Source organism: Halanaerobium saccharolyticum (genome assembly GCF_004362045.1).
Taxonomy (GTDB): domain Bacteria; phylum Bacillota; class Halanaerobiia; order Halanaerobiales; family Halanaerobiaceae; genus Halanaerobium; species Halanaerobium saccharolyticum_C.
Window position 1 is genome coordinate 1 of record NZ_SNWX01000003.1, and the last position, 57,671, is coordinate 57,671.

48 protein-coding genes, 2 pseudogenes and 1 other annotated feature (1 of these 51 running past the window's edge) are annotated in these 57,671 nt (G+C 35.1%); of the genes and pseudogenes, 47 read left to right on the plus strand and 3 right to left on the minus strand.

Annotation, left to right across the window (positions count from 1 at the left end):
* Window positions 1-93: 93 nt before the first annotated feature.
* The 44 genes and pseudogenes from DFR79_RS02690 to DFR79_RS02905 form a co-directional block, all read left to right on the plus strand.
* Window positions 94-1,572: pseudogene (locus DFR79_RS02690) on the plus strand (aldehyde ferredoxin oxidoreductase family protein); the annotation flags it as partial.
* 104 nt (window positions 1,573-1,676) lie between these two features.
* Window positions 1,677-1,961 (plus strand): ubiquitin-like small modifier protein 1, encoded by a 285-nt coding sequence (locus DFR79_RS02695; protein ID WP_133513967.1) that lies wholly within the window; start codon window positions 1,677-1,679, stop codon window positions 1,959-1,961.
* Window positions 1,962-1,963: 2 nt separating this feature from the next.
* Window positions 1,964-2,635 (plus strand): HesA/MoeB/ThiF family protein, encoded by a 672-nt coding sequence (locus DFR79_RS02700; RefSeq protein WP_133513968.1) that lies wholly within the window; start codon window positions 1,964-1,966, stop codon window positions 2,633-2,635.
* Between the two features lie 106 nt (window positions 2,636-2,741).
* Complete coding sequence (locus DFR79_RS02705; RefSeq protein WP_133513969.1) at window positions 2,742-3,494, plus strand: MBL fold metallo-hydrolase; 753 nt, start codon at window positions 2,742-2,744, stop codon at window positions 3,492-3,494.
* 301 nt (window positions 3,495-3,795) lie between these two features.
* Window positions 3,796-4,803 (plus strand): LacI family DNA-binding transcriptional regulator, encoded by a 1,008-nt coding sequence (locus tag DFR79_RS02710; RefSeq protein WP_133513970.1) that lies wholly within the window; start codon window positions 3,796-3,798, stop codon window positions 4,801-4,803.
* A gap of 114 nt (window positions 4,804-4,917) precedes the next feature.
* Window positions 4,918-6,801 (plus strand): ABC transporter substrate-binding protein, encoded by a 1,884-nt coding sequence (locus DFR79_RS02715; RefSeq protein WP_133513971.1) that lies wholly within the window; start codon window positions 4,918-4,920, stop codon window positions 6,799-6,801.
* A 75-nt stretch (window positions 6,802-6,876) separates the two neighbouring features.
* Window positions 6,877-7,863, plus strand: a complete 987-nt coding sequence (locus DFR79_RS02720) for an ABC transporter permease (protein ID WP_133513972.1) — start codon at window positions 6,877-6,879, stop codon at window positions 7,861-7,863.
* A gap of 19 nt (window positions 7,864-7,882) precedes the next feature.
* Entirely contained in the window at window positions 7,883-9,055 is a 1,173-nt protein-coding gene (locus DFR79_RS02725; protein ID WP_133513973.1) for an ABC transporter permease, read from the plus strand.
* A gap of 16 nt (window positions 9,056-9,071) precedes the next feature.
* Window positions 9,072-10,079 (plus strand): ABC transporter ATP-binding protein, encoded by a 1,008-nt coding sequence (locus DFR79_RS02730; RefSeq protein ID WP_166637951.1) that lies wholly within the window; start codon window positions 9,072-9,074, stop codon window positions 10,077-10,079.
* A gap of 18 nt (window positions 10,080-10,097) precedes the next feature.
* Entirely contained in the window at window positions 10,098-11,114 is a 1,017-nt protein-coding gene (locus DFR79_RS02735; RefSeq protein ID WP_133513974.1) for an ABC transporter ATP-binding protein, read from the plus strand.
* A gap of 47 nt (window positions 11,115-11,161) precedes the next feature.
* Window positions 11,162-12,634: a glycoside hydrolase family 32 protein gene (locus tag DFR79_RS02740; RefSeq protein WP_166637952.1), complete on the plus strand. Its 1,473-nt coding sequence runs from the start codon at window positions 11,162-11,164 to the stop codon at window positions 12,632-12,634.
* 158 nt (window positions 12,635-12,792) lie between these two features.
* Window positions 12,793-13,734 (plus strand): carbohydrate kinase family protein, encoded by a 942-nt coding sequence (locus DFR79_RS02745; protein ID WP_133513976.1) that lies wholly within the window; start codon window positions 12,793-12,795, stop codon window positions 13,732-13,734.
* A gap of 19 nt (window positions 13,735-13,753) precedes the next feature.
* Window positions 13,754-15,103: an HD domain-containing phosphohydrolase gene (locus DFR79_RS02750; protein ID WP_133513977.1), complete on the plus strand. Its 1,350-nt coding sequence runs from the start codon at window positions 13,754-13,756 to the stop codon at window positions 15,101-15,103.
* A 63-nt stretch (window positions 15,104-15,166) separates the two neighbouring features.
* Window positions 15,167-15,377, plus strand: a binding site (T-box leader).
* 126 nt (window positions 15,378-15,503) lie between these two features.
* Entirely contained in the window at window positions 15,504-16,718 is a 1,215-nt protein-coding gene (locus tag DFR79_RS02755; protein WP_133513978.1) for an argininosuccinate synthase, read from the plus strand.
* On the plus strand, window positions 16,719-18,128 hold the full coding sequence (gene argH, locus DFR79_RS02760) for an argininosuccinate lyase (RefSeq protein ID WP_133513979.1): 1,410 nt from the start codon (window positions 16,719-16,721) through the stop codon (window positions 18,126-18,128).
* A 120-nt stretch (window positions 18,129-18,248) separates the two neighbouring features.
* Entirely contained in the window at window positions 18,249-19,472 is a 1,224-nt protein-coding gene (locus tag DFR79_RS02765) for a M48 family metallopeptidase (RefSeq protein ID WP_133513980.1), read from the plus strand.
* A gap of 33 nt (window positions 19,473-19,505) precedes the next feature.
* Window positions 19,506-20,051, plus strand: a complete 546-nt coding sequence (locus DFR79_RS02770; protein ID WP_166637953.1) for an ECF transporter S component — start codon at window positions 19,506-19,508, stop codon at window positions 20,049-20,051.
* A gap of 96 nt (window positions 20,052-20,147) precedes the next feature.
* Window positions 20,148-20,990 (plus strand): PfkB family carbohydrate kinase, encoded by an 843-nt coding sequence (locus tag DFR79_RS02775; protein ID WP_133513982.1) that lies wholly within the window; start codon window positions 20,148-20,150, stop codon window positions 20,988-20,990.
* A gap of 35 nt (window positions 20,991-21,025) precedes the next feature.
* Window positions 21,026-22,081, plus strand: a complete 1,056-nt coding sequence (locus DFR79_RS02780; protein WP_133513983.1) for an HD-GYP domain-containing protein — start codon at window positions 21,026-21,028, stop codon at window positions 22,079-22,081.
* 244 nt (window positions 22,082-22,325) lie between these two features.
* A complete protein-coding gene (locus DFR79_RS02785) occupies window positions 22,326-24,515 on the plus strand; it encodes a cell division FtsA domain-containing protein (RefSeq protein WP_133513984.1) in 2,190 nt (729 codons plus the stop codon).
* 118 nt (window positions 24,516-24,633) lie between these two features.
* On the plus strand, window positions 24,634-25,611 hold the full coding sequence (locus DFR79_RS02790; RefSeq protein WP_133513985.1) for a type I phosphomannose isomerase catalytic subunit: 978 nt from the start codon (window positions 24,634-24,636) through the stop codon (window positions 25,609-25,611).
* Window positions 25,612-25,659: 48 nt separating this feature from the next.
* The gene (locus DFR79_RS02795) at window positions 25,660-26,298 is read left to right on the plus strand and encodes a hypothetical protein (protein ID WP_133513986.1); all 639 of its coding nucleotides are present in this window, start codon (window positions 25,660-25,662) and stop codon (window positions 26,296-26,298) included.
* 33 nt (window positions 26,299-26,331) lie between these two features.
* Window positions 26,332-27,108 (plus strand): IclR family transcriptional regulator, encoded by a 777-nt coding sequence (locus DFR79_RS02800; RefSeq protein WP_133513987.1) that lies wholly within the window; start codon window positions 26,332-26,334, stop codon window positions 27,106-27,108.
* An 83-nt stretch (window positions 27,109-27,191) separates the two neighbouring features.
* Window positions 27,192-28,238, plus strand: coding sequence for an acyl-CoA dehydratase activase-related protein (locus DFR79_RS02805; protein ID WP_133513988.1), 1,047 nt, complete (start codon window positions 27,192-27,194; stop codon window positions 28,236-28,238).
* A gap of 1 nt (window position 28,239) precedes the next feature.
* Complete coding sequence (locus DFR79_RS02810; protein ID WP_133513989.1) at window positions 28,240-29,322, plus strand: acyl-CoA dehydratase activase-related protein; 1,083 nt, start codon at window positions 28,240-28,242, stop codon at window positions 29,320-29,322.
* A pseudogene (locus tag DFR79_RS02815) lies at window positions 29,323-30,288 on the plus strand (acyl-CoA dehydratase activase); the annotation flags it as partial. It lies immediately after the preceding gene.
* A gap of 311 nt (window positions 30,289-30,599) precedes the next feature.
* Window positions 30,600-31,994 carry a class II fumarate hydratase gene (fumC, locus tag DFR79_RS02820; protein ID WP_133513991.1) on the plus strand — a complete coding sequence of 465 codons (1,395 nt, stop codon included), beginning with the start codon at window positions 30,600-30,602 and terminating at the stop codon, window positions 31,992-31,994.
* Between the two features lie 428 nt (window positions 31,995-32,422).
* A complete protein-coding gene (locus DFR79_RS02825; protein WP_133513992.1) occupies window positions 32,423-33,712 on the plus strand; it encodes an HD-GYP domain-containing protein in 1,290 nt (429 codons plus the stop codon).
* A gap of 34 nt (window positions 33,713-33,746) precedes the next feature.
* A complete protein-coding gene (locus tag DFR79_RS02830; protein WP_133513993.1) occupies window positions 33,747-34,361 on the plus strand; it encodes a hypothetical protein in 615 nt (204 codons plus the stop codon).
* A 213-nt stretch (window positions 34,362-34,574) separates the two neighbouring features.
* Window positions 34,575-35,747, plus strand: coding sequence for an FprA family A-type flavoprotein (locus tag DFR79_RS02835; protein WP_133513994.1), 1,173 nt, complete (start codon window positions 34,575-34,577; stop codon window positions 35,745-35,747).
* 244 nt (window positions 35,748-35,991) lie between these two features.
* A complete protein-coding gene (locus tag DFR79_RS02840) occupies window positions 35,992-37,131 on the plus strand; it encodes an aminotransferase class V-fold PLP-dependent enzyme (RefSeq protein WP_133513995.1) in 1,140 nt (379 codons plus the stop codon).
* 18 nt (window positions 37,132-37,149) lie between these two features.
* A complete protein-coding gene (yedF, locus tag DFR79_RS02845; protein WP_133513996.1) occupies window positions 37,150-37,743 on the plus strand; it encodes a sulfurtransferase-like selenium metabolism protein YedF in 594 nt (197 codons plus the stop codon).
* 113 nt (window positions 37,744-37,856) lie between these two features.
* Window positions 37,857-38,897 (plus strand): selenide, water dikinase SelD, encoded by a 1,041-nt coding sequence (gene selD / locus DFR79_RS02850; RefSeq protein ID WP_133513997.1) that lies wholly within the window; start codon window positions 37,857-37,859, stop codon window positions 38,895-38,897.
* A complete protein-coding gene (locus DFR79_RS02855; RefSeq protein ID WP_133513998.1) occupies window positions 38,888-39,169 on the plus strand; it encodes a DUF3343 domain-containing protein in 282 nt (93 codons plus the stop codon). The genes selD and DFR79_RS02855 overlap by 10 nt, the downstream gene beginning before the upstream one ends.
* A gap of 211 nt (window positions 39,170-39,380) precedes the next feature.
* Complete coding sequence (locus DFR79_RS02860) at window positions 39,381-41,207, plus strand: diguanylate cyclase domain-containing protein (protein WP_166637954.1); 1,827 nt, start codon at window positions 39,381-39,383, stop codon at window positions 41,205-41,207.
* Between the two features lie 80 nt (window positions 41,208-41,287).
* Entirely contained in the window at window positions 41,288-42,739 is a 1,452-nt protein-coding gene (locus tag DFR79_RS02865; protein ID WP_133514000.1) for an NAD(P)/FAD-dependent oxidoreductase, read from the plus strand.
* Window positions 42,740-42,834: 95 nt separating this feature from the next.
* Window positions 42,835-43,407 carry a TetR/AcrR family transcriptional regulator gene (locus DFR79_RS02870; RefSeq protein WP_133514001.1) on the plus strand — a complete coding sequence of 191 codons (573 nt, stop codon included), beginning with the start codon at window positions 42,835-42,837 and terminating at the stop codon, window positions 43,405-43,407.
* Window positions 43,408-43,436: 29 nt separating this feature from the next.
* Window positions 43,437-43,682: a hypothetical protein gene (locus DFR79_RS02875; RefSeq protein WP_133514002.1), complete on the plus strand. Its 246-nt coding sequence runs from the start codon at window positions 43,437-43,439 to the stop codon at window positions 43,680-43,682.
* A gap of 170 nt (window positions 43,683-43,852) precedes the next feature.
* Window positions 43,853-44,170 carry a cupin domain-containing protein gene (locus DFR79_RS02880; protein ID WP_133514003.1) on the plus strand — a complete coding sequence of 106 codons (318 nt, stop codon included), beginning with the start codon at window positions 43,853-43,855 and terminating at the stop codon, window positions 44,168-44,170.
* Between the two features lie 119 nt (window positions 44,171-44,289).
* Window positions 44,290-45,363, plus strand: a complete 1,074-nt coding sequence (locus DFR79_RS02885) for a TolC family protein (protein WP_133514004.1) — start codon at window positions 44,290-44,292, stop codon at window positions 45,361-45,363.
* Complete coding sequence (locus tag DFR79_RS02890; protein WP_133514005.1) at window positions 45,350-46,747, plus strand: TolC family protein; 1,398 nt, start codon at window positions 45,350-45,352, stop codon at window positions 46,745-46,747. Before DFR79_RS02885 ends, DFR79_RS02890 begins: the two co-directional genes overlap by 14 nt.
* Window positions 46,740-48,026: an efflux RND transporter periplasmic adaptor subunit gene (locus tag DFR79_RS02895; protein WP_133514006.1), complete on the plus strand. Its 1,287-nt coding sequence runs from the start codon at window positions 46,740-46,742 to the stop codon at window positions 48,024-48,026. Before DFR79_RS02890 ends, DFR79_RS02895 begins: the two co-directional genes overlap by 8 nt.
* Window positions 48,027-48,028: 2 nt before the next feature.
* Complete coding sequence (locus tag DFR79_RS02900; protein WP_133514007.1) at window positions 48,029-51,136, plus strand: efflux RND transporter permease subunit; 3,108 nt, start codon at window positions 48,029-48,031, stop codon at window positions 51,134-51,136.
* A 94-nt stretch (window positions 51,137-51,230) separates the two neighbouring features.
* Window positions 51,231-52,076 (plus strand): hypothetical protein, encoded by an 846-nt coding sequence (locus DFR79_RS02905; protein ID WP_133514008.1) that lies wholly within the window; start codon window positions 51,231-51,233, stop codon window positions 52,074-52,076.
* 115 nt (window positions 52,077-52,191) lie between these two features.
* Here the strand turns inward: DFR79_RS02905 and DFR79_RS02910 are convergent, their stop codons facing one another.
* The 3 genes from DFR79_RS02910 to DFR79_RS02920 all read right to left on the minus strand — a co-directional run bounded on the left by DFR79_RS02910 (window position 52,192) and on the right by DFR79_RS02920 (window position 54,608).
* The gene (locus tag DFR79_RS02910; RefSeq protein ID WP_133514009.1) at window positions 52,192-53,007 is read right to left on the minus strand and encodes an aldo/keto reductase; all 816 of its coding nucleotides are present in this window, start codon (window positions 53,005-53,007) and stop codon (window positions 52,192-52,194) included.
* A gap of 92 nt (window positions 53,008-53,099) precedes the next feature.
* The gene (locus DFR79_RS02915; RefSeq protein WP_133514010.1) at window positions 53,100-53,381 is read right to left on the minus strand and encodes a hypothetical protein; all 282 of its coding nucleotides are present in this window, start codon (window positions 53,379-53,381) and stop codon (window positions 53,100-53,102) included.
* A gap of 27 nt (window positions 53,382-53,408) precedes the next feature.
* On the minus strand, window positions 53,409-54,608 hold the full coding sequence (locus tag DFR79_RS02920; RefSeq protein WP_133514011.1) for a tetratricopeptide repeat protein: 1,200 nt from the start codon (window positions 54,606-54,608) through the stop codon (window positions 53,409-53,411).
* A gap of 260 nt (window positions 54,609-54,868) precedes the next feature.
* Between DFR79_RS02920 and argC the strand changes: the two genes are divergently transcribed.
* The 3 genes from argC to DFR79_RS02935 form a co-directional block, all read left to right on the plus strand.
* Window positions 54,869-55,963 (plus strand): N-acetyl-gamma-glutamyl-phosphate reductase, encoded by a 1,095-nt coding sequence (argC, locus tag DFR79_RS02925; RefSeq protein ID WP_133514012.1) that lies wholly within the window; start codon window positions 54,869-54,871, stop codon window positions 55,961-55,963.
* 31 nt (window positions 55,964-55,994) lie between these two features.
* Window positions 55,995-56,864 (plus strand): acetylglutamate kinase, encoded by an 870-nt coding sequence (gene argB, locus DFR79_RS02930; protein ID WP_133514150.1) that lies wholly within the window; start codon window positions 55,995-55,997, stop codon window positions 56,862-56,864.
* Window positions 56,865-56,969: 105 nt separating this feature from the next.
* On the plus strand, window positions 56,970-57,671 hold the 5' portion of the coding sequence (locus DFR79_RS02935; RefSeq protein WP_133514013.1) for an aspartate aminotransferase family protein. It continues 495 nt past the right edge of the window; only the first 702 of its 1,197 coding nucleotides appear in the window; it begins with the start codon at window positions 56,970-56,972; its stop codon lies beyond the right edge, outside the window.

Sequence of the window (57,671 nt, forward strand, 5' to 3'; positions counted from 1 at the left end):
TCAAATATCACCGGACAGATGTCCTAATACCATTATTTAATTTTTTAGATTTTTATTTTTTGAATTATTTTAGACTTTTCGCAGTGCAATCATATTATAATTTTTGAAGGTAAAGCTGAACGACCACTTTATCTTTCAATTAAAGGAGAAGAGGTTGAACTAAAAGATGCCTCTGATCTCTGGGGTAAGACTGTTTATGAGACCACTGATCTTTTGATTGAAGAAGCCGGAGATAAAAATGCAAGAGTCAGCTGTATTGGTCCGGCCGGTGAAAACTTAGTTAAATTTGCTTCAATTATGAATGAAAAAGACAGAGCTGCCGGTAGAACTGGAGTCGGTGCAGTAATGGGCTCCAAGAATTTAAAAGCAGTTGTGGTTAAAGCAGATGAAAAACAGGTTGAGTATTTTAAAGATGAAATGATGAAGGTTGTCAAAAAGCAGACTAAGATGCTGAAAGAAGATGGAGTTACTGGAGAGGGATTACCTGCTTTAGGTACCAAAGTACTGGATAATATTATTAATTCTACTGGTCTTTATCCGGCCCACAATTTTCAGCAGGGTACCTTTGCTGGTGTAGACGAAGTTTCGGGAGAAGCACTTGTCGAAAAAGGTTATCTGCAGTCTAATAGCGGCTGTTATGGCTGTCCAATTCGCTGTGCCAGAAATACTAAACTCCCTAATGGCCAGCAGGGAGAAGGTCCAGAATACGAGTCAGGCTGGGCATTTGGAGCTGATTGTGGAGTCAATGATCTAAATGCAATTACTCAAGCTAATTTCCTCTGTAATGATCTGGGCATGGATACTATTACCGCAGGTACAACTATAGCCTGTGCCATGGAGTTATATGAAAAAGGGTATATAGATAAAGATGAACTGGAAAATGGTCCAGAATTAAATTTTGGTTCTTCAGAATCAATAATTTATTACACTGAAAAGATGGCTTACCGCAAAGGATTAGGTGATAAATTAGCAGAAGGTTCATATCGCCTGGCAGAGTCTAAGGGACAGCCTGAACTTTCAATGAGTGTTAAAAAACAGGAACTTCCTGCCTATGATCCCCGAGGAGTTCAGGGCCAGGGACTTAATTATGCAACTTCTAACCGCGGCGGCTGTCATGTTCGAGGTTATATGATCTCACCTGAGGTTTTAGGTTCTCCCGAAAAACTGGATCCACAGGAACTGGAAGGTAAAGCTGGCTGGGTTAAAACATTCCAGGATTTAACAGCTGTTATTGATTCGGTTGGAATGTGTCTTTTTACTTCCTTTGCGCTGGGACTTGATGATTACAGAGAGATAGTTAATGCCGGGACCCAATTTGACTATACTTCTGATTCCTTACTTGAAGCCGGGGAGAGAATCTATAACTTAGAGCGTCAGTTTAACCTGGAAGCTGGAATTTTGCCAGAGGAAGATAAATTACCTGCCCGTTTTGATGAACCACTACCTGAAGGCCCTCAAAAAGGTAAAAAGTCAGAGTATAGACAAATTTTACCGGAGTATTATGAGGTCAGAGGCTGGCAGGAAGATGGCTGGATTAGTGATCAGAAATTAACTGAGATGAAGATTAAATAGTCGAAAAATAAATTGCAGTCTAGATTAAATTAACTTAGCCTCGTAAATCCATCCAGTTCTCCGCCGGGAACTGGGTGGAATTTTAATATTAAAGGGTGATAAATATGGCATTAAAAGTTAAACTTTATTCCTTATTTAGGATTAATTTGAATACAAAGAGTGTTGAATATGAACTTGAAAGTGATATTACTATTACTGAGTTAATCAAAAAATTGGATCAGGATTTTGAAGGCTATTTTACCCAGAAATTACTGAAGAAAGATGGCAGTATTGCTCGAGGAACAATAATTTTAGTAAATGGTCAAAATATCTTTCATCTTAATAAACTTGAGACAAAAGTTTCTGATGGAGATGTTGTTACTCTTTTTCCTCCATCGGCAGGAGGTTAATTATGAAAGATTATCTAAAAAGACAGCAGAAATTATTTACTGCAGCACAGCAGCAGAGGCTGGAAGAATTAAATATTATGATTGCCGGTACCGGGGGCCTGGGTACCAATCAGGCATTACAGCTGCAGCGGATTGGGATCAATAAAATTTATCTCTATGATTATGATCAGGTGGAAGTCAGTAACCTCAATCGACAGCTCTGTTATGGGAAAAAGGATATTGGCCGCTTAAAAGTAGAGGCAGCAGCTGAATTTTTAAATGAATTTGATTTAGAGACTGAGATTATTGCCAGAAATGAAAAGATAACTCTGGAGACTGAAGTTCCAGAAGATATAGATATCATTTTTGACGGCATGGACAATTTTGAGTCGCGCTTTATTTTAGATCAGCTGGCCGTAGAAAATGAGCTTCCCTTTATCCATGCCGGGATAGAAGAATTTTTTGCCCAGATCATGCTGGTACTGCCCGAAAGTGAGCTGCGCTTAAAAGATGTTTTTACCGGTTCAGATAAGCAAGAAGCCCCCGCAGTTTTTTCCCCGGCTGTAACAGTTACAGCTTCGATTCAGGTGCTGGAAGCTTTAAAGTATCTGCTTGCTTTTGATGATTATCTAGAAAATCAGCTTTTGCACATTGATCTATTGAGCAGTCAAATGGAAAAAATAGATTTAAAATAATTTGAAAGCTGCCAGAATAAAATATATTACTTTTAAAACGAATTGTAATTTCTACACTTGATAAAACAAAATTTCTTTGTTAGCCTTAAACTCAGGAGATGATAATATGCAGACAGAAATATATCATTTGTTTCACAGTGGAACCGCAGTTAGAGTTGAAAATAAATTATTTATATTTGATTATTATAAAGATCAGCCCCAGCAGGAAAAGACTCTGCAGAGTTCTCTGGAAAAAGGAATAGTGAGAGAAGACAGCTTTAAAAATATAACAGAAGCCTATGTTTTTGTTTCTCACAGTCACCACGATCACTACAATCAGGTTATATTTGATTGGGAAAAATATTGTAATCAGATAAATTACATTTTAGCAGCTGAGGTAGAACCAGCTACAGAGCTAAAAAATAAGGATAACCTTTATTTAATGGAAAAAGACGAAAAACTGCAGCTGGAAAATATTAATATTTCAAGTTATGGCAGCACAGATAAAGGTGTTTCTTTTCTGGTTGAGCTTGAGGATTTATCAATTTTTCATGCCGGAGATTTAAACTGGTGGAAATGGAAGAAATTTACCGAAAAAGTTCAAAAAAGAGAAGCAAGAGAATATAAAAGAGAAGTAGAAAAATTTAAAGATAAGCAGATAGATATTGCTTTTGTTCCGGTTGATCCAAGATTAGAGGAGCATTATTATCTGGCAGGAGAGTATTTTATTGATCAGGTTAAGCCGGCGCTTTTTGTGCCAATTCATTTTGCTGATAATTATGATGTGACAAAATTTTTTCGAGATCGATTTAATTCAAATCAGACCCGAGTTGCTGAGATCACTGAGCCGGGAGAGAAGATACTGTATACCAGAAAATAAATTTAAGGGAATTTATTATTTTTATTATGAGCCATAGTTAAAACCTTCAAATGATTTGCTTTGGTCCTTATATCAGAACAGGTTTTAGCTGCGGCTCTAAATTTTTGTCTGTTGTATTTAATTTTACAGGGAAGTATTTCATTAAAGAACTAATTAATTTTGGAAATTGCTTGACAATTATAATTAATTAATTTATACTTAAAATACGTTGAATCAATATTTTTTTAAAAGTTTTTGCACACGTGTTCAAAAAGTTGATATATAAGTTTATAATTTACATAAGACTAATGAGGTGTTTTAGATGACAACTATGAAAGACATTGCAGAAAAAGCAGGGGTATCACGTTCTACAGTATCTAGAGTTATTAATGGTCATGATTCAGTGAAGGAAGAAAAAAGACAAAGAATACTAAAAATAGTTAAAGAGCTGAACTTTAAGCCAAATAAAGTTGCTCAAAGTTTAGTTAGCAATCAATCTTATTTAATAGGTGTCATTGCACCTAATATTTCTAACCCATTTTACAGTGAAATTATTGAAGCACTTGAGATTGAGGCAAATAATAAAGGATATAATATTATTGTTTGTAATTCTGCTGGTGATATAAAAAAAGAAGAAAATTATATTGATATTTTATTTGGTCGTCAGGTAGATGGAATAGTTATTATTCCTTCAAAATTTAAGCTAAGTCATTATGAGGAATTAAAAGATAATGATATTCCTGTTGTAACCTTAACTAAAGATATTAATAAATTTGATTCAGTTTTAATTTCTCATCAAAAAGGTGGGGCTCTGGCTGCAAAACATTTTATGGAAATGGGACATCAACAATTTGCTTTTATTGGCCCACATCCAGATTTAGAAGGGAAACTTAAAGGTTACGAAAAAGAATTAGAGAAGAAGAATATTTCAATTGATAAAAAAAATTATATAGAATGTAATTTTTCTGGAAGATCCGCTTCTCAAAAAGTTTATAATGCAGTTAGTAAATATCTCAATGATTACGGACTTAAGGCTACCGCTTATTTTGTTGGCAATGACCTTGGAGCTTTTGGAGCTATCCATGCTTTTTATGATGCCGGGTATAAGATTCCAGATGATTTATCAATTGTAGGTTTTGATAATACATTTTTTGCTTCTGAAAGTAGGCCAACTTTAAGTTCTATTGCTCAACCAATTGATAAGATGGTAAAGGTTACTATTGATATATTACTAAGAAGATTAAAGGACAAAGACAACTTAAATTTTGAACATAAGTTTTTAGAACCAGAGTTAATTGTTAGAGAATCAAGTGATTATAAAATAAAATAATTTTTTTCAATTTTTGAACGCGTGTGCAAAAACAATGGAGGTGATTAAAAAATATCTTTAAAATTATAATTTTTAGATTGAAATTAGTTAATAAAAAAATTTAGGAGGAAAATAATGAGTAAAAAATTATTAGTTTTTATGCTTTTAGTTTCTGTATTATTGGTGGGACAAACTGTTATGGCGGCAGATTTTAATCAATCACCTGTATTAGATGAAAAAGTTGAGAGTGGTGATCTACCTGGAATAGAGAATAGACTACCAGATCAACCTTTTGTAGTTCAGACTGGAACCCAGGTACCCGAAAAATATCTAGACTATCAGATAGGTGAATATGGGGGGACCCTTAACCTTGTTTCTGTAGATGCAGTAGTGCATGAATTGTTTTTAGGATTTGGAACTCCTGTTTTGAGAGCTCCCGGTCAAACGACTGAAAATCCTAAACCTGCGATTGTAAGTGAATATAAGCATAATGAAGACTATACAGAATTTGAGTTTAAAATCCGTGAAGGATTAAGATGGTCTGATGGAGTAGAAGTTACAACTGAAGATGTCAGATTTGCTTTTGAAAATTTTTATGCTGACGAAGATGTTGCTGAGCAATTTCCTGCCATGTTAAAAGATCCAAATGGCAACCCCGGTCAGCTAGAAGTGATTGATAAATATCGTTTTAAAGTTAAGTTTTCAGAAGAATTCGGCTGGTTTGAAACTCAGTTAGCTTCCTGGATTACTGACTATACAAAAATATTCAAACCTGCTCATTATTTAAAACAATTTCACAAAGATTTTACTCCAGTAGAAGAAATGCAGGCAGAAATTGATGAGGAAGGTTTAACAAGCTGGTCAGAATTATTAACCCTGAAAGATATAAACCACTGGGAATTAAATCAACCATATTCTATTGGAGCACCAGTACTTACAGCCTGGATGCCTGTACAAATTGATTCTAATGTAATGAAGTATCAAAGAAATCCATATTACTGGAAAGTTGATCAAGAGGGAAATCAGCTTCCATATATTGATAACATAAAGGTAGCAAAAGTTAATAAACAGGAATCAATTGATATGAGAGTCATCTCTGGCAATGTTGATCTTCTTTCTCAGAGTGCAACCTTAAATAAAATGTCGTTATATAAGCAGAATGAAGTAAAAGGGAATTACAATACTATTCTTACTGGTTCAATAAATAATCCTCCCCTTCTCTTTTTAAATCAAGATTACAATTATCAAAAAGAAGATAGTGTCTGGCAGGATTTAATGCAGGATCCAGATAAGAGATTCGCAAAAGCATTGGCCTTAGCTATTGACTCTGAAGATGTGAATAACAGTATTTATTTTGGTCGTTATGGCAAAAAAGGTTTAACTGCAACTCATGATCCTGAAAAAGCAAGAAAATTATTAGCTGAAATTGGGATGGATAAATTTGATGATGAAGGTTATAGACTGGCACCTGATGGCAGCAAATTTGAGTTTGTGATTTCCGTTACTGATCATGCTCCAGATATTGTGCCACTATCTATACTTTTAAAACAGCATATTGAGAATATAGGAATTAGAACTACAGTTGATCAAATGGGTATAGATTTATGGTGGCAGCGAAACTATAATAATAAATTTATGGGCTCAATTCACTGGAATGATGGTCCAATCTGGCCTTCCGGAATTTCCGAAGATTATCTGCCGGATTTTAAAGGTTCCTGGGCTCCAGCTTCTTATGATAACTATCTTGGTTTGGGAGGCAGAACACCACCAGAATATTTGCAGAAATTCTTTGATATCCATACAGCAAGAAAGAAATATCCTGCTCAATCTAAAAAAGGTAAAGAATTATTTGCGAAACTGGAGAACTGGTTTGATAACAATTTTGTAATGCTCTATCCTGTAGCAGACGTTACAAGTCCTAATATTATTTCAAAAGATTTAGGAAATGTGCCTGCTGAAGGTTATCCATGGGGACTTGATATTCCAAGAAATATTGATCAGTTATATTTTAAAAAATAGAACAGTAATTTAATAAAGTAGCAGCTGGGTTCGACCTGGCTGCTATTAAATAAAATTTAAAGAGGGGGAGAAGAGTTGGGTAATTATATTTTACGAAGATTTTTAGTGATTATTCCCTTACTAGTAGTTATTTCAGTTATTTCTTTTATAGTAGTTCAATTACCGCCTGGAAGTTATGTTGAAACATATATTCAGAATTTAAAAAATCAGGGATATCAACCTGATGAAAAAGAAATAGAAAGGCTTCAAAGTAGATATGGACTAAATCAGCCGGCCTATATACAATATTTTACCTGGATGAAAAACATGATTTTTGAAGGTGATATGGGGAGGTCTTTTGTCTATAAACAGCCGGTCAGCGAAATCATAGCTGAGCGAGCACCAATGACAATTATGATTTCTATGATGGCAATGTTATTGCAGTGGATTGTAGCTGTCCCAATTGGAATATTTTCAGCTCGTTATCAATATTCAATTTTTGATTATATTGTCACTTTTTTTGGTTTTATTGGTCTGGCTTTACCAAACTTTTTATTTGCACTTGTCTTAATGTATTTTGTTTATGTTCATACAGGCTGGGCAGTTGTTGGTATATTCTCACCTGAATTTGTTGATGCATCCTGGTCTTTTGCTAAATTATTGGATATGATGAAAAACCTCTGGATTCCACTGGTAGTAATTGCTACAGCTGGAACTGCAGGTTTGATAAGAACTTTAAGAGGAACCCTGCTTGATGAATTAAAAAAGCAGTATGTTACCACAGCCAGAGCAAAAGGGATGAAAGAAAGAAAATTGATTTTAAAGTATCCTGTTCGAGTTGCAATAAATCCTTTAATTAGTACAATTGGCTGGATGCTTCCGGCAATTGTCGGGGGAGAGGTTGTTGTATCTCAGGTATTAAATTTAAAAACACTTGGACCAGTATTATTGGGTTCAGTTAAAAGTGAAGATATGTATCTTGCAGGTGGAATTATAATGATCTTAAGTTCACTGACGGTAATTGGAACTCTGCTGTCAGATATTTTATTAGCCTGGGTAGATCCAAAAGTAAGGTATAAATAATTAGGAAAGGAGTGTTGAAATGGCTGAATCTAAAAGTTCTATTTTCAAAAAGTTTCTCAGTTATATTAAAAATATATTTTCTAAAAATAAAAAAGAAGAATATAGGAGTTTAGAATATGCATCGCAAAGTCAGCTGATCTGGTACCGTTTTAAAAAACATAAACTGGCGTCGCTTGGTTTGACAGTTCTTGCAATTTTATATGTCACATCCATTTTTGCGGGCTTTGTGGCTCCCTATGCTCATACTGAAAGAATTGATGATTATAAATATGCTCCACCAACTGAAATTCATGTAATAAGTGAAGAAAATGGTTTAAGAACTCCCTTTGTTTACAGCTACAGTAAAGAATTAGATACCGAAACTTTTCAGTATGAATATGTAATTGATAAAACTAAAGAATATTCTCTTAAACTATTTGTAAAATCTGAGCCCTATAAATTATTGGGCTTTATACCAATGGAACATAAACTATTTGGAACCGGAGATAAAGATGCACCTGTATTTTTATTTGGTACAGATAATTTGAGCCGTGATATATTTTCTAGAATTTTATTTGGTGGTCGTGTTTCATTATTTGTTGGTTTTGGAGGAGTATTTTTAAGTTTTATTATAGGTAGTTTACTTGGAGGTATTTCAGGCTATTTTGGTGGAGTTATTGATGAAATAATTATGAGGGCTGTTGAATTATTGATGAGCATACCTAAAATTCCTCTCTGGATTGCTTTTTCTGCAGCTGTACCCAGAGACTGGACTGCTGTTCAAACTTATCTTGCGATTACTATGATTTTAGCTTTAGTGGGCTGGACAGGTCTGGCGAGAGTTGTTCGCGGTAAATTAATGTCTTTAAAAAATGAACAGTTTGCAATGGCGGCAAGGGCTGCAGGGGCCAGTGATTTCAGAATCATCACCAAACATTTACTTCCTGCATTTATCAGTTATTTAGTTGTTCACCTTACTCTAGCAATTCCAGGAATGATTTTAGGCGAAACTACCCTGAGTTTTCTGGGGCTCGGTATTCAGCCTCCTGCTGTCAGCTGGGGAACACTGCTGCAGGACGCACAGGATCTTACAGTCTTAGCAGATTACCCCTGGCATCTAATTCCAACTGTTTTTGTAATCGTAACAGTTTTAATGTTCAACTTTATTGGCGATGGACTCAGAGATGCTGCCGATCCATATTCCAGCAAATAGAAGGGGGGAGTTTATAATGAATAATAATGAAAATATTTTAGAGATGAAAAATTTAAAAACACATTTTTTTACCGATCGCGGTACGGTCAAAGCAGTGGATGGAGTTAATTTAAGTGTTAAAAGGGGTAAAACTCTGGGGATTATTGGAGAAAGTGGTTGTGGTAAATCTGTAACTGCTCATTCCATTTTAAGATTAATCCCATCTCCTCCCGGTCAAATTGTCGATGGAGGTATTCAATATCAGCAGAAAGATAATAATATTATAGATCTGGCCAAATTGGATGCCAGAGGAGATACGATCAGAAAGATAAGGGGAAATGAGATTTCAATGATCTTCCAGGAACCGATGACATCTTTTGGTCCTCAATATACAATTGGTTATCAGATAATGGAAGCTATATTGATTCATAATCCTGAAATGGCAGAAACGAAAGCAAAAAATAAGACAATCAATTTATTAGATCAGGTAGGTATTCCAAAGGCAGAAGAGAGGATAGATTCCTATCCCCACGAGTTTAGCGGAGGTATGCTGCAGAGAGCGATGATTGCCATGGCTCTATCCTGTTCACCAAGACTTTTAATCGCTGATGAGCCCACAACTGCTTTAGATGTAACAGTTGAGGCCCAAATACTAGAATTATTAGAAGAACTGCAGGATGAAACCGGAATGTCGATTATTATTATTACTCACAACCTGGCGGTTGTTTCCGAAGTGGCCGATCAAATTGCAGTAATGTATTTAGGTAGAGAAGTTGAATTTGCCGATTCAGACCAAATTATAGATAATCCACTTCATCCTTATACTAAAGGCTTATGGAATTCAATTCCTTCTTTAGATGGTGAATTGGAAGAATTAAAGCCGGTAAAGGGGACAGTTCCTGATCCTATAAATATCCCTGCTGGATGTCCTTTTGCTGATCGCTGTCCGGAAATGATGGCTGGAGTTTGTGATCAGGGTAATCCACCAGAAAAAATCGAGGTGGAAGAAGGCCACTTTGTTCGATGTTTTCTGTATAGTGAATAAGCGAAAGGAGGAAAATTAATGCAGCAGGATACATTAGTTGAAATTGATAATTTAAAGCAATATTTTGCTATAGAAAAAGGGATTTTTAATCGTAAGGTTGGTGAGATTAAGGCAGTAAATGGAGTTAATTTAAAAATAAAAAGGAGAGAAACACTGGGCCTCGTTGGAGAGAGTGGTTGTGGTAAATCTACTTTAGGTAGGGCAGTCTTAAGACTGCAGGAGCCAACTGCTGGTGATGTTTATTTTAATCAGGAAAATGAAAAAGTTTCAGTTCTTGAGTTAAATAAAAAGGAGATGCGTAAAGTTCGGGCCAATATGCAGATGATTTTTCAGGATCCTTTTTCATCACTAAATGAAAGAATGACAGTAATGGACAATATTATTGAGCCGCTTGTGGTTAACAAGATAGGGGATAAAGCCAGTCGAAAAAAGAGAGCAGGAGATTTATTAGAAGAGGTTGGTTTAAGAAGAGAATATTTAAGTCGTTATCCTCACAGTTTTAGTGGAGGTCAGCGCCAGCGGGTTGGAATAGCCAGAGCCCTTTCTATTAAACCACAGTTTATTGTTGCCGATGAACCTGTTTCTGCACTTGATGTTTCAGTTCAGGCTCAAATATTAAATTTATTAAAAAAACTACAGAAAGAACTTGATCTTACATTTTTATTTATTTCTCATGATCTGGGAGTTATTCGTTATGTTTCAGATAGAATTGCTGTTATGTATATGGGAAATATTGTGGAGATTGGAGAAAGGGAAGAGTTGTTAAGAAACCCTCATCATCCTTACACTGAAGCGCTTTTATCTGCAGTTCCAAGGGCAGGACAGAGCAGAAATAGAATAGTGCTAGAGGGTTCTACACCTGATCCTATTAACTTACCATCAGGATGTATTTTCAGGACACGCTGTCCTTATGCGGAAGAGAAGTGTGCGGAGCAAAAACCTGAGTGGGAAAATATTAAGGGAGAGCATTTTGCGGCCTGTCATTTCAAAGATTCACTTGAATTAAAAGGAATAAAAAATAGAAAAAGAGCATAAATTAAATGAAAAAATGGATATTATTTAAAATATGAAGGATGGATAAAATGATTGCAAATAATTTATATAAGGAAAAATACAGACTGCAGTATCACTTTAGCCCGGAAAAAAACTGGTCAAATGATCCAAATGGAATGGTATATTATCAGGGAGAATACCACCTTTTTTATCAGTATAACCCAGCAGATGTTGTCTGGGGACCAATGCACTGGGGACATGCTGTCAGTAAAGACTTAATTCACTGGGATCATTTACCGGTTGCACTTGAACCTGATGCTGAACTTGGTATGATTTTTTCGGGGTCTGCAGTTGTAGATAAAAATGATACTACCGGATTTTTTGATGGTGGTGAGGGACTTGTAGCAGTTTATACCACTCATCTTGAAAGAGAAGAAGGTCCATTACAGCAGCAGGCAATTGCCTACAGTAAGGATAGTGGCCGCAGCTGGATAAAATACGAAGGAAATCCTGTTATCAGAAATTATGGGGTTGAAGATTTTCGTGATCCTAAGGTCTTCTGGCATCAGGAAACTGAAAAGTGGGTAATGGTTATTGCCTGTTATGATAGAGTTAGATTTTATAATTCTCCAGATTTAAAAAAATGGAAATATTTAAGTGAGTTTGGTTCCGAACTGGGGAGCCATGGTGGAGTCTGGGAATGTCCTGATCTATTTAAACTTCCAGTTGAAAAGAAAAATAAAATTGAAGCCAGTAATAACGAAAAAGAGAAATGGATTTTACAGATTGGAGACCAGCAGGGGGGAGAAGCAGGAGTTTCCACCCAGTACTTTATCGGAGAATTTGATGGTATGAGATTTAAAGCTAATGAAGAAAAAAGTTATAAAGTAGATTTTGGTCAGGATTTATATGCTCTGCAGAGCTGGTCTAATATGCCTGATCAAAGAAGAATCTGGCTAGGTTGGATGAATAATATTGCTTATGCTGAAGACATTCCAACAGATGGATGGAAAGGGATGATGTCAATTCCCAGAGAGCTGTCGTTAAAAGAAACTGAGGCTGGATTGAGGCTAATTCAAAAACCAGTAAAGGAACTGAAACAGCTTAAAGAAGAATTTTATCATCAAGAAAATTTTCTCTTAAAAGATAAGCTTTCGATTCCCTGTGATTTACAAAGCTATCATCTAAAAGCACAATTAGAGATAAGTGATGAGAGCAGTTTCAGTCTTGCCCTACATAAAAAAGATGAGCAGCAGTCACTATTAAATTATGATGGGAAAACAAATACTTTTACCCTGGATTTAAGTAAAACTGGGCTGGTGAATTTTAATCATAATTACTTGAAACAGAAAAAAATTAATAGAATCAGCAGCAGTAATAATTTAATAGTAGATATTTTAGTTGATCAATCGTCACTAGAGATTTTTATTGACGAGGGTGAAATTTCAATTACTGATTTAGTTTTTCCAGAGGAAAAATCAAATGAAATTGAACTAATTGCAAATAAATCTGAAATTAAAATAAACAGTTTTAATGTGCTTAAAATTAATAGTATATGGTAATAACTTAATAATTCTCATCTCAGCGGTCAAATCAACAGCGGATTTTAGTTCAGATTAAAAATAACTGAGCGAAAAAATTATCCCTAAAAATGTTGATTTGGCTCTATTTATGTTATAATAAAGGAAATATTATTCAATTTAATAAGGAGGACTTTTTAATGCAGGGAGTAATAACTTTAGGTGAAGCCTTAATTGACTTTACACCATTAGATGATCAAAATAGGGACTTTCGTAAAAATCCAGGTGGAGCACCCGCCAATGTTGCTGTTGCTTTAAGCAGACTGGGAGTAAATACAAGCTTTATTGGTAAAGTGGGAGATGATGTTTTAGGTAAATTTTTGGCTAAAAAGTTAGAGTCAGAAAAAGTTAATATTGATAATTTAATTTTAACTAATGAGGCAAAAACTGCAATTACTTTTGTCACTTTAGATCAGGATGGAGACCGCAGCTTTGATTTTTACATAGATCCCAGTGCTGATAGATTTTTGCGGGCAGATGAGATTGACACTGAGCTTTTTGAGCAGAATAAAATTTATCATTTCGGTTCAATTTCCTTGATTGATGAGCCGGCAAGATCAGCAACGAAAAGAGGGATAGAGCTGGCACGTCAGAATGAAATGCTGATCTCATATGATCCTAATTTAAGAGAAATGCTCTGGGATTCTCTGGCTGAAGCAAAAGAAATGATCTTATCTGTAATGGATGAGGTGGATATCGTTAAAGTTTCTGAAGAAGAGTTAGAGTTTTTAACTGGAGAAGAAGATATCAAAAAGGGTGCCGAAAAACTAAAGGCAGAGTATAAAATACCTATTTTATTTATCACCTGCGGCAGTAAAGGCTCTTATTATTTTTTAAATGATTTAGGTTTTGTCGATGCTTTTGAGGTAGATGCAGTTGATACAACTGGAGCTGGTGATGCTTTTATGTCAGGAGTATTATATAATTTTAATCAGGTTGATTTAACCCTGGCAGAAATTGATAACAAATTTTTAGAAAAAACGCTTAAATTTGCAAACTATTCCGGTTCTCTTGCTGCTTCAGCTACCGGAGCAATGGCAGCACTGCCAACTCTGGCAGAGGTTCAGGAATTAGAATTATAAACAGGGATGGTGATAAATTGTGCAGGGCTTATATAAATATTTAGAGGGCAGTAGTTCTACTCTAGATGCAGAGGTTTATACAAAGGCTTCGATGATAGCGATGTCTCATTCTGTAGAAAAAGTGGTAAAAGAATATGACTTATATGCTGATATTTATGTTCTATTTCAAGAATATAAATTCTTTTTATACGAAAGAGAACGTTACTTAGAGCTGGATAATCTCTGCCGCCAGATTTTTGTATTTGCAAAAGACATTCCAGATAATGCTGCACAGGACTTTGAAAACACAACTTTTATTAATCTCAGCGATGATTCACCACTGCTCAAAGAATGGTCAGTGATTGTAGTTCATCCAGATTATTCGGCAGTGCTGGCCACAAAAGAAAAACCTGAACTGCAGAAAATTAATAAAGATGATTACCGTATTTTTAAAGGCTTTTTAAGTTTAGAGGCAGAAGTTGCCGAAGATTTGGCTAAATATTATCATAACTTACTGGAGCAGCAGAGGGTTTCTTATCAGAAGGAAGACTGGCAGCCGGAAGAATTAAATAATAAAAAGCCTGAGCTGAAGAAATTAATTTCCCTATTTATTAATGATTCTCTTTTTGAACTTGAAGATAAACTGAGGAGTCTGGAAGAAAAGGAAATGCGTTTAGATGCAATGGTAGCCGATAATAAGGAACTCAGTCGGGAGATTATGCAGAAACTCTGTGAGGCGGGAGAATTTAGAGACGAGGACAGTCTTTTCCATATTTTAAGAATTGGTTTTACTTCAGCTTTGATTTTTAGAGAATTAGGAGCATTTGAGAAGGAAATCGAAAATATTTTTTTTGCTTCTCTGCTGCATGATCTTGGTAAAATTGGAATTCCGGATTCAATACTGCAGAAGCCCGGCAAACTGACTGCTGAGGAATATGAGGTAATGCAGAACCATCCGGAGATCGGAGCCAAAATACTGGCCGGTTCTCATTCAGAAGTATTAAACATGGCCTACAATATTGCCTATTCTCATCATGAAAAATGGGACGGCAGCGGCTACCCCCAGGGACTCAAGGGAAAAGAAATTCCAGTCGAAGCCAGAATCGTTGGCCTGGCAGATGTTTTTGATGCTCTTTCTTCCAAAAGAGTTTATAAAGATGCTTTTTCTCGCGAAAAATGTGTAGAGATTGTAAGCAGTCAAAGAAATCAGCATTTTCAGGGGGAGATTCTGGATATTTTACTGGAGCATTTAGATGAAGTTTATGCTTTTCGCAGAGATCTAAAAGAATTTTCGGAAGCAAAAACAACCAGAGAAGTTTCTGATTACTTTTTCTCAGTTGATTTCAGTATTTTTGAATTTTTAAAGATGAGAGAAATGATTAGTTCTTAATTAAATTTTAAAATCTCTTGCAATCAGCAAACAAATACTATATAATACAAAAAAATAAACAAAACTAAACCTGTGAACAGAAGAGTAGGAAATTGAGTGGAATCAGCGAATCGAGGATAGTGAGAGCTCGAGCAAAACTTAATTCTGAACCGCATCTGTGAGGTTTTTTTCTGAACTCAGTAGGAAAAAACGTAGAACTGCGTTAAATTAGCTGAAAGTGGATAAATTATTTTATCAAGCAGAGTGGTACCACGGATCTTAACCTGTCTCTATTATATGGAGGCGGGTTTTTGTAGTTTTTTAGCAGTTTTTTTGCTGAAAATATATTTAAATAAAGATTGTTAGTGCTGATTTGATGAGGATTGAAAAGAGAGCAGAAAATCTAAGGAGGAATTTTAAAATGGCAGAAAAAGAAATTAAGAAAATTTTGTTGGCGTATTCAGGTGGACTTGATACTTCAGTGGCGATTAAGTGGCTGCAGGATAAATATGATGCGGAAATCATTACTTATACCGCTCATTTAGGACAGCCTCAGGATTGGGATGCAGTGGAAGAAAAGGCAATGGCAACAGGTGCTGCAAAAGCTTATATTGATGACATTAGAGAAGAATTTATTACCGATTATGTATATCCTGCTTTAAAAGTTAATGCAATGTATCAGGAAAAGTATCCCCTGGCAACAGCACTGGCCCGTCCTTTAATTGCTAAAAGAATGGTCGAGGTTGCAAAAAAAGAAGGTGTAGATGCTTTAGCTCACGGCTGTACAGGTAAGGGAAATGACCAGGTTCGTTTTGAAGTTTCTTTTAAAGCTCTGGCTCCGGAGATGGAAATCATTGCACCTTTAAGAGACTGGGAGTTTGTTTCTAGAGATGCAGAAATTGAGTATGCTGAAGCAAATGGAATTCCGGTTAAAGCAACTAAAGACAGTCCTTACAGTATTGATCAGAATCTGTGGGGAATCAGTATTGAATGTGGTGTTTTAGAAGATCCCTGGAATGAGCCACCTGCAGATGCCTATCAGTGGACCAGAGATGTAGATGATACTCCAGATGAAGCTAAATATATTACAATTGACTTTGAAAAAGGGGTTCCAGCAGCTCTTGACGGCGAAAAAATGGAGCCGATTGCTCTGGTTGAAAAATTAAATGAGCTGGGTTCTGAATATGGAGTCGGCAGAATTGATATGGTAGAAGACAGACTGGTTGGAATTAAATCGAGAGAGATTTATGAAGCACCAGCCGGTGAAATTTTAATTACCGCTCATAAAGCACTGGAAGATTTGACTCTAGATCGGGATACTAAAAATTACAAAGCTGAAATGGCTGCTAAATATGCCGAGTTGACCTATAATGGTCTCTGGTTCTCTCCTTTAAGAGATGCGCTGGATGCCTTTGTTGACAAATCTCAGGAGACTGTTACTGGTACAGTTAAAGTAAAATTATATAAAGCTAAATGTACTCTTGCCGGTAGAAAATCTGAGTATTCATTATATGAACACGGACTGGCAACCTATGATGAAAGTGATAATTTTGATCATAAATCAGCTCCAGGATTCATTAATCTCTGGGCTCTACCTCTGCAGGTAGCAAATCAGAAAAAGAGAGAAGATCAATAGATGAGCAAAAGCAAATTATGGGGAGGTAGATTTGAGGCCGGCACTTCGGAGCTGATGGACCGGTTTAATGCCTCTCTTCCCTTTGATATTAACTTAATGGAATATGATATAGAAGGCAGTCTGGCCCATGTTAAAATGCTGGGCAGACAGGATATTTTAACCGCAGCTGAAGTAGAAGAAATTACTGCAGGTTTAAAAGCTGTTAAAAAAGATCTGCAGGCTGAATTAGAGGCAGGAGATTTTGATTTTAATGAAGCTGAAGATATTCACAGCCTGGTGGAAGCCAGGTTGACTGCTAAAATTGGTGAACTGGGAGGTAAGCTGCATACCGGCCGCAGTCGTAATGACCAGGTTGCTGTTGATCTGCGTTTATATCTTAAGGATCAAACCGAACTGATAAGAGAAATGATCCTTAAATTTATGCAGGTGCTGCTTGATCTGGCAGAAGAACATACGGAAACTGTAATGCCCGGTTATACTCATCTGCAGCGGGCCCAGGCCTTAACCTTTGGTCATCACCTGCTGGCCTATTACTTTAAGTTAAAACGGGATTATGAGCGTTTTGGAGATGCCTTAAAACGGATCAATGTTTCACCTCTGGGTTCGGGTGCCCTGGCAGGCAGCTCTTTTAACTTAGATCGTGATTTTACAGCCCAGGAACTTGGTTTTGAGAGAGCCTGCGAAAATTCGATGGATGGAGTCAGTGATCGGGATTTTGTTTTAGAATTTCTTTCGGTTGCTTCAAATTTGATGCTGCATTTAAGCCGCTTAAGTGAAGAAGTGATTTTATGGAATTCTAAAGAATTTTCATTTATCGAGCTTGCTGATCAGTACACAACCGGCAGTTCGATAATGCCGCAGAAGAAAAATCCTGATCTGGCTGAACTGGTGCGGGGTAAAACCGGTAGAGTAATCGGCAGTTTAAATCAATTAATGCTGACCATTAAGGGACTGCCTCTGGCTTATAATAAAGATCTGCAGGAGGATAAAGAAGGCCTGTTTGACAGTGTAAATACAGTTAAGATTATTTTAGAATTATATCCTGAGATGCTGAAAACTATGACTGTTAAAAAAGAGACAATGGAAAAAGCCGCTGCTACAGGATTTTTAAATGCGACTGAACTGGCAGATTTTCTGGCAGATAAGGGAATCCCCTTCCGTCAGGCCCATCAGATTGTGGGCGAGGCCGTATTATTTGCTTCTAAAAAAGAAAAAGAGCTTGACCAGCTGCAGCAAAAAGAATGGGAAAAAATTCTCGGACAGTATCTAAAAGTTGATGCCGGAGAATTAAAAGAGAAACTTTCTGTTAATGCTGCAGTTAACTCTCATGCAACTAAAGGTGGACCTGCATTTGAGGAAAGCAGAAGAGTTATTATAAAAGAAAAAGAATTTTTAGCTCAAAAAGAATAAGCTTTAACAACTAACCCCTGATTTAGTTTTGAAAATAATTCTAAATTAGGGGTTTTATTTTTATTAAAAAAGTAATACAATAATTATATAACTAAGCTGCTTAAGATTGGAGGTTTTAAAATGAAAAGAATTAATTTATCATCAAATAAATTTTTGATAGTAGTTTTGACAGTATTTTTAGTCACTACAGCTGCTTTTACAGCTTCAGCTTTTTCTGAATATGAGGAGGATGTTGCTGCAAGATTATATGAGGATTTAGATCAAAAATACAGGATTACAGAATTTAAAGCCGGCAGTCTGGAATATAAAACTTTACAGAGACTGGAAGCAAATATAATTAAATCTGGTTTTAAAGATGAAGAATTTAAGTTGCATCATATTCACGATCAGCTAATCAATGCTTATTACATCGGTAATGGTAATATTATGCTTTTTGAAGGTCTGCTGGAGAAATTAAAGACAGAAGATCAGCTGGCAGGTTTAGTTGCCCATGAGATGGGCCATGCTGTTAATAAACATTTAACTGAAGACCTAAAAAGAAATTTGGAACTTTCAATTTTGAATCTGTTATTTAATCAATTTACAGATAATGAATATCAGACAATGACAAATGTAGCTCAGAATTTAATTGCCAATGGTTATTCCAGAGAACAGGAACAGGAATCTGATATTTATGCAGTTGATTTAATGATGCGCAGTGGTTATGATCCTCAGGGTTTGATAGAGTTAATGAAAATTTTTAAAGAAAACACCAACAGTTTTAAGCTTTTAGAGTTTACTCAGACTCACCCCATACCTGAGAGCAGAATTGAATATTTAGAAGCTTATATTGCTCAGAAAAAGGCAAAAACCGGTTCGGAAAATAGCAATTCTGCAGGGCAAAATAACACTCAGAAGCAGCCGATAATGGTTAAGAGGCAGAAGTTTGAGAATGATCTGCTTGTATTTACCTATCCGGAAGGCTGGGAATTTAGTCAGGAAAAGGCTGTAAAAGAAGAAATTAAATTTAGATATCAACTTGAGGCGGAAAAAGTTAAGGGCGAAATATTTTTGCAGGATTTAAGCGGCAAAACTTTTATGGAGACCAGCAGAAAATATTTCAATTATGCTGCAATTACGGCTGCAGAAAATGGATTTGAAGTAGAAAGAAGAAATCTAAGCACTGAGCAGCTTGATATTTATCAGCTGCAGCTGCAGCGGAAAGAAGAATTAAGCCTGAAGTACTTTATTAATCAAAAAAATGAACAGCAGATGCTAAAATTAAGTTTTGAGATTACAGGCAGCAGTAAGCTTCAGCAGCGTAAATTAATAGAACAGTTGATTAACAGTATCAAATTCAAATAATAAAAAATACAAAAATAATATGGAGTGAGTATTTTGAAAAACCAAACACGAAAGTTAGTCTGGGCAAGTTTTTTACTGGTTTTAGGAATTATTTTACCAAGATTGGTTAATCTGACAGGCAGTATGACACTGGGGAATTTAATTTCTCCAATGCATATTCCGGTGTTTTTGACAGGGTTGATTTTAGGACCTTTTTATGGAACTCTTGTCGGTTTTATCACACCTTTATTTAGTACCCTGCTTTTTGCGATGCCTCCAATGATGCCCCCAATTGCGGTTTTGATGGCTTTTGAACTGGCAGCATTTGGATTGATTTCGGGTTATCTATATTCAAACAAGTTTAAAAATATATATTTTAGTTTAATTGCAGCAATGATTCTGGGACGTTTAGTTTATGGACTGGCCTTAATTGCTGTGGGTCCACTTTTTAATTTTAATCCTCCCTTTATTCCTTTTATGCAGGGAGCCTTTTTGACTGGGATTCCCGGCATGGTAATCCAGCTGGTTATTATTCCACCGATTGTCGAAAAAATCAAGCCGATCAAAGAATTTACAGAGTTTAATAGAAAGGTTAAATAGCTTCTATTAGCGGTGTAAAAAAATTGGTATAATCTAGATAAAAATTATTTACACTAAACTCAAATAAAGTTGATAGTTATTGGAGGGGGAAAATTTATGGAATATGATATATTTTCTGTAGGAGATAATATAGCTGATTATTATCCTGAAGACAAAAAAGTTTATGCCGGTGGAGGCGCCTATAATACAGCTGTGATAGCAAAAAGGCTGGGAGCTAAGGCTGCTTATTATGGGGTTTTTGGTACAGATGAAAATGCTAAATTTTTATATGATACTTTAAAAAAGGAAAAGGTTGCCTATCCAGCTAATGATATTCGCAAAGGGCGGAATGCTGTTTCTATTATAAAAAAAGAAGGTTCAGAAGCTCAGGTTGAGGCAGTTGATAAGGGTGTTTATAAAAATTTATCGATTAACAAAAATGTACTTGCGATAATTAAAAATTCAAAAATAGTGCACAGCAATATTTATGCTTATTTTGAGGACTATCTGCCAAAACTTCATTATAAAACCAGACTATCTTTCGATTTTTCTTATTTCAGAAATAAAAGTTATATTGAGGATATTATTCCTAAAGTGGATATTGCCTTTTTCTCTGAAAGTAAAAAAGCAGAAAATCCGGAAGAATTTTTAGAATGGATTTCAAAACAGGGAGTTGAAGCTGCTGTTTTAAGTCTGGGAGCAGAGGGAGTCTTAATGAAAATTGGAGATCAATTAATTAAAGAAGAGGCTTTACCAGTAGATGCTGTCGATACTTTAGGTGCGGGAGATGCACTGATAGCCGGGTTTTTAACTTATTTAACTAAAGAAGAAAAAAATTATCAAAAAGCTCTGGCCGAAGGGTTGAAAACTGCAGCTAAATACTGTAAAGTAAGGGGTGCACTGGGTGTTTTTGAGCCCAGAGAAGAGGAAGTAAAAATTTATAATAATGTCCACGGGTAAAATTTAGCTATTTATTGGAGGAAGGATTTTATACTATGCGTTTAGTTTTAACAGAGAATTTAAAAGAGGATATGGAACTGGCTAAGCCAATTTATGAAAATGGGAATATCCTTTTAAATAAAGGTGTAAAAAACCTATATAAATATAAAAAGAAACTTCTGGAAATGGGAATTAAACATCTTTATATTGAGGATAAGTATTCATATAATATTGAAATTAATGAAGCAATTAAAGACAGCACCAGACGTAATGGCAAAAAAATTGTGACCAATACCTTTGACAGAATTAAGAATGGATTTTTAGATTTAAACACTCAGGATTTAAAAGGTGTGGTTGAAGACATCACGGATGAACTGGTTTTAAATGAGGATGTATTATTAAATCTGGTCAGTTTAAAGAGCACCAGCAATTATACTTATGAGCATTCAGTAAATGTCAGTGTTGTCTGTATTGCTCTGGGTAAGATGCTGGGCTACAGCAAAAATGAACTTTTTAAACTGGGAATGGGGGGAATGCTGCATGATGTTGGAAAAACTTTAATTCCTGAGGAAATCTTAAATAAGCCCGGCAGCCTGACCGATTATGAATATCAGGTAATGAAAAATCATCCGGAACTGGGTTTTAATTATCTGCAGCAGATTGAGTCGATCAGTCCTCTCTCGCGAATTGTTGTTTATTCTCACCATGAGCGGGTAGATGGATCCGGTTATCCCCGGGGGTTAAAAGAAGACAAAATCCACGAATTTGCCAGAGTAGCTGCAATTGCAGATGTTTTTGATGCCCTGACCAGTGATCGTGTTTATCGAGACAGATGGCCTACTTATAAGGCTGCAGAATACATCATGAATCATACAGAAGAACTGTTTGATTATCAGCTGGTTAAAAAGTTTTTACCCCAGGTATCTTTTTATCCCAATGGTTCCGAAGTTATTTTAAGCAGTGGACATCGGGCAGTGGTCAAAGATCAGAATGTGGGTTTTCCTACCCGGCCTGTGCTTAGATTAATTGAAGATGATGAAGGTAATGAGCTTGATAAGGAATTAGATCTTTTAAAACATATGAATATTGTAATTACCAAGGTGATTGTTTAATTTTTACATAACCAATTTAGAAAGTTAAACATAATCTTCTTTTAGCTCCTTTGTATTTTAAACTATCTTTCTAAGTAAATTAGGAAGGTAGTTTTCTTGATTTGATAAGCTTTATAACTTTTTTCTTTGATTTTTTTAAAGGGATATGAGCCTGAATATAGAATATAATTAGCAGGTAGGAAGATTAAATTGAAGAGATTTTTTAAATATTTTTCTAATAAATGTTTATGGGAGGAATACTATTATGACTGAGGAGATAACCTTTGCTCTGGATATTGGCACCAGAACAATTGTTGGAATTTTAATCAAGGAAAAGGGAAATGGATATCAAATTATTCATTCAGCTGTACGTGAACATCAGACCAGAGCAATGCTAGATGGTCAAATACATAATGTTGCTCGAGTAGCAGAAGCTGTTGCAGAAGTAAAAAGAGAGCTGGAAGAAAAATCTGGCTTAACTCTAAAAAATGTTGCAATTGCAGCTGCCGGTAGAGCTTTAAAAACTGTAACTCAGAGTCATAACATTGAGCTGGAAAGAAGCAGATATATTGAAGAAGATGATTTAAAAACACTGGAATTAAAAACTATTCAAAAGGCTCAGGGACAGCTGAATAATAATCAGCAGGGAAGTTCAGTTGATTATCAGGGGCTTGAGTCCAAGAAAAAGCAAAAAAATACTGTAGACTATCATTTTGTAGGATATACAGTTCGTAAATATAAGCTGGATGGAATGGAACTCGGTCATCTTTTAGGTCAGCGGGGAAAAAACATGGAAGTTGAGCTGGTGGCTACTTTCTTACCAAGAATTGTAATTGATTCTCTGCTCTCGGTGATTAATAGAGTGGGGCTGGAAGTAGAACATTTAACTTTAGAGCCGATTGCTGCCTCCCATGTGGTTATACCCGAAGCTATGAGTAATTTTAACCTGGCCTTAGTTGATATTGGTGCTGGAACCTCTGATATTGCAATTACCAAAAGTGGATCGATATCCGGTTATGCAATGGTGCCAATTGCAGGTGATGAAATAACTGAAGTTATCTCCGAAAAGTTTTTAATTGACTATAATAATGCAGAGCGGGTAAAATGTAATCTCTCTGAAGATAATGTACTTGAGGTCAAAACTATTTTAGGAGAAAACATTGAAATCAATAAGGATGAGGTGCTGGCTGCAATCGAAGACCAGCTTGAGTTATTAAGCAGTTCTATTGCAGAAAGTATTTTAGAAATCAATTCTAATCCACCTCAGGCTGTTATATTTATTGGAGGCGGAAGTTTAACTCCTGGTTTGAAAGAAAAATTTGCAGAGAAGATTGATATAATTGAAAGCAGAATAGGGATTCGCAAACGTGAAGATTTAGAGAATATTGAAGGTGAGGTTGAGGGAGTTAATACAACTCAAACTCTGACTCCTCTGGGAATTGCAGTTACAACCAGAGAAACCCAGAGTAAGGCAGTTTTTATTGAAGTTGGTGTAAATGGAGACCGGATAAATTTACTGACCCTCTCCCAGCCGACAGTTGCTGATTCGCTGCTGGCTGCAGATATCGAAATGGAACAGCTGACTCCACGTCCGGGAATGGGAATTACCGCCACGGTCAATGGTGAACTTAAAACCGTAAAAGGTGAGATGGGCAGTGCTGCTAAAATTTTACTCAATCAAGAAGCAGCAAAACTTAAAGCAAGAGTTAATAATGGTGATAACATTACTTTTAAAGCAGGAAGACCGGGGCGTAATGCAGAAGCTCAAATAAAGGATATTATTCCGGAAGAGGATTTATGTTCTTATCAGATATATTTAAATGGCAGTGAAAATAGAGTTGGAACCAGAGTTTTTCAGAACGGGAAACTGGTAAACCTGGAGGCAGATTTAGTTGATGGGGCCGAGATTAAATATACTGTACCCAGAACTCTTAGAGATGCTCTGGCTCAAATTATGGAAGTTCCGGCAGCTAGCTTTAAAAATGAAAGTATTAAATATACTTTTAATGGCCGGGAAGAAGAAACTGTCAGCTCAAATTATTTAATTACAGCTGAAGGGCAGAAAATTGATTTAAATCAGCCTTTAGAAGAGGGTCTGGAACTGCAGATTGAGGAACAGCAGGAAAACAGTTTAACTATTAGAGATTTGCTGCAGAAAAAAGGTAATCAGGAGATCGACTTTTATTTTAACGGCAGTGAATTAACTGTTCCCGATCAGATCTGGGAAGTAGAGGTTAATGAAGAAAAAGTTGATCTGGATTACACAATTCAGGCTGGAGATCAAATCAAAGCTTTTTCGCGAACTTTAACTGCAGCAGGTGTATTTGATTACATTAACTATGGAATTTCCGATAATCTGCAGCAGAAAATGCAGCTGATCCTGAATGGAGAACCTGTTAATCTCTCAGCAAAGATTAATCAAGGTGATAAATTAAAAGTCAGGTTAAATGCTTAATCTGCTTTTAATTAAGCTTAATTAGAGGTATGATAAAGCCTTAAATTAATTTGGACTAATTTTACCAAATTTTAATAATTAAACGCTAAAATTTAGCTAAATATATAGGAGGAATAAAATGTTTTATCCACTAAAATTTGACCATAAATATGTAGAAAAAATCTGGGGAGGCCGCAAATTCGAAAATTTCCGCGAGGACCTGCCTGATGGCCCGATTGGGGAAAGCTGGGATATTTCAGCTCAGGAATCAGGAATGAGTGTGGCTCAAAACGGAAAACTGGCCGGTAAAAGTCTGAAAGAGTTGACAGAGATGTATCCCCAGCAGATTCTGGGTAAGGATATTGAGGCAGATGAATTTCCTCTGCTTTTAAAAATAATTGATGCGCAATCGCAGCTTTCGATTCAGGTTCATCCTGATGATCAATATGCAGCAAAAAACCCAGGTGAAGCTGGTAAAACAGAAGCCTGGTATGTAATTGATGCAGATGAAGATTCGCATTTAATTATTGGAACTGAAGACTGTTCAGAAAGTGAATTTAAAAAAGCGGTTAAGAATGATCAAATTAATCAGTATGTCAAAAAAGTGAGGGTCGAAAGAGGAGATGTCTTTTTTATCAAAGCTGGTCTGCTCCATGCAATTGGAGCCGGAATTATGCTGGCTGAAGTACAGCAGAGCAGTGATACAACCTACAGAGTTTATGATTACGGACGGGGTAGAGAACTGCATTTATCAAAAGCCCTGGATGTTATTGATTTTAAGCTGCAGTCAAAAAAAAGAAAGGGACTTAGAGTCTGTGGAGATGAATATGATTACAGCTATTTCTGTTTGAATGATAAATTTGCTCTTGATATTATTAATATCAAGGAAAGTTATCGGTCTCAGGGAGATCAGCAGAGATTTAATATTTTAACCGCTGTAGAAGGGGCAGGGAAATTAAGGTGGGATGATCAGGAAGTTGAATTAAAGGAAACAGAAAGTGTATTAATTCCTGCCTATTCGGAAGAGTTTGAAATCAAAGGTGAATTAAAATTAATGAAAAGTTATGTTCCTGATATCGAAGAAAATCGACAGCAGATATTATCTGTTATTGAGTAAATGCTTATTTAATAAAATCTGGGAGAATTAAAGCGGAAAGGATTTATTATGGATCAGGAAAAATTACAGCTTTATATTACTCGATTTTTTCTAATTCTGCTGCTGGCAGCTGTTGTTGGTAATCTTTTAGCAGAAAACTGGCTCAACCTTTTTACTTCCGTGCTGGCAATTATTTTAATTTATTTACCTGCCTATTTAACTGATAAGAATTATCTGCACATTCCAAATGGGCTGCAGTTGATAATTATTATCTTTATTTTTGCCTCAATGTATCTTGGTGAGCAGCAGGAATTTTACTACCTCTTCTGGTGGTGGGACAGCATGCTCCATTTAATTTACGGAATGGGTATGGGATTTATTGGTTTTGTAATGATTTATGTTTTAAATAAAAATGAGAATATTGATGTAGTTTTAAGTCCGCTTTTTGTAGCGGTATTTGCTTTTTCATTTGCAGTCACCATTGGAGTTTTCTGGGAGATTTTTGAGTTCTGGATGGATACTATATTTGGACTTAATATGCAGAAATCGGGTCTGGTAGATACAATGTTTGATCTAATGGAAGACTGTGTTGGTGCGTTTATTACTTCAACTATCGGTTATTTTTATATCAAAACCAAAAGACCTTCCCGTTTTCAGAGATATATAAGGGAGCTTTTAGAGAAAAACAGAAAAATTCTAAAGAAATAAAATTATTATCTTAAAAAAAGGAAGGACTGAATAATGGCTTCTAAAAAACCAAATCAATTGATAAAATCTTTAGATAGAGCACTTGACATCTTAGAATTAATAGTGGATCGAGAAAATGGGATGGGAGTTACCGAAATAAGCAGAGAGCTTGAGATCCATAAAAGCACTGTTTATCGCCTGCTGGACACCCTGAAATTCAGAGGCTTTTTAGAAAAAAATGAGGATAATCATAAATATATTGCAGGAATTAAGCTCTTTGAATTAAGCTCAAAGGTCTTAAATGAAATTGACAGCAGAGTTAGAGTCCGCCCTTATTTAGAAGAATTAATGCAGAAAACAGAAGAAACAATCCATCTTGGTATTCTGGATGCAGGAGAGGTTATTTATTTAGATAAGGTAGAAAGCAATGCTACTATTCGCATGTACTCTCAGGTTGGCAAAAGAGTTCCCGCTCATTCAACCAGTCTGGGAAAGGCAATTATGGCTCATCTGCCGGAAGAGCGGGTCAAAGAAATTCTGAAAGAAAAGGGTATGGAAAAAAATACTGAAAATACAATAACTGAAGTAGATAAGTTTTTAGATCACTTAGAAAAAGTAAGAAAGCAGGGTTATGCAGTAGATGATGAGGAACAGGAAGAAGATATTCGCTGTATTGCCGGTCCAATTTTTAATCATCAGGGGAAGGTAGTAGCTGCTTTCAGTATTTCTGCACCAATGACCAGAATGACTGAGTCCAGAATGAACGAGCTGGCTGAACTGGTAGTAGAATATTCTCAAAAAATGTCCAGATCCCTGGGCCACAGCAGTTAAAATTTTTTGCATTTTTTATTAATTTACTATAAAATGTTTATAAATTGAAAATAAATTCTGATAAGTTTTGGAGGCATTGAAATATGAGTAAAATGAAAATTGGGATCCCCAGAGCTCTGCTGTATTACTACTACTTTCCGTTCTGGATCAAGCTTTTTGACGAACTGAATTTAGAGCCTGTTATTTCTGATAATACTTCCAGAGAACTTCTGGATAAGGGAGTAAAAAATTCATTATCAGAAATCTGTGTTCCCATTAAAGTCATGATTGGCCATGTTTTAAACCTTGATCAAAAAGATGTTGATTATATTTTTCTGCCGCGATTTCACTCAATTCGAAAAGGAGTAGTTTTCTGCCCGAAAATTATTGGTTTACCGGATATGGTCAGACATTCTTTACCCCGGCTGCAGGCAGAAATAATTTCTGATCAGATTGATTCAAAAAGTGATAATATTGCCCAACTTTCCAATCATCAGCAGCTGGCAGAAATTTTATCTATTCCGAAACACAAAATGAAAAAAGCTTTAAAAGAAGCGTCTAATTTCTGGCAGCGGTATAGAAATTTACTCTATCAGGGATATTTAATTAATGATTTTTCCAGAATTGAAGATTTGGAAGTGCTGGAGAAATTGATTTCTAAATTTGAAAATGAAAAAAAACTACCTCAGAGTCAGAGAAAAGATATAGAAACACCTGGTAATGAAAAAATCGTTGATATTGCTTTAATTGGTTATGGTTATAATCTTTCTGATCAGTATCTAAACATGGATATTCTGAACAAGCTAAAGGAGATGGGGGTTAGAGTCCACACATTTTCGATGGCAGCAGCGGAAATTATAGAAAAAGAGTTAGCTAAGCTGCGCAAACCCATGTTCTGGGAATTTACAAATAAACTTTATGGAGCAGCAGAACATTATTTGAAAAATGAGCAGGTAGATGGAGTTATTTATCTGACTGCTTTTGGCTGTGGTCCTGATTCAATTCTGGGCCAGATTTTAGAGGTTGATGCCAAAGAATATGATAAAGCCTTTATGACTTTAAGAATTGATGAACAGACAGGAGAAAGCCATATCATAACCCGAATTGAAGCCTTTATTGATCTGCTGCGACTAAAAAAGGAGAATAACTAAGATGAGATTATCTTTTCCTTATATGGGACCAACAATAGTATATAAAAAACTTTTAGAACTTTTGGGTCATGATGTTGTAATGCCGCCGAAGCCCAATAAAGAAATCATTGATCTGGGGGTGAAATACAGCCCTGAATTTGCCTGTTTTCCTTTTAAAGTGATTACTGGTATCTATTTAAAGTTGATGGAAAAATGGGTAGATACCCTGGTCACCAGTGGTGGTCATGGACCCTGTCGGGCCGGATATTTTGGTGAAGTTCATAAAAAGATTCTTCAGGATTTAGGTTATGATGTGGAAATTATCGTTATCGATTCTCCTCATGATGATTATAAATACTTTTATGAGGTTATTAAACGATTAAAAGGGGACAGCTCCTGGCTGCAGGTTGGTCGAGTGATCAAAACTGTTTATCAATTGACAAAAGTTCTGGATGAGATTGAAAAAAAAGTAGAAATTTTAAGAGCCTATAATGACAAAGGAACAATCAATAGAATCTGGATGGATGCTCAGGAAGAGTTTTATCAGATTAAAAATACTGCAGATATAAAGAGAATTAAAAATAAATATCTAAATAAACTGGCCAAATTTGACAAGTCTATTCCAGCCGAAGCTGAACGCTATAGAATTGGCATTATCGGTGAAATTTATGTTGTGTTGGAACAGTCAATTAACAACCAGATTGAAGAAAAAGTAAATCGTTTTGGTTTTGAAGTTGAACGTTCTCAGTATCTGACAGACTGGATTAGAGAAAATATCTTCCCTTTTACCGGCAAAGATTTAGAGGAAATCGAAAAAAAAGGAGAAGAATTTATAGAAGCTGATATTGGGGGCCATGCCCGGAGCAATATGGGGCATGCCATTGATTTTAAAGAAAAAGGATTTGATGGGATAATTCATCTTAAACCTTTTGGCTGTCTGCCGGAGCTTGTATCTCAAAGTGTAGCAGATGATCTATCAGAAAAATATGAGATACCAGTTTTAAGTATTACTATCGATGAGCAGACTGCTGATGCAAATGTACTGACCAGAGTGGAAGCTTTTCTGGATATGATCAAAGAAAAAGACTACAGGGAGGTTATGTAGATGACAAATCTTTATCTGGGTGTAGATATCGGTTCAGTTAGTATAAATATTGTTGCTATCGATGAAGAAAATGAACTTGCTTTTAAACTTTATACCCGCAACTCAGGTAATCCAATAGAGCTGGTTAAAGAAGGTTTAACTAAATTTAAAGAAGAAATTGAACTGGAGGAGTATAAGATTAGAGGAGTTGGGGTTACAGGTAGCGGCCGCCAGTTAATTGCCTATGTGCTGGGTGCAGATACAGTTAAAAATGAGATTACCGCTCATGCCCGTGCTTCAACTTACTATCATCCCGAAGCTGGTACTATCTTTGAAATCGGGGGCCAGGACTCCAAACTAATAATTGTGGAAGATGGAATTGCAGTTGATTTTGCGATGAACACTGTCTGTGCAGCCGGTACAGGTTCTTTTCTGGACCACCAGGCAGAAAGACTGGGAGTTCCAATTGAAGAATTCGGAGAACTGGCCTTAGAAGCTGATCGAGATGTCAGGATAGCCGGCCGCTGTACGGTTTTTGCTGAATCTGACATGATTTCAAAGCAGCAGTATGGTTTTACTAAACCTGAAATTATCAATGGTCTCTCAGAAGCTCTGGTCAGAAATTATATGAACAACCTGGTCCGGAACCGAGTTTTAGAAGGAGAATATATTTTTCAGGGTGGTGTGGCAGCCAATATTGGGATTAAAGCAGCCTTTGAAGAGGAGATTGGAGCTGAAGTAATTGTACCTGAGCATCACGATGTAATGGGAGCAATTGGAATTGCCATGCTGGCCAAAAGAGATGTTAAAAGAAGTGGTCAGGAAAGCAGTTTTAGAGGTTTTGATTTAACAAGGCAGGAGTTTGAAACAACAAGTTTTGAATGTGAGGACTGTGCCAACAACTGTGAGGTAATCAAGGTCATAGCTGATGGTAAAATAATAGCTGTTACCGGTGACCGCTGTGGTAAGTGGTCGGCTTCTCTAATTGGAGATAGTGCTGCTGCTGAGAGCAGATCCAGAAATAAAGAAAATACTGCTGCCAGAACTGCAGAAGAAGAAAATAAAGATTTTAATAAAACGGCCGAAGAGCTGGAAGTTGATCTCTATAAAATAGATCCGGAAAAAGAAAAACAGGTAATGAAGGAATTAGAAGAGCTTGAGGAGCAGGAAGAAGAGCTGGAAGATTCCGATACAGATGATAAAGAAGATAATGTTTATGTTTAACTTTTAATTTTATATTTTATTGAGAGCAATTTGAATTTATAGTCTTAAAATATTTTATTTATTGGAGGTGTCAGATGGATTATCGTTTAGAAAAAGACAGTCTTGGAGAAGTTAAGGTCCCTGCTGATAAACTATATGGGCCCCAGACTGCAAGGGCTGTAGAAAATTTTCCAATCGGGGAAGAGAAAATGCCGATTGAAATAATTAGAGCTTATGGAATTGTCAAAAAAGCGGCTGTGCTGGCAAATCATGAACAGGGATTAATTAATAGAGCCAGAAGAGATTATATTTTGAGAGCAGCTGAAGAACTAACTGCAGGAGAGCTTGATCAGCATTTTCCTATTTCTCTCTGGCAGACTGGTTCTGGAACTCAGACAAATATGAATGTAAATGAAGTTCTGGTAAATAGGATTTCGCAGCTGGCGGGAGAAGAATTGGGGAGCAAAAAACCAGTCCATCCCAATGATGATGTTAATATGTCTCAGTCATCAAATGATACATTTCCAACTGCAATGGCTCTGGCGGCTGTAATTAAAGTAGAAGACTTTCTGCTGCCGATTTTTGCTGATTTAAAGAGTGAATTGGAAGCGAAAGCAGAAGAATATAAAGAACTTGTCAAGGTGGGAAGAACTCATCTGATGGATGCTACCCCAATTACTCTTGGGCAGGAATTTGCCGCCTTTGCAGCTCAGCTGGAAGATATAATTGAAATGCTTAAGGACAGCCTTAAGTACTTAAAAAAGCTGCCTCTGGGTGGAACTGCTGTGGGAACAGGTTTAAATACTAAAGCGGGTTTTGACGAGCTGGCAGTTAAATACATAAATCTAGAAACAGATAAAAATTTTAGGGCTGCAGCCAATAAATCTGCCGGAATTGCAGCTCATGATAGTTTTGTTAATTTAAGTGGGGTTTTGAAAACAGCAGCTTCGTTTTTAATGAAGCTGGCCAATGATACCCGCTGGCTTGCTTCCGGTCCCCGCTGTGGAATTGGAGAACTTAAAGTTCCTAAAAATGAACCTGGAAGTTCAATTATGCCGGGGAAGGTTAATCCAACTCAGGCTGAAGCCTTATTTCAGGCTGCAGCTCAGGTGATGGCAAATGATACTGCTGTCAATATTGGTGGGGGCAGCGGTAATTTTCAGCTTAATGTAACTAAACCACTGATTATTTATAATATACTGCAGTCAATTAGACTGCTGGGAGATGCTGCCAGTTCTTATAATCAGCGCTGTCTAAGTGGAATTGAGCCAAATGAGGAACAGATAGATAATTATCTGGAACAGTGTTTAATGCTGGTTACAGCCCTCAATCCAGTTATTGGTTATGATAAAGCTGCAGAGATTGCTCAAAAAGCATTTAAAGAAGAACTCAGTCTAAAAGAAGCGGCAGTAAGTCTTGGATATTTGAGTGCTGAGGAATTTGAAAAACACGTAGATCCTAAAAAAATGACAAAAGCAAATATAGAATAATTATTTCCATAAATCGACAGAAACGGTCAAAACCTGACAAGTACCGTCTACCTGTCGATTTTTGTTATTTTTTCTGGCAATTATTAGATTCTTCTAAAAACCACCGGCAAAACTAATGAATTAAGGTCTAATAGTACTTTTTTTATCAAAAAAAGAGGACTTTTGTCAAAAACATTGAATTATATTAAATAGTAATCTGACAGCAGAAAGAGACTAGCTTAAAAAAATGAGCCTAGCTTACCTTCGTAAATGAGCTTAGAAATACAAAAAACGAAGGGAGCTGAATCTTTAATGAAGAAGCTTTATATTGCTATTACAACTGCTTTAATTACATTTGGTACTGCTATTACTGTATTAGCTGACACCAGTAAGTGGTAAATTTTTGACTATTCTGCTGTCAGATTTACCAACTAAGAGGTGACTAAAAAGTGACTAAAAAATTAAAATTTTATTTATCAACAATATATTTATCTTTTTTGATCGTATTCATTTATTTATTTTATGAATATGGTTTTCCAAATAATTATTCGCATATTTTATTTTTATTATCTGTAACTCTTGTGCTGAATAATTATAGCATCTTTTTTAATTATATAACTGAAATTAAAACATCTATGACTTTACCAGTTTTAATAAGTTCCTTTTATTTTATTAACCCTTTTTGGGTGGGAATTATTACAGCTATAGGAACTATAACATATAAAGAAGAGATTAAATATTTTGTTTGGTATAAATTTTTGTTTAATAGAAGTTCTATTTTTTTAGCTTCAATTTCTGGAGCTTTAATTTTTAATATTACGAGGCCGGTACTTGATGGTAATTCATTTCCTTTTTTATCTATTTTGTTAGCAAGTTTAGCTTATTTTATAATTAATAATTTCTTTGTTTACACCGTAATCAATTTAGCTGATAATGATGTGAATAAAATGACACTTGTAAGTTATTTTAGAGAGCTTTCCAAAAACTTAATAACTTCCTACTTTTTAGGATTGATTCTTCTAGCTTCCTACATTTACTTCAGTAAAGTGCTTTTTGTTCTTATTATTATATTATTATTTATTATCAAAGATTTCTTTTATTCACGCTTACAGCAGATGAATTCCTATACTCAAATAATTGAAAGTTTTCTAAAGGTAATTGATTCTAAAGATCACTATACTGAAGGCCACTGTGAGCGGGTAGCAAAATACACCTACCATCTCTGTAATGAGATGAACTTATCACGGGCTAAATCAGAAAAAATTATCAGCATTGCTAAAATTCATGATATAGGAAAAATCTATGTTGATGATCATATTTTGAGAACTTCTGATAATTTAAATGATCAGGAATACGAGGAAATCAAACGACATACTGAATATGGTTATCAACTTTTAAAAGATATAGATTTAATTAACGATGAATTAGATATTATATTATACCACCACGAGCGCTGGGATGGTAAAGGTTATCCAGAAGGCTTAAAAGGAGAAGCAATACCGGTAGGAGCCAGAATTTTAACTGCCTGTGATTCTCTGGATGTAATGATCACCGGGAGAAGCTATAAGCCGCCGATGACTAAAGAAGAAGTAATAGAAGAATTCGAAAAATGCGCTGGAGGTCAGTTTGATCCCGAAATTGCTCAAAAAATAATTGAATTAATTAAAGACGGTTATTTTGATGATAAATTTAAAAGTGAAGAGAAAATAAAAGAATTAGAATTAGCGTTTGATTACTAGTTTTTATTTTGATTCAAAAAGGGGAGAGTTGAGGATGAATACAGAGATTAAAAAATTAATTCAAGAACTTGACGGTGTTGTTTCCTGTAATTTAACCGGGGCAGATGAGATAGATGAAATACATATTATTGCTGATAAAAAGAGAGATCCCAAGCGAATTGTGAGAGATGTAGAAACAGTCTGCATGGTACATAATGATTTTAAAATTGACCACAAAAAAATAAGTATTGCCAGAATTGATAGCAGTTTTAAAAAGGCTGTTAACGACTTTTCCAGTAATCGAATAGAGTTAGTTTCCATTTATACCGAAAATAATAGCTGCCGCTGCAATGTTAAGATGTTGATTAACGAAGAAGAAATTTTTGAATCATTTGAGGCGCAAATGGGTGAAAACCTGGAAAAACTAATTGCCAGATCAGTAGTTGAAGTTATCAATAAATATTTAGATTTTAATGGTCACCTTGTAGTGGAGGATGTTTTTACCATTAAGGGCAAGGAAGAGCTTGTAATTGCTCAGGTATATAATTTTGACAGTCAGAGTAATCGACTAAAGGAAAAATTGGTTGGTGCTGTTTATTTAGATAACAATATAGCTCTGGCAATTGCTAAAGCCTGTTTAAAGGCAGTTAACAGACAACTATCTTCTTAAGCTTAAATTTAGAATAAAAAGTGTGCTCGGTTAATTTAGGGCACGCTTTTTTCTGTGATATAGGTCACTGAAGTATAAAAAATATGATTATATAATAAACTTGACAAAACAACTAAGGATTAATATAATAATGTACAGATAGAAGATTTTGTCTGTACATATTAAAATCTATAATAACTTTTAGAAGTATAAGAATATAAGGAGGAGTTTTATATGTTTAGAAAGGTTAAAGATGATATTTATAGTGTAGGGGTTATTGACTGGCACCGCAAATTATTTGATGAGTTGATTCCTTTACCTGATGGAACAAGTTATAATTCATATTTTGTTAAAGGTCAAGAAAAAAATGCAATAATTGACACAGTAGAGCCTGATTTTGTGGAAGATTTTTTCGATAATCTGGATGATCTGGGTGTGGAGAAAATCGATTACATTATTTCTAACCACGCTGAACAGGATCATTCCGGTTCAATTCCATATCTGTTAAAGAAGTTTCCTGAAGCTGAGGTTTTAAGTTCCCAAAAGGCAAAACCAATGCTTTTAGATTTACTTGAGCTTGAGGAAGACCAAATTAGAGCTGTTGAAGATGGTGAAACTATTGATCTTGGTGGTAGAACCTTAGAGTTTATTGATACTCCCTGGGTCCACTGGCCGGAGACTATGTCTACCTATCTGCAGGAAGAAAACATTTTATTTCCCTGTGACTTTTTTGGTTCTCATTTAGCTACAAGTGATTTATTTGTGGAAGATGAAGCAGAAGTATACAAGGCGGCTAAAAGATATTATGCAGAAATTATGATGCCTTTTAGAATGATAATTAAAAAGAATCTGGCTAAATTAGAAGATTATGAGATTGAGATGATTGCTCCCAGTCATGGTCCTGTCTATGATAATCCAGATATGATTTTAGATGCTTATCAGGGTTGGGTAAGTGATGAAGTAAAACCTGAGGTTGTAGTTCCCTATGTTTCAATGCATGGTAGTACTAAAGACTTAATTAATTACTTTATCAGCTCCTTAATTGACGAAGGAATTAAGGTTAAACCTTTTGACTTGACTGATGTTGATCTGGGTGATTTAGCAATTTCGCTGGTTGATGCTTCAACTGTAATCTTTGGTTCACCAACTGTATTAACAGGTCCTCATCCATCTGCGGTTTATGCAGCCTACCTGGCAAATGTCTTAAAGCCAAAGACTCGTTATGCTTCAATTATTGGTTCTTACGGTTGGGCCGGCAGAATGACCGATAAACTGCTTGATTTAATGCCAAATCTAAAAGTTGATCTCTATGATCCAGTAATTGCTAAGGGTCATGGGGCAGAGGAAGACTATCAGGAAATTGACAGACTGGTAGCAGAAATCAAAGCAGATTTAGATAATCTATAAAACAAAGGTATAAGAATTTAATTTAATAAGTTTGTCCCAAATTGCCTCCAATTAGAACTCCTGTGTAAAAGCAGGGGTTTTTTATATTTATTTATGTTCATTTATGTTCGCGTACCCGGTACGTGAACATAAACAAGCATTCAATATAATTAAATCTAAGATTTTTGGTTTTAAATAAAGGTTTTTTAACTCAGAAAAAGAATTAATTATTAAGAACAGATTTTAATAAACGGAGGTTAATTTTATGATATATTTTAATAATGCTGCTACCAGCTGGCCCAAACCGGAGTCGGTTTATCAGGCAGCAGATCAATTTATTCGTAACTCAGGTATGAATCCAGGTCGTTCTGGTTCTGCAGAAACTTTAGCTCCGGCCCGGATGATATTTAGAGTTAGAGAAAATATAGCTGATTTCTTTTCAATTAAGGATTCTGCCCATTTAGTTTTTAATTCCGGGGCCACTGAATCTCTAAATACTGTTCTCAAGGGAGTTTTAAAAAGCGGAGACCATGTAATTACTTCTAAAATGGAACATAACTCGATACTTAGACCTCTGGAACGTTTAAAAACAGAAAGAGAAATAGAGGTAGACTATATAAATCTGGATTTAGAAAGTGCAGAAGTCGATTATCAGTCATTAAAAAATGCTGTTAGAGAGAATACCAAACTGATTGTAGTCTCTCATGCTTCTAATGTACTGGGGACAGTCAATGATCTGCGGCAGATTGGTGAAATTGCTGCTGCAGAAGATATACTATTTTTAGTTGATGCTGCGCAGACTGCGGGTGTAATTCCGATTGATGTCGAGGAAATGAAAATCGATTTTCTGGCAGTTCCCGGGCATAAATCACTTTTTGGACCACCGGGAATCGGTGCTTTATATGTCAGAGACCCGGAGTTGCTGCTGCCTCTAAAAGAAGGTGGAACCGGTACAAATTCTTTAAGTATCACTCAACCGGAGATAATGCCCGATTATCTGGAAGCAGGTACTCTTAATACTCCCGGTATTATTGGTCTGGGGGCAGGTGTTGAGTTTATTCAAAAACAGGGATTAAAAAATATTCATCAAAAGGAAATGAAGTTATTAAAAATTTTAATTGCTGGTTTAACCGCTCTGCCGGAGCTTAGAGTTTACGGCAAAAAAGATATAAAAAACAGAACGGCTGTTACAGCTTTCAATCTGGAAGGATACAGTTCCAATCAGCTCGCTTTTAAACTGCAGCATGACTATGATATTCAGCTGCGGGGTGGGCTTCACTGTGCACCATTATTACATAAATTTTTAGGCACAGCTGATCTGGGGCTGCTGCGAATTAGCCCCGGTTATTTTAATACAGAAGCTGAAGTAAATGAATTTTTAAATATACTGGAAAATATAACTTGATCTAAGGAGGAATTAAAAATGAAGGAGATTGATGCTAGAGGTCTGGACTGCCCCAAACCGGTTGTGCTGACCAAAAAAGCAATGGCAGATAATGATGAAATTTTAGTGATTGTTGACAATAAAATAGCTTCCGAAAATGTAGCTAAGTTAGCTCAGAAAATGAAAGCAGAAGTCAGTATTGTAGAAGAGGCAGCTGACTATTTTAAGATTATAATAAAAAATACTGGAGAAGCTAAAGTAGAAAGTGAAAATAATAAAGCAGCAGCTAAAAATTATGAGGAGGGGAAAGTTTATTTAATTGCTTCTGATAAATTAGGTGAGGGCGAAGAAGATTTAGGTAAAATTTTAATTAAAGGTTTTCTTTCAACTCTGCTGGAAATTAAGCCCCTGCCTGAAAAAGTGATCTTTCTAAACTCAGGTGTTAAAATGGCTGTTTTAGAAAAGGATGTAACAGCGACTTTAGAAAAATTGGAAACTGCAGGAGTTGAAATTTTAGTCTGTGGTACCTGTCTTGACTATTATGATTTAAGTGATCAATTAGAGGTGGGAGAAGTTAGCAACATGTATGAAATCGTAAACAGCATTAACAGCAGTGATTATGTAAGAGTTTAATTTGCTGTTTGAATTCAATTATTATATTATTAGATAGAGAAACAAATATTATCGATAAACACATAAAGTAGTAAAAAGGTACAAAGTAATAAAAATAGAAAGTTGGTGATTTTATGTCTCAAATCAAATTAACTGATTACAGCAAAACTTCTGGTTGAGCATCTAAGATGGGCCCTGGGGCTCTGGCGCAGGTTCTGCGTCGCGTTAATTTTCCTGCTGATCCAGAAAAGTTATTGATCGGCCTGGACAAGGCAGATGATGCTGCTGTATATAGCCTGTCTGAAGAACTTGCTTTAATTCAGACTCTTGATTTTTTTACTCCCATAGTGGATGATCCCTATTTATTTGGACAGATTGCCGCTGCCAATGCCTTGAGTGATGTTTATGCAATGGGAGGACAGCCGATTCTGGCAATGAATATTGTCGGTTTTCCCTCCTGTCTGGAAGCTGAAATTCTGTCTCAAATTCTGCAGGGAGGTGCCGATAAAGTAAAAGAAGCCGGAGCCAGCCTATGTGGTGGTCATACTGTAGTAGACGAAGAACCCAAGTACGGTCTTTCTGTGACGGGAACTGTTCATCCCGACAATTTACTCAGTAATTCCGGGATCAAAGAGGGTGATTTAATTTTATTAACCAAACCTCTGGGAACAGGTGTCATGGTTGCGGCAATTAAAGGTGGATTTTCCAAAAGTGATGAGAGCAATCCGGCAGTAAAATCAATGTTAACTTTAAATAATACTGCTTTAAAATATTTTGACCAGTATCAGATTAATGCCTGTACAGATGTGACAGGATTTGGTTTAATTGGCCATTTATTAGAAATGTCGGAAAACAGCAGTCTGCAGATTGAAGTTGAAGCTCCGGAGATTCCAGTTTTTGAGGGTGTAAGAGACTTTGCAGAATCAGGTCTTTTACCGGCCGGTGCTTATAAAAATAGAGATAATTATCAGGAATTTGTCAGCGAAAAGGGAGAGCGAGATCAGACACTTTATGATTTAATGTATGATCCTCAGACTTCAGGTGGACTTTTGATTTCTGTTGCCGAAGCAGATGCAGCTGAGTTATTAATTGATCTTTATGCTGAAGGACTGGATGTGGCTGTAATCGCAAAAGCCAGGCAGGGAAAAAAAGGAGTAAAGATAGAATGGGAGTAAATAAAGAACATAAAGAAAAATTAATCTTATTTGAGTCAACTCATCATTCAATTAAAGCCGAGAGAGTGCTTTTTGATAATGATTTAGATTACAGGATGGCAGCTGTGCCACCCGAAATTTCTACTGACTGTGGTTCAGCAATAACTGTACCGGCTGCTCTGGATGAGTTAAAAGATCTGTTTGAGAAAAATAATATTTTGGTTAAAGCTGTTTATGAATTTAAAAAAGAAAACAGGAAAAAAGAATATAAAAAAATATACAGCAGAGATTGATCTATTAAAAGACTTTCCTCATTCAAGTTAGGAAAGTCTTTTTTTAATAAATTAACTATCTATGGACTAAATTATAATACTTATAATCTATTTATGAAGGTTTAAATTAAAACATCTAGAATATTTATAATAAGGGTTTTTAAAAATATTTATAATTTTGTTTATGAAATTTTTAAAGTTGGGAAAGGAGGGTCTTATAGAGTTATCTTTATTGCTCTATAAAAATAAGATGAAAAACAAAAAATATAGGTCTATAAAATTTTACAGATATTTTTTATTAATTTCAGCAATGGTTTATTTTTTCTTTGCTATGATTTTTTATTATTCAAGAACAATTCAAGATCCAATGCCTATAGAACAACGACTTTTGACCGGTTTTATATTTTTCGGATTATATATATTAACCCAGTTAAGCCACTGCTTTGAAGAACGAATAGATCGAATTGCTTATTTCTCGGCAATATTTGTAATAGTTCAACTGATTTATCTTAGTTATGTACAAGGATTTGAATTTGAAGTTTCTATTAATATCCTACTTATTTTAGCAATTATAAATTTAATTTTTAAAGGAGACCGATTAGCTCTATATACTAATATAATACTTGCTTTACTGTTAGGAGTTGCCCTGTACTTTACAGATAATCCTCAGCACTCTCTTTTTAGCTTTTTTGTGGGTTACTTAGTTATTGCAGGTTTGACATATTATATTAGTAATCAAAATTACAAAACAGCTCAAGTTCTACAGGCTAGTGAACAAAGATATAGAACAATTTTTAATACTGCCCCTTTTGGTATATTACTTGAAGATAAAGAAGGAACTATCTTAGAGGTAAATAAAACTTTATGCGAAATTTCAGGTTATAATAAAAAAGAATTAGAGGGAGCTAAAATAACTGATAACCTTGTAGCTTCTGACCAGTTTGAAATTTCAAAACAACACATAAAAGAAGTTTTAGAGGGGAAGGAGTTAGAATTTGATACCATAAGTATCACAAAAAATAATGAAAAAATTTATACTCATATAAAAGAATCACCTATTATATTGCCTGGGGGAGAGCAAGGAATATTGTCTATGCAAATAGATATCACGGAAAGAAAAAAACAGGAAGAGATTATAAAACAGCAGCGAAATATTATCGAACAACTGCATTCTACAGCCTTAAAATTCATGGAACTTGAAAGCGAGACAGAAGTATTAGAAATGACTATAGAAGCTGCACATGACTTATTGGATTTTGAATTTTGTAATATTAGATTTTTAAAGAATGATAAACTGGTAGGTAAAGTATCATCTTCTGAAGTCCTCAAACCTATTTCTAAAAATGAAGGAATAGCAGGAAAAGCTTTTAGGGAAGGCAAAAGTATAATTATTGATAATTTTGACGATTTTCCTAATCTTGAATCAGAAAATAAAAATTATAAATCTGGTATGAGTATTCCTATAAAAAATTTAGGAGTTTTTCAGGCAATTTCTAAAGAGAAAGCAGCTTTTAGTAGCGAGGATCTAAAATTGGCAGAACTTCTTATTTCTCATACTGCTTCATCCCTGGAAAGAATTTATGCAGAAGAAGAGATAAAATATAAAACTTTTCATGATAAACTAACCGGTTTATATAATAGAAGATTTTTTGAGGAAGAATTGGAAAGGCTGGATACTAACCGCCAATTACCATTAAGTATAATTATGGCTGATATTAATGGATTGAAAAAAATTAATGACACATTAGGACACAAAAAGGGTGATGAGTTACTAGTTAAGACAGCTAATATTTTAAAAAAAGTTATCAGGGACGAAGATATATTAGCTCGTTGGGGTGGAGATGAATATGTTATTGTGCTTCCAAAAACAAGTAATGAGGAAACAAAAAAAGTTATAAAGAGGATACATGAGAAAACTTCAGAAACTAAAGGAGACCAATTAACTGTTTCTTTAGGAATTGGTTCGGCTATTAAAAATACAAAGGAGCAGGATATTACAAAAATTCTAAAACAGGCAGATAAAGTTATGTATAAAGATAAATCTTCTCATAGAAAATAAAATTTAAATTGAATATTGACTATTATTCTAAATGATTCTAACTATTACAAATATTGGTAAATATTAAAGGAGGTCCTTTGATGTATGATGTCAGTATCATAGGAGCAGGTGTTGTTGGTTCGGCAATTGCCAGAGAACTTTCTAAATATAATCTTTCGGTGGCTCTAATTGAAAAAGAGTCAGATGTTTCTACCGGTGCTTCCAAAGCTAATACCGGAATTGTTCACGGTGGTTATGTCGCAAAAGCAGGAACCTTAAAAGGCGAGCTCTGTATTCGGGGAAATGAAATGTATGAAAAATTAAATGAAGAGCTTAATTTTGGTTATAAGAAAACTGGTGGACTGGTACTTGCCTTTGATGATCAGGACCAAAAAGCTTTGAAAAAAATATATCAAAATGCCTTAGAAGTTGGTCAATCAGAAGAGGAAATAGAAATTATTGATGCTGAGCAGATTAAAGAAATTGAGCCTCATGTCAGTGATCAGGTAGAGTCGGCTTTTTACTGTAAAACTATAGGAGTTACCTCTCCTTATGAATTTACCATTGCCCTGGCAGAAAATGCTGTCGATAATGGTGTTGACTTAAAATTAGAGTCAGAAGTAATAAATATTGAGAAAGATAATGATTATTTTGAAATAGAAACGGTTAAAGAAAAAGTTGAAAGCCGTTATCTTGTCAATGCAGCCGGAATTTATGCAGATAAAGTTTCTAATATGCTGGATGCTGCTGATTTTAAAATCTATCCAATGCGGGGAGAATATGTAGTTTTCAGTAAAAGTCAGAGTCATCTGGTTAATTCAGTAATTTTTCAGGCTCCAAATCCAGAGACCAAGGGAGTAGTAGCAACTACAACTACCCATGGTAATTTTATGATTGGCCCCAATGCCGAAGAAATAGATAAGAAAAATGATGTGAGTACAAGTTTTAAAGAAATTAAATATGTCATAGATCAGGCTCGCAGATCAATCCCGGATTTTGATACTAATAGAATGCTTACAACTTTTGCTGGCTTACGACCTAAAAGTACCAGAGAAGATTTTATAATTGAAGAGACAGAGGTCAAGGGTTTTGTCCAGGCAGCCGGAATTGACTCACCAGGTCTTACCTCGTCTCCCGCGATAGCCGAAAAAGTAGTAAAGATTTTAAATGAGTCAGGACTGGAGCTAAAGAAAAAAGAGGATTTTAATCCTTACAGACCAGCAATAATTGTTGAAAAAGATGAAGGCTTTGCTGGTGAGATAGAGCATCAGGATCCTGAAAAGCATATTATCTGCCGCTGTGAAGATGTTACTGAAGCTGAAATCCTGGATGCTTTAAGCCGATCAATACCAATAAAAACTACTGATGCAATTAAAAGAAGAACCTGGGCTAAAACCGGAGAATGCCAGGCAAACTTTTGTGAGAGCAGAATTAAAAAGATCTTAAGCCGAGAATTAAATATTCCAGTGGAAGAAGTAGAAAATCGGGATGAAGATTATGTGCCTGAGCGAATTGATATCTATGAGCTTAAAAAGAGGTTAAGAGATCAGTAAAAATTACACCTTCAAATTTTATATATTTAAAAATTGACAGATAACTATTATACTGTTATAATATGAATGAATATTCATTCAAGGAGATGATTTAAATGGCTCAGGAAACTAGAAATAGAATTAGAAAAGCTGCAGTAAAAGTAATTTCTCGAGAAGGATTTTTTAATACTAGAATGCAGGATATAGCTGATCAGGCCGGACTGGCAGTCGGCACAATATATAATTATTTTTCCAGCAAAGATGAGGTTCTGGCTTATATCTTTAAATATGAAGTGGAAAGAAGAAGAGAAATAATGTCTGAGTTAAAAAAGAGGGATCTGTCACTGAAGGAGTTATTAGTCCACTTTTTAAATCGACATTTTTCAGTTTTAAGAGAAAACCCAGAACTGGGCAGAGTTTTGGTTAGAGAAAAGGACTTTTCCAGGGCTAAAAAAGATGGGGAAATAAAGGCACACAGAAATTTCTTGATCAAAATGCTGGAGAATCTTTTTGAGAGAGGTGTCAAAGAAGGTGAAATTAAGGAAGTGGATACTCACTTGCTGGCCGTATACTTTTTGGGCTCTATTCAGGGGATTATTGAACATGCTCTAACTCAGCCAGAAATGAACCTTTTAGAAAAGGCACCTGATTTTGTCTGGCAAAGAATTGAACATATTTTTATTGAATAAAAGTACCGAGAAAAAAGGAGGGGACACCAGTGGCAGTATTTATTAATTTAATCGCTTTAGCTGCTCTTCTAATTTCTATTTTTTGCAGTCAAACTAAAACAAAACAGGGGATCAAAAAAGCTCTAATCAAAGCATTAGGACTGGCTCCCCAGATGCTGATTATAATTACTGCCATCGGTCTGGTATTTGCTTTTCTGCGTTTTATTTTTACTTTAATTTCGGTAGTTTTAATGGGATTGATAATAGAGAGACTTGTAGATGAGAAAACTCTTTGAATTTTTAATTTTGACTCTGATCAGCTGGTAGGTAAATGATTTAGTGTGAGCTGGATCACTGAACTAAATAGATCAAAGTATTATACTTATATCAATGAATGAGCGCTCATTCATATTCTTGTTTTTTAATATAGACAATAAATAATTATCAATTGAAAGGGATGATTTAGATGGAAATTATTAAACTAAGTGAGTTAGAAGCAAAGAAAAACAAAAGAGGAGTTATTGCTAAGTCAGTTTTTAAACATGAGAATGCTCAGGTAATGAACCTTGTTTTAAGTCCAGGAGATAGAGTTCCTGGACATCAGGTGCCGGTTGATGTTTTCTTTTATATCAAAGAAGGGAAGGGTACATTAAGAATCGGAGAAGAATCCAATGTTGTAGAAGCAGGTACAATCGTAACCTGTCCTCCCAATACTGAAATGGAATTAAATGCTGACCAGGGAGAAAAATTTGAAGTATTAAATGTTAAGACTCCATCACTTTAAAAATAAAGATAGAAAATAATGCCGGCTGTGAGAGCAGCTGGATTTTTATCTAAATTCATGAATGAATATTCATTCATGAAGAGTTTGGATTTATGAAATTAAAAGGAGGTTTAATTTAAATGACTAAGAAAAAATTATTTATATTTTTGACTGTTACTCTTCTGATTGTATTTACAGTACCTGCAGCAGCTGAATACAGCTTTAATCTTAAGCAGTATCTAGAAAAATCCCTATCTGAGAACAGAGAAGTTAAAGAAGCAAAGATTAATTTGGAGGCAAAAAAAATTGCTCTGGTTAGAGAAAAAGCAGAGCAGGAGTTAAGACCTTCACCACTGTTTTTAAAAAAAGCTGAAGCTGAGATGGATATTGCAGAGAGAAATTTAGAAATTACAAGGGATCAGGTAACGGAAAAACTAATCAGTGATTTTTTCAGTTATTACAAGGCAGAGAATTCTATTGCTATTCACAAAAAATATAGAAAAATTTTAGAAAAAGAATTAGAAAATATTAAAGAAAAGTATAAGCAGGGGAGTATAATAAAAAGTGATGTGATGCAGGCGGAGGTAGAACTAAAAAGTACAGAAAGTAATTTAAAAACAGCGATCAACACTAAAAAAAGAGCAGCTTTTAAATTAAAACAGAATTTAAATTTGAATTTTAATGAACAGCTGAAAATTAATTTTAATGTAAAAGAACTGAAAAATTGGGAACTTAATAAAAGTTTGAATGAGCTTTTTAATATAGCTTTAAATAAAAGGATTGAAATCCAAGAAGCAGAGACCAATATAGCACTTCAAAAAATTAACTATCAGATTGCTTCAGCAGATTATAGTTCAAAATTAGAAGCAGAGCAGGCAAAAAATGAATTAAAAAAAGCAGAAAATCAGCTGAAACTAGTTAAAGATAGGATTAAGCTTGATGTTAATAATAAGTATCTTGATCATCAGAATAGCATAGCAGAAATTGAGCGCTATAAAAAAGTTATTGAAAGTTTAAAGGAAGCACTCAGGGTAAAAAAATTATATTTTGAAGAAGATTATATTACAGGGACAGAGCTTTTGGAGACTCAGGTTGACCTCTATCAGAGTGAAATAAATTATTCTCATGCTAAAATTAATTATTATTTAAGTCTGGCTGAACTGTATCTAAGTACTGGAAATTTTAAGGAGATGGTAGATTATGAAACTAAATAAAATAATTTTATTTAGTATTATATTGATAGTTATCAGCGGCTTTATACCGGTCTCTATGGTGGCAGCTGAGATAAATTTAGATGCAGTGTTAAAGTCAGCTTTAGAAAATAATAATACGCTAAAATCTGCCAGAGAAAGATTGAAAGCAGCTGAAATGCAGAAGAAAGCATCTGACAGTATAATGAATTCAAAATTAAGTGGTGAACTTTCCTGGCAGGATGAAGAATTAACTGAGGATGGGAGTATTTTCAGTACAATCAATTACAGCAAGTTCCTGGCTGAATCTTCGGGTACAGAAGCTCAACTTGATAAAGCAGATCTTAAATATTATATAGCTGAATTAGAATACAAAAAAACAAGAGAAGAAGTTTTAGCAGCTGTAATTAAACAGTACTATAACTTTTTAAAAATAGAAAATTTAATTAAGAGCCAGAAATCAGCAGTTGCTGAAGCGGAAGCATTATATCAAAATGCTAAAAAAAGACATGCAGATAATTTGATTACGGATGCTGATTTATTGAGAACAAAAATAAACTTGGAAAAAGTCAGAGAGGAACTAAAAAGTCTTAAAAGTGACAGAATTAAGGCTAAAGAAGAGCTGATTTTATTAACGGGTATTAATGCAGCAGAATTGAAATTGGTGGATAGAAAAGTCACCAGTTTAGAGAGTAATTTTGAATTTAAAAAAGAATTACTTTTAAAAAAGGCCTATAAAAATAGAAGTGATTATCAGATAAAAAAGTTAAATGCAGATCTTATTCGGGCGGACATTAAATACCTTAATTCGAAAGATGATCCAGTATTTTTTCTTGGCGGAGAATATCTTTTTGAAGATGGTAGAGTTAAAAGTTCTTTAAATAGTAAGTATCAGTTTAATTTAAGCGCCAGTGCTGATACTCGGGAGCAGAATGAAAAATATATTTCAGTTAAAAACTTGGAGCTATTAGAAGAAAGTGAATGGAAGGTAACAGCTGCTTTGAGTTATCAGTTTTCTGATGGAGGTAAAAATAATGCAGAAATTAAAGCAGCAGAAGCCAGATTAAAGGAAAGTGAATTCGGCTTAAAAAATCTTGAAGCACAAATAAAAATTGAAGTGTCAAACCTCTTAAGAGAATTGAACTTAGCAAAAAATAGAGTGGATACTGCTGCTCAAAATTTAAAGAGAGCCAAATTAGAATATCAGAGCACAAAAAGCAGATATCAAAAAGGTGCAGTTATTGAAAGTGAATTAATTTCTGCTCAAAAGCTGGTGGCTGAGGCTGAAGCTAATCTGGCTGCAGCAGAATATGCAGTCCAGTTAAAAAGGACCGAGATTTTGGCTGCAGTGGAGAACATCCATAAAAGCTTTACTACAGGAAAACTGGGAGGAGATAGCAGTGAATAAAAAAGCAAAAATGGGTTTAACAATTTTACTAATCATTATAATTGGTGCTGCTGCTTTAATTTTTATCAGACAGCTCAAGAATAGAGAGGCGCAAATGGATGAAGAACAAAATTTGGGAGTTCCTGTGGAAACAACTGAAGTAAAAAAAGATGATTTTCAAATTATATATAATTACAGCGGTACTGTAGAATATGCAGGAAAAAGGAAAATATCTGCCCAAATTGGCGGAGAGATAACAGATATTTATGTTGAAGAAGGAGATGAAATAAAAAAAGGAGAGCTTTTAGCAAAAATAGATGATGAGGAGTTAAAAAACAATTTAAATTCTGCTCAGGCAGCTGTTAAGGAAGCAAAAATCGCTTTGAAAAAGACCAAATTATCAAAAGAAATTTCAGAAAATAATTTGATTGAAAGCAGGGCAGCTTTAAATGAAGCTCAGAGTAATTACTCACAGTGGAAAAGTGATTATGAGCGTGATAAAAAACTTTATCAAAAAAATGCTATAGCAGAAGCTAAATTTGAGCAGACCAAAACCCAATTCAAAAAGGCAGCCGCTCAGGTAGAAAGAATGAAGGCAGCAGCTGCCAGTGCTGAAAAGTCAGTAGAAATTGCAGAATTAAATATTAAAAACAGCAGAGAAAAGCTTAAAAAAGCAGAGAATGAGTTTGAAAATGCCAGACTTAAATTAAAGGATACAGAGGTCAAATCGCCAATTACAGCTAAAGTTGTTAGAGAATTTGCAGAAGAAGGAGAATTTACCGGTGTGGGGCAGCCTCTTTTTGAGATAGCTCAGCCTGACCGGTTTGAAGTTAAGGTTCAGGTGGGAATGCAGGATCTCAACAAACTAAAAATAGGTACTAAAGCTTTAATTTCCTCACCTGTGCTTGAAAATGAAAATTTGAAAGCAGAAATTTCGGAGATTGCTTCTGCAGCTGATCCTAGAAGCAGAACTACAGAAGTGACAATTAGTTTAAAAGTAAATAATTTATCTTTAAAAGATGGGGACTTTGTATCGGCTGCCCTAGTTGCTGAAAGTTATAAGGATGTATTAATTATACCTGAAAAAGCAATTTTTAATTATCAAAACAAATCTTATGTGTATTTAATTGAAGAAGGTAAAGCTGTTCGTAAAAAGATTAAGAGAGGTGCCAGCAACGGTTATTACACTATTGTGAAATCCTCTCTGGCAGCAGGAGATAAAATAGCAGTAAGCAATCTCAATGATCTACAGGATAATGTAAAGGTTTATTTATCCGAGCAGGAAAATGGAGATGATTAATTATGAGTTTAGTAGATTTTGCAGTTAAGAAAAAATATACAACAACTGCAGCAGTTCTGGCAGTTATTCTTTTAGGTGCTGCAGCTCTTTTAACTTTAAACATCCAGCTTAATCCGGATACTGAGCCGGTTGTAGTAAGTATTCAAACTCAATATAAAGGTGTTAGTGCCTCAGATATTGCTGAAAAGATAAATGAGCCTTTAGAAGAAGAGCTGGGAAGCATTGAAGGAGTAGAAAGTATTAGCTCTGATGCTATGGAGGGTGTGTCCTTAGTTAGTGTTGAATTTGGTTATGATAAAAACATAAATACGGCAGCTGTGGATGTTCAGAATGTAGTTAGTAGAATAAGAAATGAACTACCATCAGATATTGAAGAGCCTAAGGTTCAGAAATTTTCTAAATCTGATCGTCCGATTTTAACTCTTGCAATTAGTGGTCCACGCAGTGATACACAGCTTAGAACCCTTGCAGATAACCAGTTAAAAAATAGACTGCAGTTAGTTAATGGAGTTGCAAATGTGGATGTTTATGGGGGAAAGAAAAGAGAAATACAGATCAATGTTGACCGCGAGGCGATGGCGGCTTATGATATTTCTATATCTCAGATCACCAGAAGACTGGACCAGGAAAATATCAACTTTCCAGGAGGGCGACTGACAACAAAAGATCAGGAATATCTGCTGCGTATTGTTGGGGAATATGAAAATTTAGAAGAAATTAGAAATTTAATAATAACTTCTACTCCTGAGGGCAAAATATATTTAGAAGATCTGGCAGAAGTTAATGATAGCTTTGCAGAAGTCAGAAGTAAATTCAGGGTTGAAGGTGAAGAAACTGTAGCTTTAAATATTTTAAAACAGCAGGATGCAAATACTGTTCAGGTAGTTGATAATGTCAAAAAAGCTGTAAATGAAATGAAGGCAGAATACCCGGAACTTAATTTTCAGATTACAGAAGATCAGTCAGAATTTGTTAAACTGGCAATTTACAACATGGCAAACACCCTGTTTATAGGAATTATTTTGACCATTATAGTAATTTTCTTGTTTCTGGAGAACTGGCGGAGTACTCTGGCTGTTTCAATCTCTATACCGGTGACCTTTGTTTTAACTCTGGCACTGCTAAAGGCATTTAATTTGAGTTTAAATACAGTAACTATGACTGGTCTTATTCTTTCAATTGGAATGCTGGTTGATAATTCGATAGTTGTGATTGAAAATGTGACCCGTCATTTTGAAGACTTAGGTAAATCTGCATTTAAAGCAGCAGTAGAAGGAACAAATGAGATGATTTTAGCTGTTATTGCAGGAACTACTACTTCAATGATAGTGTTAGTTCCAGTTATGTTTATTGGTGGTTTTGTGCAGCAGATGTTTAGACCACTTTCAATGACACTTTTATTTGCCTGGACGGGTTCGGTTATTAGTTCTTTTACAATTGTACCCCTTGTTTTATCAATGGTATTAAAGGCAGAAGAAAAAAAGAAATCTTTTAAGGTATTAGCCTTTTTTAAAAATATAGTAGCTTTATTTACTAAACTTCTGGAAAGTTCCAGGAAATATTATTTAAAATTGCTGGAGAAATCTTTAAACAATAGGGCAATTGTTATTACAACAGCGGTAGTATTATTATTGGTAACTTTAAGTTTAATTCCTTTAATTGGAGCAGAGATGACACCGGTTATGGACAGCGGCCAGAGTTATATTTCTATAGAAACAGAAGCTGGCTCCTCACTTGCTAAAACTGAAGAAGTGGCTAAGAAAGTTGAAAAAATAGTAGAATCTGTTCCCGAACTGTTAATTTATTCAACTCAGCTTGGTTTTGAACCGGGAGCAAGTACTCAGGCAACCACAGGAGCCAATGGGGTACAGCAGGCCTTTATGTCTCTGACTTATAAAAATAGAAATAATAGAGAAAGATCAATCTGGGAAATACAGGAGGAATTGAGAAATAAAATAGCTAAAGTACCCGGTATTAGAGCCTATGTAGTTGAAGAAGCAGGGGCAACCTCTGTTTCTACAACCCAGGCACCTTTAGTAATTCGATTGAGTGGAAAAGATCCAGAGATTTTATATAATTTTGCTCAGGGACTGGCAGAAAAAATCAAGAAAGTTCCAGGAGCAGTTAACATCAATTTGAGATGGGCTCTCAATAGTCCTGAGTATCACATTAATATAAATGAAAAAAGAGCGGCTGAACTAAATTTAAGCACCAGAGAAATTTCTCAGCAAATTTCAGCTGCAGTTAGTGGTATTGATGCTTCTCAAGATTTTTCTCTTCCTGAGCAGGATGATCTAAATATTTTAGTTAAATATAAAGATAAGCAGATGGTTTATAAAAATGATTTAAAAAATTTAATAATTATCAGTCCTGGGGGTAAAAATCTGCCTCTTCGGGAAATTGCAACAATCAAAACGGAAAAAGGACCTAATTTGATTAGCAGAGAAGATATGCAGTATACCCTTGATATTCTAGGCTTCAGTAAGGATAGAGCTTTAAGTAAAATTAATCAGGATATCAAGGCAGTTATTGCTGATTATCAGCTGCCGGCTGGCTATAATGCAGAGGTTACCGGTCAGCAGGATGATATGAATGAAGCTCTTAGCAGGTTAGGAGTTGCCCTTGTTTTTGCAGTGGCCTTTATTTATCTGCTTTTAGTATCGCAGTTCAAATCACTGCTGCATCCGATTACAATTATGATCTCTATTCCTTTAGAATTGGTAGGGGTAGTAGCAGCTCTCCTGCTTACCAACACCTATCTTTCGATGCCTGCTATGATGGGACTAATATTACTTTCCGGTATTGCGGTTAATGATGCTATTCATCTAATTGATTTTGTTATCGAAGCAGAAAAAGAAGGAAAAAGTACTAAAGAGGCAATTTTAGAAGGAGCACGTTTGAGGTTCAGACCAATTTTAATGACTACCTTTTCTACACTTGCCGGTATGACACCACTGGCCTTAGAATTAGCTGTGGGTACAGAACAGTATTCGCCGCTGGCAAAGGTAGTTATGGGAGGCCTATTTTCTTCCACCATGCTGCTGCTGATATTTGTTCCTGTAGTTTATAGTTTGTTTGAAGATTTAAAAGAAAAAATTTATAATAATTAAATTATATTTACTGCGGAAAAGTTTAGTTTTTTATGATTTTTCCGCAGTAAAAACTTTTATTTAAAAATATTTGATTTTGCTCGGGGGTGAAGAAATGAATAATATTTATGTGCCAATAATTATATTTCTTAATGCAGATAATAAAATAAAATATGAAAGAACTTCTGAAATGATATCTAAATATAAAAATATGGGTATTAAAAATTTTTTTATTGAAAGTGATAATTATAATACATCTAATCTTAACTGTTTAAATTATTATAATAAGATATTTAAAATTTTACCTGAAAATTCAAATGTAATTATTGACTTGGTGTTAAACCAATATTTTGATTTAGATGAAATTATAAAGAAAATAGAAAACCATAATAATTTAGTTTTTTCTTTAAATATATCAGCTAAATTTGTTGAAGATTATAAAAAAAATAAAAATTATATTTCCAAGTATTTAAATAAAAATATAACTTTATATTTAGAAATGGCACCTCAAGCTCTTAAACATATAGAAGTGAATAATTTAATTAGAAAAACCAATATTAAAGGAATTATTTTACTAACTGATTATGACACTGATTTCGATATAACAAAAATAGAGATTTATAAGAAAAACAATAAAAATCTTGAAATAATTTATAAATCAGATGATTTATTTTTAACAGCATTAAGAAATAATAATTCTATTATTAGTAGTTATTCATTTATTTTTATAGAAGAATTTAATAAAATATGGAATAGCTATAAAAATGAAAATAATATAAAAGCAGTTTTTTTTCAGGAAAAATTAAATAAGAAATTAAAAGTACTAAAAAAATTTGATTATTATGAGGTTTTAAAATTTTATTATGAGAAAAGTGGAGAATGTTTTTTAAAAGAAGTGGATTGCTGTAGCGTAGAATTAAATAGAAAAGAAAAAAACAGATTAATAAAGATATTTAATTAGTTGTTAGTTATATATTACTCAATCCATCTAAATAGGAAGTACAGAGAAAAAAATCCCCACTATTTCTCAAAATAATTATTTTTGAGTTAATAGTGGGGAATTATTTTACTATATTTTAATCAAAATCAGGATAACCGGGATCTATCAATCGATTATTTTGATCAAGAAGTTCCATTTCTCGGGCTGCTTCAACCGGAAAATTCCAGTCAAAAACATCTAAATTGTTTTTTAGATGTTCTTTAGAGCTTGCTCTGGGAATAGCAGCAATATTTTTTTCAATTAGCCATCTTAAAGCAAGCTGTGCTGGTGTTTTATCATATTTTTCTCCCAGAACTTTTAAGACACTGTTATTGAAGACTTCTCCCTGAGCCAGGGGACTATAGGCAGTTAAAATAACATCATTTTTAAAAGCAAAATCCAGAAGTTCTTTTTGATAAAGTGTTGGATGAAATTCTACCTGATTAACAGTAATTAAATCAGGATAAGCATCCAGGGCCTCTTTTAGAAGTGGAATTGTAAAATTGCTGACCCCAATATTTATGGCCCTGCCGTCTGCTTTTAATTCCTGCATTGCTTTTAGCGATTCTTCAACCGGGATATCCGGATTCGGCCAGTGAATTAAGAGCAGATCAAAATATTTAAGATCCAGTTCAGTTAAAAGTCGGGCAGCAGATTTAAATAGCTGCTTATATTCTAAATCTTGACTCTGGATTTTAGAGGTAATAAAAAGCTGGTCTCTATCAATATCAGTTTCGTTTAAGGCTCTAGCAATTGCCTGATGGTTTCCATACATATCAGCAGTGTCAAGATGACGATAACCAAGCTCAAGGGCCTGTTTAACAACCTCAGTACATTCTTTTCCTTTTAAACCGGAAGTGCCAAGGCCCAGGGCCGGTATTTTATTTTCATTTTTAAGCTCAATTTCTTTCATAAAAATCATCCTTTCCAAAAGCAGTAATATTGTAGTTTTAACTGCGCAGTTGAAGTTTGATAGTACTAGATTCTACTGTTTTGAATAATTAATTAATTAAGACCAAAGAAAGTACCGAATACTCCCAGAAATTTATATTCTTCCCCATTTTCCTGGATAGTGAAAACTGTAAAGAAAACATAATCACTGATTTCTGTCTGTACTTCTTCCACTGGTTCTGAAACTGTACCACCGAATATTCGTTCTATATCACTTGCAGATTGACCTCTAATTTCTGCAACTCCCCAGTTGATAAATTCTTCTTGATTAGGTTTGCTAATTGTTGCAGTTACTAAAATTGCAAGAACAACAATGACTGTAATTAAAATTCTCATTTTAATCACACCTCCTTTTAGAAGTTTCTAATTGCTGCTTAACTTTCTTTCGATTTTTTCTAATAAGTCTCTTGCTTCCGGAAATCTATCATTAATATGCAGTGTTTTTCTAAACTCAGCCGCAGCTTCTTTTAGCATACCAGCCTGATAATAGGCTCTACCTAAATAATAATGACTTTCTGCATAATCCGGATTTTTTTCTACCGCTGTAGAGAAACTAGAAATGGCATTCTGATATTCCTCTCTTTCTAAGTAAAGCTGTCCTTCCCCCAGATAGGCTTCTACATAATCAGGATTATATTTGAGAGACTGCTTATAATAAATGAAAGCCTGCCTATCATTTCCTCTCTTTTTTTCAATATTACCCAGTAAGAAGTATCCATAATATGAATTTTCATTGATTTCTACTGCTTTTTCCAGGGCTTTTCTGGCTTCAGTATAGTTTTCCAGATTAAGATAACTTTCGCCCAGGCCTATATATAAAGCTGCAAAGTTACTTCTTTTTTCAATTCCTTCTTTATAAACAGCAATGGCAGAATCGTAATTTTCTAATTTTTGATATAAATTACCTAAATTTAAATATAAGCCAGCTCGATTTCCATTCATCTCTATGGCCTTTTTGTAATACTCAACAGCTTCATTTAGCTGATTCTGTTTTTCTTTAATTCTTGCCAGATTGGAATAGTCAGAACTTGTTGCATTTTCTTTGATTACTGCTTTATATATTTTTTCTGATTTCTCAAGTTTCTGGGTTTCTAGATAGGCAAAAGCAAGATCTCTCTTAAATGGTAGTTTATCAAGTCCGAGTTCTTCTGCTTTTTTGAGATATTCTAGTGCTTTTTCAAAATTAGCACTATCAAATTGGCCATCTTTGTTTAAAAATAATTCTCCGATTTTCCAGTTTAAATTGGAATCCTGAAATCCAGCCTGATTAAATTGTTCCAGATAGTCAATCGCCTGAGCAGTCTGATATCTTTTAATAGCGGTCATAGTAGAGTAATATAAGACACTAAATCTAAGGTCTTCACTCAAATTATTTCTTGCCAGTAAAGATTGGAATTTTTCAGCTGCTGAATTGTAATTTTCCTGATTATAATCTTCTAAAGCTAAAGTGAAAACGTCTTGCGCTGGAACCTGATTATTGTCAGTATTCTGAGCTAAAATTAGTGATGAGCTTGAAAGAATTATTAATACAACTAAACTAAAATACAAACCCTTTTTAATCATTATTTTTCCCTCCTGATTTAAATTAAGTTTGCGCTCTTTACATTTACAAATTTATCATATACTGTTCTAAATATTCTATAAATAATATTAAGCCATTTAACAGGTAATTTATATTAACCGTTTAACACTTTTTTTGCTTTATTTGAGCAAATTAGCCAAATAGCTTGATTCAACTACTTTAATGCGATAAAATAAGCCAAAGATATAATTTAAAAGCCCCAGTTTTTTGCAGGTATTTCAGGATTAAAGGAGTTGAGCAGATGATTAATGTTTCTATAGTTGGAGCCACTGGCTATGTTGGAATCGAGTTAATGCGGCTTTTACATCAGCATCCAGAAGTTGAAATCAAAGATTTAGTTTCCAAAAGTAGTGCCGGACAGAGACTGGTTGATCTTTATCCTCAGTTCAGGGGTTCGAGTTTAAATGATTATCAGCTAAGAGCAATGGAAGATTTTGAGCCGGCAGCAAGTGATCTGATTTTTACAGCTCTACCCCATGGAGTTTCGCAGAATGTTGTGGGAGAACTTTACGGTAAAGGTCCAAAAATTATAGATTTAAGTGGTGATTTTCGCTACCATGATGTAGATATTTATCAGGAATGGTATGGAGTTGAGCATCAGCATCCTGAGCTGGCAAAAAAAGCTGTCTACGGGCTGGTGGAATTAAATCGAGAAAAGATTAAAGAGGCTGATTTAGTGGCCAATCCCGGCTGTTATGTTACAGCATCTCTGCTTGGAATTTTACCACTGCTGCAGTTTTCAAAGGCTGATCTCAGTTCGATTATTATTGATGCTAAATCCGGGGTCAGTGGAGCCGGCCGCAGTTTAAAACAAAATTTACTTTTTACAGAGACTCATAACACAATTAAAGCCTACAGTCCGGGGGTCCACAGACACAGTTCGGAAATTGAATATATTTCAAATCAGTTTTTAGCAGGAGAATATGAGCTGGAGCCAGGGAAATTAAATTTTGATAAATTAGCAGCAAAAAGAAGAGCTCAGGTTTTATTTACACCGCATCTGGTTCCAATAAAAAGAGGGATTCTGGCAACTATTTATCTTAATCTAAAGGAAAGCAGTTCTAAGACAGAAATTTTAGAACTTTATCAGCAGGCCTACAATCAGGAAGGATTTGTAGAGGTGCTGGTAGATGAGCTGCCGGAAATAAAAAATGTGGCCGGTTCGAATTTTGCTCAGATTGGTTTTAAATATGATCAGCGCACAGATAGAATAATAATTGTTTCTGCTATTGATAATATGCTCAAGGGAGCAGCCGGACAGGCAGTACAGAATCTGAATCTTATTTTTGGGTTTCCTGAAAACACCGGTCTTAAAGCAACAGCATTATTTCCTTAAAATAGTATTTAGCAGCAAGGAGGAGAGTACAATAGAAGAACTAATAGAAAAGGCAAATGTTTTAATTGAAGCTTTACCATACTTTAAGGACTTTTTCGGCAAGACTTTTGTCATTAAATATGGCGGCAGTATTATGGCAGATGATGAACTAAAGGAAAAATTAATTGAGGATATTACTCTGCTTAAATATGTAGGAATCAATCCGGTTATTGTTCACGGTGGTGGTCCGGCAATCAATAAAACTCTGGACCGTTTAAATATTAAGGCGAATTTTATTGACGGTCTGCGGGTAACTGACAAAGAGACAATGGAGATTGTTGAGATGGTGCTTTCGGCTCAGATTAATAAGGAAATCGTGGCTCTGATTAATAAAATGCAGGCCAAGGCAGTTGGGGTTTCCGGTAAAGATGGAAATTTGATCAGGGCGAAAAAGAAGGAGTTTACTGACCCGGCAAAAGATTTAGGATTTGTCGGTGAAGTCGAACAGATTAACCCGGAGCTAATAGAAAAATTGATTGAAGATGGCTATATCCCGGTAATTGCACCGGTAGGGGTTAATGATGAGGGAGAAGGTTTAAATATCAATGCTGATAGTGTGGCAGGAGAACTGGCTGCTTCCTTAAAAGCAGAAAAACTAATCTATTTGACTGATGTTAATGGAATCCGCTATGATGCAGAAGATGCAGAGAGCAGAGTCTCTCAGCTGACATTTAGTGAGATAAAAAAATGGATTGCAGAGGGCAAGATTCAGGGGGGGATGCTGCCCAAAGTTGAAGGCTGTATGCAGGCTGTAGAAAGCGGAGTTATTAGAACTCATATTTTGAATGGTCTGGTAGCTCATCCACTGCTTTTAGAAATCTTTACTGATCAGGGAGTAGGAACAATGATTGTTCAGGATTAGTGCCCGGTGGTTTAAATTAGAAAAAGGAAACTGAAAATTTTAGTAGTTAATTTTATCTCATTTTAGGAAAAATTATTTCTATTATTAGAAGGGAGAATTGATAAGATGGAAATAGAAGAGATTGTTGAAATGGACGAGAAGCACTTTATGAATGTTTACAGCGGCAGATATCCACTCTATGTTGAGAAAGCTGAGGGAATAAAAATCTACAGCAAGGATGGTAAGGTATATCGGGATTTTTTAGCGGGGATTGGAGTTAATGCCCTGGGTTACAGCAGCCAGCGCTTTAAAGCTGCTTTAAAGGATCAGATAGATAAAATTATTCACTGTTCTAACCTCTATTACATAGAGCCTCAGTCGGAGCTGGAAAAGAAATTATGCCAGAACTCCTGTTATGACCGGGTCTTTTTTGCCAACAGCGGCTCGGAAGCAAACGAAGGAGCCTTAAAGCTGGCCCGCAAGTATTTTAAGAAAAAAGGGACCAATAAATTCGAGACTATCACGGCAGATAAATCTTTTCACGGTCGGACAATGTCAACTGTAACTGCAACGGGTCAGGATAAATACAAAAAACCTTTTACTCCGCTGCCAGAAGGATTTTATACAGTGCCTTTTAATGATCTGGAAGCTTTGAAAAAGGCGGTAACTGATAAAACTGCAGCAATTATGCTGGAGCCAATCCAGGGAGAAGGTGGAATTTATCCGGCAGAAAAAGAATATTTAGAAGGGGTGCGCCAGCTCTGTGACCAAAAGGATATTCTCTTAATTTTTGATGAAGTTCAGTGTGGAATGGGCAGAACCGGTGAA

Coding starts and splice junctions, on each gene's coding strand:
- DFR79_RS02730 (WP_166637951.1), top strand. CDS start 9,072: ATGAATAATAATGAAAATATTTTAGAGATGAAAAATTTAAAAACACAT.
- DFR79_RS02855 (WP_133513998.1), top strand. CDS start 38,888: ATGGGAGTAAATAAAGAACATAAAGAAAAATTAATCTTATTTGAGTCA.
- DFR79_RS02810 (WP_133513989.1), top strand. CDS start 28,240: ATGAGATTATCTTTTCCTTATATGGGACCAACAATAGTATATAAAAAA.
- fumC (WP_133513991.1), top strand. CDS start 30,600: ATGGATTATCGTTTAGAAAAAGACAGTCTTGGAGAAGTTAAGGTCCCT.
- DFR79_RS02780 (WP_133513983.1), top strand. CDS start 21,026: ATGCGTTTAGTTTTAACAGAGAATTTAAAAGAGGATATGGAACTGGCT.
- DFR79_RS02755 (WP_133513978.1), top strand. CDS start 15,504: ATGGCAGAAAAAGAAATTAAGAAAATTTTGTTGGCGTATTCAGGTGGA.
- DFR79_RS02735 (WP_133513974.1), top strand. CDS start 10,098: ATGCAGCAGGATACATTAGTTGAAATTGATAATTTAAAGCAATATTTT.
- DFR79_RS02830 (WP_133513993.1), top strand. CDS start 33,747: ATGAATACAGAGATTAAAAAATTAATTCAAGAACTTGACGGTGTTGTT.
- DFR79_RS02865 (WP_133514000.1), top strand. CDS start 41,288: ATGTATGATGTCAGTATCATAGGAGCAGGTGTTGTTGGTTCGGCAATT.
- DFR79_RS02765 (WP_133513980.1), top strand. CDS start 18,249: ATGAAAAGAATTAATTTATCATCAAATAAATTTTTGATAGTAGTTTTG.
- DFR79_RS02920 (WP_133514011.1), bottom strand. CDS start 54,608: ATGATTAAAAAGGGTTTGTATTTTAGTTTAGTTGTATTAATAATTCTT.
- DFR79_RS02740 (WP_166637952.1), top strand. CDS start 11,162: ATGATTGCAAATAATTTATATAAGGAAAAATACAGACTGCAGTATCAC.
- argH (WP_133513979.1), top strand. CDS start 16,719: ATGAGCAAAAGCAAATTATGGGGAGGTAGATTTGAGGCCGGCACTTCG.
- DFR79_RS02885 (WP_133514004.1), top strand. CDS start 44,290: ATGACTAAGAAAAAATTATTTATATTTTTGACTGTTACTCTTCTGATT.
- DFR79_RS02840 (WP_133513995.1), top strand. CDS start 35,992: ATGATATATTTTAATAATGCTGCTACCAGCTGGCCCAAACCGGAGTCG.
- DFR79_RS02910 (WP_133514009.1), bottom strand. CDS start 53,007: ATGAAAGAAATTGAGCTTAAAAATGAAAATAAAATACCGGCCCTGGGC.
- DFR79_RS02890 (WP_133514005.1), top strand. CDS start 45,350: ATGAAACTAAATAAAATAATTTTATTTAGTATTATATTGATAGTTATC.
- DFR79_RS02835 (WP_133513994.1), top strand. CDS start 34,575: ATGTTTAGAAAGGTTAAAGATGATATTTATAGTGTAGGGGTTATTGAC.
- DFR79_RS02900 (WP_133514007.1), top strand. CDS start 48,029: ATGAGTTTAGTAGATTTTGCAGTTAAGAAAAAATATACAACAACTGCA.
- DFR79_RS02710 (WP_133513970.1), top strand. CDS start 3,796: ATGACAACTATGAAAGACATTGCAGAAAAAGCAGGGGTATCACGTTCT.
- DFR79_RS02800 (WP_133513987.1), top strand. CDS start 26,332: ATGGCTTCTAAAAAACCAAATCAATTGATAAAATCTTTAGATAGAGCA.
- argC (WP_133514012.1), top strand. CDS start 54,869: ATGATTAATGTTTCTATAGTTGGAGCCACTGGCTATGTTGGAATCGAG.
- DFR79_RS02870 (WP_133514001.1), top strand. CDS start 42,835: ATGGCTCAGGAAACTAGAAATAGAATTAGAAAAGCTGCAGTAAAAGTA.
- DFR79_RS02880 (WP_133514003.1), top strand. CDS start 43,853: ATGGAAATTATTAAACTAAGTGAGTTAGAAGCAAAGAAAAACAAAAGA.
- DFR79_RS02775 (WP_133513982.1), top strand. CDS start 20,148: ATGGAATATGATATATTTTCTGTAGGAGATAATATAGCTGATTATTAT.
- DFR79_RS02795 (WP_133513986.1), top strand. CDS start 25,660: ATGGATCAGGAAAAATTACAGCTTTATATTACTCGATTTTTTCTAATT.
- DFR79_RS02715 (WP_133513971.1), top strand. CDS start 4,918: ATGAGTAAAAAATTATTAGTTTTTATGCTTTTAGTTTCTGTATTATTG.
- DFR79_RS02700 (WP_133513968.1), top strand. CDS start 1,964: ATGAAAGATTATCTAAAAAGACAGCAGAAATTATTTACTGCAGCACAG.
- DFR79_RS02915 (WP_133514010.1), bottom strand. CDS start 53,381: ATGAGAATTTTAATTACAGTCATTGTTGTTCTTGCAATTTTAGTAACT.
- DFR79_RS02705 (WP_133513969.1), top strand. CDS start 2,742: ATGCAGACAGAAATATATCATTTGTTTCACAGTGGAACCGCAGTTAGA.
- DFR79_RS02785 (WP_133513984.1), top strand. CDS start 22,326: ATGACTGAGGAGATAACCTTTGCTCTGGATATTGGCACCAGAACAATT.
- DFR79_RS02790 (WP_133513985.1), top strand. CDS start 24,634: ATGTTTTATCCACTAAAATTTGACCATAAATATGTAGAAAAAATCTGG.
- DFR79_RS02725 (WP_133513973.1), top strand. CDS start 7,883: ATGGCTGAATCTAAAAGTTCTATTTTCAAAAAGTTTCTCAGTTATATT.
- DFR79_RS02805 (WP_133513988.1), top strand. CDS start 27,192: ATGAGTAAAATGAAAATTGGGATCCCCAGAGCTCTGCTGTATTACTAC.
- DFR79_RS02745 (WP_133513976.1), top strand. CDS start 12,793: ATGCAGGGAGTAATAACTTTAGGTGAAGCCTTAATTGACTTTACACCA.
- DFR79_RS02905 (WP_133514008.1), top strand. CDS start 51,231: ATGAATAATATTTATGTGCCAATAATTATATTTCTTAATGCAGATAAT.
- yedF (WP_133513996.1), top strand. CDS start 37,150: ATGAAGGAGATTGATGCTAGAGGTCTGGACTGCCCCAAACCGGTTGTG.
- DFR79_RS02695 (WP_133513967.1), top strand. CDS start 1,677: ATGGCATTAAAAGTTAAACTTTATTCCTTATTTAGGATTAATTTGAAT.